This is a genomic window from Lentilactobacillus raoultii (assembly GCF_900411375.1).
Lineage (GTDB): Bacteria > Bacillota > Bacilli > Lactobacillales > Lactobacillaceae > Lentilactobacillus > Lentilactobacillus raoultii.
Genome location: NZ_LS423000.1, coordinates 115,343 through 173,013, shown reverse-complemented (window position 1 = coordinate 173,013; position 57,671 = coordinate 115,343). Strand labels below are relative to the sequence as shown.

The 57,671-nt window shown below is 41.6% G+C and carries 56 protein-coding genes and 1 other RNA gene (2 of these 57 running past the window's edge); 50 read left to right on the top strand and 7 right to left on the bottom strand.

The window, feature by feature from the left end; translation table 11 throughout:
- The 3 genes from galE to ED605_RS12725 all read left to right on the top strand — a co-directional run.
- Window positions 1-932, top strand: partial view of a UDP-glucose 4-epimerase GalE gene (gene galE / locus ED605_RS12735; RefSeq protein WP_121979269.1) — the 3' portion only. 70 nt of this gene lie to the left of the window's left edge; 932 of the gene's 1,002 nt are visible here — the last part of the coding sequence; the start codon falls outside the window, past its left edge; it ends in the stop codon at window positions 930-932.
- Window positions 933-937: 5 nt separating this feature from the next.
- Entirely contained in the window at window positions 938-2,404 is a 1,467-nt protein-coding gene (locus tag ED605_RS12730) for a UDP-glucose--hexose-1-phosphate uridylyltransferase (protein WP_121979268.1), read from the top strand.
- A gap of 174 nt (window positions 2,405-2,578) precedes the next feature.
- Window positions 2,579-3,580 (top strand): D-2-hydroxyacid dehydrogenase, encoded by a 1,002-nt coding sequence (locus ED605_RS12725; RefSeq protein WP_121979267.1) that lies wholly within the window; start codon window positions 2,579-2,581, stop codon window positions 3,578-3,580.
- A 58-nt stretch (window positions 3,581-3,638) separates the two neighbouring features.
- Here ED605_RS12725 and nrdF read toward each other — a convergent pair whose 3' ends face one another.
- From nrdF to nrdH, 3 genes are all read right to left on the bottom strand, one after another.
- A complete protein-coding gene (gene nrdF, locus ED605_RS12720) occupies window positions 3,639-4,595 on the bottom strand; it encodes a class 1b ribonucleoside-diphosphate reductase subunit beta (protein WP_121979266.1) in 957 nt (318 codons plus the stop codon).
- 38 nt (window positions 4,596-4,633) lie between these two features.
- Window positions 4,634-6,799 carry a class 1b ribonucleoside-diphosphate reductase subunit alpha gene (nrdE, locus tag ED605_RS12715; RefSeq protein ID WP_121979265.1) on the bottom strand — a complete coding sequence of 722 codons (2,166 nt, stop codon included), beginning with the start codon at window positions 6,797-6,799 and terminating at the stop codon, window positions 4,634-4,636.
- Between the two features lie 99 nt (window positions 6,800-6,898).
- Window positions 6,899-7,129, bottom strand: a complete 231-nt coding sequence (gene nrdH, locus ED605_RS12710) for a glutaredoxin-like protein NrdH (protein WP_121979264.1) — start codon at window positions 7,127-7,129, stop codon at window positions 6,899-6,901.
- 162 nt (window positions 7,130-7,291) lie between these two features.
- Here nrdH and ED605_RS12705 point away from each other — a divergent pair, with 162 nt between their 5' ends.
- The 16 genes from ED605_RS12705 (at window position 7,292) to tsaD (ending at window position 18,419) form a co-directional block, all read left to right on the top strand.
- The gene (locus ED605_RS12705) at window positions 7,292-7,900 is read left to right on the top strand and encodes a class I SAM-dependent methyltransferase (protein WP_121979263.1); all 609 of its coding nucleotides are present in this window, start codon (window positions 7,292-7,294) and stop codon (window positions 7,898-7,900) included.
- A 21-nt stretch (window positions 7,901-7,921) separates the two neighbouring features.
- Complete coding sequence (gene tadA / locus ED605_RS12700; RefSeq protein WP_121979262.1) at window positions 7,922-8,398, top strand: tRNA adenosine(34) deaminase TadA; 477 nt, start codon at window positions 7,922-7,924, stop codon at window positions 8,396-8,398.
- 45 nt (window positions 8,399-8,443) lie between these two features.
- An RNA gene (ffs, locus tag ED605_RS12695) (signal recognition particle sRNA small type) lies at window positions 8,444-8,530 on the top strand.
- A gap of 258 nt (window positions 8,531-8,788) precedes the next feature.
- Complete coding sequence (gene dnaX, locus ED605_RS12690) at window positions 8,789-10,564, top strand: DNA polymerase III subunit gamma/tau (RefSeq protein WP_121979261.1); 1,776 nt, start codon at window positions 8,789-8,791, stop codon at window positions 10,562-10,564.
- 27 nt (window positions 10,565-10,591) lie between these two features.
- Window positions 10,592-10,903 (top strand): YbaB/EbfC family nucleoid-associated protein, encoded by a 312-nt coding sequence (locus tag ED605_RS12685; protein WP_121979260.1) that lies wholly within the window; start codon window positions 10,592-10,594, stop codon window positions 10,901-10,903.
- Between the two features lie 24 nt (window positions 10,904-10,927).
- The gene (gene recR / locus ED605_RS12680) at window positions 10,928-11,527 is read left to right on the top strand and encodes a recombination mediator RecR (RefSeq protein WP_121979259.1); all 600 of its coding nucleotides are present in this window, start codon (window positions 10,928-10,930) and stop codon (window positions 11,525-11,527) included.
- A gap of 11 nt (window positions 11,528-11,538) precedes the next feature.
- Window positions 11,539-11,808, top strand: coding sequence for a YaaL family protein (locus ED605_RS12675; RefSeq protein WP_121979258.1), 270 nt, complete (start codon window positions 11,539-11,541; stop codon window positions 11,806-11,808).
- A 215-nt stretch (window positions 11,809-12,023) separates the two neighbouring features.
- The gene (gene tmk, locus ED605_RS12670; RefSeq protein WP_121979257.1) at window positions 12,024-12,680 is read left to right on the top strand and encodes a dTMP kinase; all 657 of its coding nucleotides are present in this window, start codon (window positions 12,024-12,026) and stop codon (window positions 12,678-12,680) included.
- Window positions 12,677-13,003 carry a cyclic di-AMP receptor DarA gene (darA, locus tag ED605_RS12665; RefSeq protein ID WP_121979256.1) on the top strand — a complete coding sequence of 109 codons (327 nt, stop codon included), beginning with the start codon at window positions 12,677-12,679 and terminating at the stop codon, window positions 13,001-13,003. The genes tmk and darA overlap by 4 nt, the downstream gene beginning before the upstream one ends.
- 9 nt (window positions 13,004-13,012) lie before the next feature.
- Window positions 13,013-14,038 (top strand): DNA polymerase III subunit delta', encoded by a 1,026-nt coding sequence (holB, locus tag ED605_RS12660; protein ID WP_121979255.1) that lies wholly within the window; start codon window positions 13,013-13,015, stop codon window positions 14,036-14,038.
- A 7-nt stretch (window positions 14,039-14,045) separates the two neighbouring features.
- Window positions 14,046-14,378, top strand: coding sequence for a DNA replication initiation control protein YabA (locus ED605_RS12655; RefSeq protein WP_121979254.1), 333 nt, complete (start codon window positions 14,046-14,048; stop codon window positions 14,376-14,378).
- A 6-nt stretch (window positions 14,379-14,384) separates the two neighbouring features.
- Entirely contained in the window at window positions 14,385-15,263 is an 879-nt protein-coding gene (gene rsmI, locus ED605_RS12650) for a 16S rRNA (cytidine(1402)-2'-O)-methyltransferase (RefSeq protein ID WP_121979253.1), read from the top strand.
- A 43-nt stretch (window positions 15,264-15,306) separates the two neighbouring features.
- A complete protein-coding gene (locus ED605_RS12645; protein ID WP_121979252.1) occupies window positions 15,307-16,083 on the top strand; it encodes an acyl-[acyl-carrier-protein] thioesterase in 777 nt (258 codons plus the stop codon).
- A complete protein-coding gene (gene tsaB, locus ED605_RS12640) occupies window positions 16,080-16,802 on the top strand; it encodes a tRNA (adenosine(37)-N6)-threonylcarbamoyltransferase complex dimerization subunit type 1 TsaB (protein WP_121979251.1) in 723 nt (240 codons plus the stop codon). Before ED605_RS12645 ends, tsaB begins: the two co-directional genes overlap by 4 nt.
- A complete protein-coding gene (gene rimI, locus ED605_RS12635) occupies window positions 16,786-17,361 on the top strand; it encodes a ribosomal protein S18-alanine N-acetyltransferase (RefSeq protein WP_121979250.1) in 576 nt (191 codons plus the stop codon). The genes tsaB and rimI overlap by 17 nt, the downstream gene beginning before the upstream one ends.
- A gap of 14 nt (window positions 17,362-17,375) precedes the next feature.
- Complete coding sequence (gene tsaD / locus ED605_RS12630; RefSeq protein ID WP_225419138.1) at window positions 17,376-18,419, top strand: tRNA (adenosine(37)-N6)-threonylcarbamoyltransferase complex transferase subunit TsaD; 1,044 nt, start codon at window positions 17,376-17,378, stop codon at window positions 18,417-18,419.
- A 117-nt stretch (window positions 18,420-18,536) separates the two neighbouring features.
- On the opposite strand, the gene ED605_RS12625 is transcribed toward tsaD, so the two are convergent.
- The gene (locus ED605_RS12625) at window positions 18,537-20,489 is read right to left on the bottom strand and encodes an ABC-F family ATP-binding cassette domain-containing protein (protein WP_121979248.1); all 1,953 of its coding nucleotides are present in this window, start codon (window positions 20,487-20,489) and stop codon (window positions 18,537-18,539) included.
- Between the two features lie 232 nt (window positions 20,490-20,721).
- Here ED605_RS12625 and ED605_RS12620 point away from each other — a divergent pair, with 232 nt between their 5' ends.
- From ED605_RS12620 to kimA, 4 genes are all read left to right on the top strand, one after another.
- The gene (locus tag ED605_RS12620; protein ID WP_121979247.1) at window positions 20,722-21,354 is read left to right on the top strand and encodes a redox-sensing transcriptional repressor Rex; all 633 of its coding nucleotides are present in this window, start codon (window positions 20,722-20,724) and stop codon (window positions 21,352-21,354) included.
- A gap of 246 nt (window positions 21,355-21,600) precedes the next feature.
- The gene (gene groES / locus ED605_RS12615) at window positions 21,601-21,885 is read left to right on the top strand and encodes a co-chaperone GroES (protein WP_191981378.1); all 285 of its coding nucleotides are present in this window, start codon (window positions 21,601-21,603) and stop codon (window positions 21,883-21,885) included.
- 72 nt (window positions 21,886-21,957) lie between these two features.
- Window positions 21,958-23,577 (top strand): chaperonin GroEL, encoded by a 1,620-nt coding sequence (groL, locus tag ED605_RS12610; protein WP_121979245.1) that lies wholly within the window; start codon window positions 21,958-21,960, stop codon window positions 23,575-23,577.
- A gap of 188 nt (window positions 23,578-23,765) precedes the next feature.
- The gene (gene kimA / locus ED605_RS12605; protein WP_121979244.1) at window positions 23,766-25,607 is read left to right on the top strand and encodes a potassium transporter KimA; all 1,842 of its coding nucleotides are present in this window, start codon (window positions 23,766-23,768) and stop codon (window positions 25,605-25,607) included.
- Between the two features lie 83 nt (window positions 25,608-25,690).
- Here kimA and lrgB read toward each other — a convergent pair whose 3' ends face one another.
- Together lrgB and ED605_RS12595 are read right to left on the bottom strand one after the other, a co-directional pair.
- Entirely contained in the window at window positions 25,691-26,443 is a 753-nt protein-coding gene (lrgB, locus tag ED605_RS12600; RefSeq protein ID WP_121979243.1) for an antiholin-like protein LrgB, read from the bottom strand.
- Between the two features lie 26 nt (window positions 26,444-26,469).
- Complete coding sequence (locus tag ED605_RS12595; RefSeq protein WP_121979242.1) at window positions 26,470-26,919, bottom strand: CidA/LrgA family protein; 450 nt, start codon at window positions 26,917-26,919, stop codon at window positions 26,470-26,472.
- A 260-nt stretch (window positions 26,920-27,179) separates the two neighbouring features.
- Between ED605_RS12595 and ED605_RS12590 the strand changes: the two genes are divergently transcribed.
- Window positions 27,180-28,283, top strand: coding sequence for a glycosyltransferase family 4 protein (locus ED605_RS12590; RefSeq protein WP_121979241.1), 1,104 nt, complete (start codon window positions 27,180-27,182; stop codon window positions 28,281-28,283).
- Window positions 28,284-28,379: 96 nt separating this feature from the next.
- Here the strand turns inward: ED605_RS12590 and ED605_RS12585 are convergent, their stop codons facing one another.
- Window positions 28,380-29,048, bottom strand: coding sequence for a YigZ family protein (locus ED605_RS12585; protein WP_121979240.1), 669 nt, complete (start codon window positions 29,046-29,048; stop codon window positions 28,380-28,382).
- 47 nt (window positions 29,049-29,095) lie between these two features.
- On the opposite strand from ED605_RS12585, the gene ED605_RS12580 reads away from it, so the two are divergent.
- The 26 genes from ED605_RS12580 to mgfK form a co-directional block, all read left to right on the top strand.
- The gene (locus ED605_RS12580; RefSeq protein ID WP_121979239.1) at window positions 29,096-30,424 is read left to right on the top strand and encodes an ATP-dependent helicase ComFA; all 1,329 of its coding nucleotides are present in this window, start codon (window positions 29,096-29,098) and stop codon (window positions 30,422-30,424) included.
- Between the two features lie 269 nt (window positions 30,425-30,693).
- Entirely contained in the window at window positions 30,694-31,110 is a 417-nt protein-coding gene (locus ED605_RS14800) for a ComF family protein (protein WP_225419137.1), read from the top strand.
- Window positions 31,111-31,225: 115 nt separating this feature from the next.
- Window positions 31,226-31,792 (top strand): ribosome hibernation-promoting factor, HPF/YfiA family, encoded by a 567-nt coding sequence (hpf, locus tag ED605_RS12570; RefSeq protein ID WP_121979237.1) that lies wholly within the window; start codon window positions 31,226-31,228, stop codon window positions 31,790-31,792.
- Window positions 31,793-32,115: 323 nt separating this feature from the next.
- Window positions 32,116-34,479 carry a preprotein translocase subunit SecA gene (gene secA / locus ED605_RS12565; RefSeq protein WP_121979236.1) on the top strand — a complete coding sequence of 788 codons (2,364 nt, stop codon included), beginning with the start codon at window positions 32,116-32,118 and terminating at the stop codon, window positions 34,477-34,479.
- Between the two features lie 99 nt (window positions 34,480-34,578).
- Window positions 34,579-35,701 (top strand): peptide chain release factor 2 gene (gene prfB / locus ED605_RS12560; RefSeq protein WP_191981377.1). Its coding sequence is split into 2 segments (ribosomal slippage): window positions 34,579-34,656 and window positions 34,658-35,701, totalling 1,122 coding nucleotides; the frame shifts between segments, so codons are not numbered across the junction.
- 141 nt (window positions 35,702-35,842) lie between these two features.
- Window positions 35,843-37,003: a PDZ domain-containing protein gene (locus ED605_RS12555; RefSeq protein WP_121979234.1), complete on the top strand. Its 1,161-nt coding sequence runs from the start codon at window positions 35,843-35,845 to the stop codon at window positions 37,001-37,003.
- A 22-nt stretch (window positions 37,004-37,025) separates the two neighbouring features.
- Window positions 37,026-37,751, top strand: coding sequence for a response regulator transcription factor (locus tag ED605_RS12550; RefSeq protein WP_121979233.1), 726 nt, complete (start codon window positions 37,026-37,028; stop codon window positions 37,749-37,751).
- A complete protein-coding gene (locus tag ED605_RS12545; protein ID WP_121979232.1) occupies window positions 37,738-39,159 on the top strand; it encodes a sensor histidine kinase in 1,422 nt (473 codons plus the stop codon). The genes ED605_RS12550 and ED605_RS12545 overlap by 14 nt, the downstream gene beginning before the upstream one ends.
- A gap of 179 nt (window positions 39,160-39,338) precedes the next feature.
- The gene (locus ED605_RS12540; RefSeq protein WP_121979231.1) at window positions 39,339-40,226 is read left to right on the top strand and encodes a phosphate ABC transporter substrate-binding protein PstS family protein; all 888 of its coding nucleotides are present in this window, start codon (window positions 39,339-39,341) and stop codon (window positions 40,224-40,226) included.
- Window positions 40,226-41,155, top strand: a complete 930-nt coding sequence (gene pstC / locus ED605_RS12535; protein ID WP_121979230.1) for a phosphate ABC transporter permease subunit PstC — start codon at window positions 40,226-40,228, stop codon at window positions 41,153-41,155. Before ED605_RS12540 ends, pstC begins: the two co-directional genes overlap by 1 nt.
- A 5-nt stretch (window positions 41,156-41,160) precedes the next feature.
- A complete protein-coding gene (gene pstA / locus ED605_RS12530) occupies window positions 41,161-42,042 on the top strand; it encodes a phosphate ABC transporter permease PstA (protein ID WP_370825200.1) in 882 nt (293 codons plus the stop codon).
- A gap of 12 nt (window positions 42,043-42,054) precedes the next feature.
- Entirely contained in the window at window positions 42,055-42,861 is an 807-nt protein-coding gene (pstB, locus tag ED605_RS12525; RefSeq protein WP_121979228.1) for a phosphate ABC transporter ATP-binding protein PstB, read from the top strand.
- A gap of 12 nt (window positions 42,862-42,873) precedes the next feature.
- On the top strand, window positions 42,874-43,632 hold the full coding sequence (gene pstB / locus ED605_RS12520) for a phosphate ABC transporter ATP-binding protein PstB (RefSeq protein WP_121979227.1): 759 nt from the start codon (window positions 42,874-42,876) through the stop codon (window positions 43,630-43,632).
- An 11-nt stretch (window positions 43,633-43,643) separates the two neighbouring features.
- Window positions 43,644-44,300: a phosphate signaling complex protein PhoU gene (phoU, locus tag ED605_RS12515; RefSeq protein WP_121979226.1), complete on the top strand. Its 657-nt coding sequence runs from the start codon at window positions 43,644-43,646 to the stop codon at window positions 44,298-44,300.
- A gap of 92 nt (window positions 44,301-44,392) precedes the next feature.
- Entirely contained in the window at window positions 44,393-44,716 is a 324-nt protein-coding gene (locus ED605_RS12510; protein WP_121979225.1) for a PspC domain-containing protein, read from the top strand.
- Between the two features lie 2 nt (window positions 44,717-44,718).
- Window positions 44,719-45,069 (top strand): phage holin family protein, encoded by a 351-nt coding sequence (locus ED605_RS12505; protein ID WP_121979224.1) that lies wholly within the window; start codon window positions 44,719-44,721, stop codon window positions 45,067-45,069.
- Window positions 45,070-45,159: 90 nt separating this feature from the next.
- On the top strand, window positions 45,160-46,185 hold the full coding sequence (gene hprK, locus ED605_RS12500; protein ID WP_191981376.1) for an HPr(Ser) kinase/phosphatase: 1,026 nt from the start codon (window positions 45,160-45,162) through the stop codon (window positions 46,183-46,185).
- Window positions 46,186-46,197: 12 nt separating this feature from the next.
- Window positions 46,198-47,034 (top strand): prolipoprotein diacylglyceryl transferase, encoded by an 837-nt coding sequence (gene lgt, locus ED605_RS12495; protein WP_121979222.1) that lies wholly within the window; start codon window positions 46,198-46,200, stop codon window positions 47,032-47,034.
- Between the two features lie 29 nt (window positions 47,035-47,063).
- Window positions 47,064-48,083 (top strand): NAD(P)H-dependent glycerol-3-phosphate dehydrogenase, encoded by a 1,020-nt coding sequence (locus ED605_RS12490; protein ID WP_121979221.1) that lies wholly within the window; start codon window positions 47,064-47,066, stop codon window positions 48,081-48,083.
- Window positions 48,084-48,101: 18 nt separating this feature from the next.
- Window positions 48,102-49,004, top strand: a complete 903-nt coding sequence (gene galU, locus ED605_RS12485) for a UTP--glucose-1-phosphate uridylyltransferase GalU (RefSeq protein WP_121979220.1) — start codon at window positions 48,102-48,104, stop codon at window positions 49,002-49,004.
- Between the two features lie 143 nt (window positions 49,005-49,147).
- Window positions 49,148-50,098, top strand: a complete 951-nt coding sequence (gene trxB, locus ED605_RS12480) for a thioredoxin-disulfide reductase (protein ID WP_121979219.1) — start codon at window positions 49,148-49,150, stop codon at window positions 50,096-50,098.
- A gap of 131 nt (window positions 50,099-50,229) precedes the next feature.
- Complete coding sequence (locus ED605_RS12475; RefSeq protein WP_121979218.1) at window positions 50,230-50,877, top strand: YfbR-like 5'-deoxynucleotidase; 648 nt, start codon at window positions 50,230-50,232, stop codon at window positions 50,875-50,877.
- Window positions 50,878-51,074: 197 nt separating this feature from the next.
- Entirely contained in the window at window positions 51,075-53,078 is a 2,004-nt protein-coding gene (gene uvrB, locus ED605_RS12470; protein WP_121979217.1) for an excinuclease ABC subunit UvrB, read from the top strand.
- Between the two features lie 11 nt (window positions 53,079-53,089).
- Window positions 53,090-55,975 carry an excinuclease ABC subunit UvrA gene (uvrA, locus tag ED605_RS12465; RefSeq protein ID WP_121979216.1) on the top strand — a complete coding sequence of 962 codons (2,886 nt, stop codon included), beginning with the start codon at window positions 53,090-53,092 and terminating at the stop codon, window positions 55,973-55,975.
- A 235-nt stretch (window positions 55,976-56,210) separates the two neighbouring features.
- Entirely contained in the window at window positions 56,211-57,098 is an 888-nt protein-coding gene (gene rapZ / locus ED605_RS12460) for an RNase adapter RapZ (RefSeq protein WP_121979215.1), read from the top strand.
- A gap of 1 nt (window position 57,099) precedes the next feature.
- Window positions 57,100-57,671: the 5' portion of a gluconeogenesis morphogenetic factor MgfK gene (mgfK, locus tag ED605_RS12455; protein ID WP_121979214.1), read on the top strand. 430 nt of this gene lie beyond the right edge of the window; only the first 572 of its 1,002 coding nucleotides appear in the window; its start codon is at window positions 57,100-57,102; the stop codon falls past the right edge of the window.

The following is a 57,671-nucleotide window of genomic DNA, read 5'->3' as shown; positions in this document are numbered from 1 at the left end:
GATACGATGTTGCAGTTGTCGATAATTTGGTGACTGGGCATCGGGCTGCAGTTAATAAAAAAGCCCGCTTTTACGAAGGCGATGTTCGTGACAAAGCATTTCTTAATCAGGTCTTTGATAAGGAAACAATTGAAGGGGTGATTCACTTTGCGGCCTTCTCAGTTGTTCCGGAATCAATGGCGAAACCGTTAAAGTACTTTGACAACAATACCTATGGAATGATTAGTCTTTTGGAAGTCATGAACGCTCACCACGTCAAGAAGATTGTCTTCTCGTCAACTGCAGCAACCTATGGTGAACCTAAACACATCCCAATTAAGGAAACGGATCCCCAGGTACCAACTAATCCCTATGGCGAAAGCAAATTAGCAATGGAAAAGATTATGCACTGGAGCGATGTTGCTTATGGCATTAAATTTGTTGCTTTACGATACTTTAACGTTGCTGGTGCCAAACCAGATGGATCAATTGGGGAGGATCATTCGCCAGAAACGCATTTAGTACCGATTATTCTTCAAGTAGCGGCCGGTGAACGTGATCAATTAACCATCTTTGGTGATGATTACGATACTAAAGATGGGACCAACGTTCGTGACTATGTTCACGTCGTTGATTTGGCTGATGCACATATCCTTGCCTTGAAGTATCTTCAGGAAGGTCATGACAGTGATGCCTTTAATTTAGGCTCTTCAACTGGTTTTTCAAACAAAGAAATGCTTGAAGCGGCCCGAGATGTAACTGGAAAGCCAATTCCGGCAAAAATGGGACCACGCCGGGCTGGTGATCCAAGCACTTTAATTGCTGCCAGTGACAAGGCACGTCGCGTACTTGGATGGGACCCACAGTTTGATGATGTTCATGAAATTATTAAAACCGCATGGAACTGGAAGCAAACTCATCCAAAGGGTTACGATGACAGAAAGGAAAATTAGCGAGTATGAGTCAATCAGCAGTTGAAAAATTTGTCGATTTAGTTATTAAATCGGATTCACCCTACCAAAACATTGATCGAATCTACGTGACCAATTTAATTTTTCGACTAATTGGTGATGGGCTTGGTGATCCTACTAAGAATGAATCGCCGGTTGATTTGGCAAATGAACTAGTCGAGTTGGCAATCCAACACGGAAAAATTTCAGATTCGATTACTAACCGGGAAATTCTTGAGGATCAGTTGATGGATTTATTAACACCAATTCCATCAAAAGTAAACGCACTTTTTTGGGATAAATATCAGCAATCTCCAGAAAAAGCCACTGATTATTTCTATCAGTTAAGTCAAAACAATGATTATATCAAGACACGCGCCATTGCCAAAAATATTTCTTACAAAGCGGCGACGGATTATGGGGATTTGGAGATTACCATTAATTTATCCAAACCGGAAAAGGATCCAAAGGCGATTGCGGCTGCGGGCAAGAAAAAGGCAACGGGTTATCCTGTGGGGCCCTTGGCAATTGAAAATGAAGGCTATTTGGGTCGTTTAGGATATCCGGCCCGAAGTAACCACCGGGTCATTCGAATGATGATTGGTGGCCAGCCGTGGGGGTTCCAGTATTCACCATATGCCTACTTTGGCGAACACGCGATTTTTCTCAATCAAAAGCACGTGCCAATGAAAATTAATCAGCAGACTTTTGTCAATTTGACAGATATCATTAAGCAGTTGCCCCATTATTTTGTTGGCAGTAATGCTGATTTACCAATTGTCGGTGGGTCATTGTTAGCTCAAGATCATTATCAAGGTGGCCGCCATCAATTTCCAATGATGAAGGCCGGTATCGATCGATCAATTGATCTTGGAGTTGACGGCTTAAAGGCTGGAATTGTTAAATGGCCAATGGCAACCATTCGTCTTCAAAGTGCCGATGCTAATCAAGTGATTGTCGCAGCAACTAAGATCGCCAATACTTGGAAAAATTATTCAGACGAGTCTGTCGATATCAGAGCCTATACGGATGGTGAACGTCATCATACTGTGACGCCGATTGCATATAAGAGTGGTGATCAATTCACACTGGATGTTGTGTTGCGTGATAACCAAACCTCAGTAGAATATCCGGACGGCATTTTCCATCCGCATAAAGATGTGCAACACATTAAAAAAGAAAACATTGGCTTAATTGAAGTGATGGGACGGGCAGTTTTACCGGCTCGGCTCAAAACGGAAATGAAAGAGGTTGAAAAATACCTACTGAATCAACCTAATCAAATGGCTGCTTATCACAAGGCATGGGCCGATGATTTAAAGCAGCGATACGAGTTTAAATCGGAAAATGTTGAAAAGATTGTCGATAAAGAAATCGGGTTGGTTTTTGCCCGAGTCCTTGAAGACGCAGGCGTTTATAAATGGAACGAGAAGGGACAAGCGGCCTTCGATAAATTTATTCAAGCACTCAAATAACTGATATGCTTTCATTTGCGTTCGTTTAAGAAGGGGGACTGACAAACCCGATCATTGGGTTGCCAGTGCCTTTTTTGGTATAGTATGGTTAAAAGAAATGTTAAATAGCCGGTTCAAAATAACCGGCCATTGGTATAATCTTAAACATCGAATGCCAACTGAGGAGGCCTTTTTTTGAAATTTATTATTTACAACGTTCGTGATGATGAAATCCCTTTTGTTGAAAAGTGGGGCCGAGATCATCACGTCGAGGTTGTGACAACGACAACCACGCTTAACACTGAAACGGTTAATGAAGCACAAGGTTTCGATGGTGTTTCATGTCTACAAACGATTCCTTACACCAAAGAGTTATTTGAAGCCTTTCACCGCATGGGCATTCGTTACTTGGCACTAAGAAACGTTGGCGTTGATAATATTGATCGGGCAGCGGCCAAGGCAAACGACGTCACCATTACTAATGTCCCGGCCTATAGTCCTGAAAGTATTGCTGAATTTGCAGTGATGATGGCACTTTATTTAACCAGAAAAGTCGGTTACATGCGTCAGCAATTACAAGATCAACATGAATTTCACTTTTCGCCGGAATTTATGGGTCGGCTGATTAGTGAACAGACGGTTGGAATCATCGGAACCGGTCGGATTGGCCGAGCCGCAATCCACTTATTTCATGGACTGGGTGCTAAAGTAATTGCATATGATAAGTACCCACAAAAATCGACTAACGGTGAATTTACCTATGTTGATCGTTTAGAAACATTATTAAACCAAAGTGACATTATCAGCCTGCACATGCCGGCAACTTCGGATAATCATCATCTTTTCAATCATGAAGTGTTTGAAGAAATGAAGGCCAACGCGATTCTGATCAATACGGCCCGAGGTTCAATTGTTAACACTAACGATTTAATTTTTGCTTTGGAAAGTGGTGAAATCGCGGCCGCCGGCATTGACACATTGGAAAATGAGTCGGCTGACTTACAAGATTCACGCTCAACTAAGAAGGTGGCCGATGCGGAGTTAATTAAATTATCGGTGATGCCCAATGTCTTGGTTACGCCACATTCTGCTTTTCATACAACTGAGTCGGTGAAAAACATGGTCAACATTTCTTTGAATAACTTAAAGGCCATGGTTATGGGTGAAAAGCCCGCTAACTTGATTGATGAAAATTAGGATTAAAAAAAGGAACCCGTCTGGATTCCTTTTTTGATGCTCATTAAATTAAAAGAGACTAGATATCGTAATCGCTGTCAGACATTGATTCCACATTGCCTAACAAGTAGCCATTACCGACTTGCGAGAAGAAGTCGTGATTAGCAGTTGAAGTAGAAATCCCGTTCATGACAACCGGATTAACATCTTCGGCAGTATCGGGAAAGAGTGGGTCCTGACCTAAATTCATGAGGGCTTTATTAGCATTGTAGCGAATAAAGACCAATACATCATCTGTCCAGCCGGTTTGATCATACAACAGATGGGTATACTTTTCCTCGTTTGCGTAAAGCTTATAGAGTAGGTCGTACAGCCAATTTTTCAAATCTTCCTGCTTGGGCTTTGAGAGTTGATTAAAGCCAATCTGGAATTTATAACCAATATAAGTACCGTGAACGGACTCATCCCGCAAAATTAATTTGATAATTTCGGCAACGTTTGGAATCTTGTTGTGGCCAAGATACCAAAGTGGGGTGTAGAAGCCGGAATAAAAGAGGAACGTTTCCAAAAAGACGCTGGCAATTTTCTTTTTTAACGGATCGGAATTGCTTTCGTAAATATCACGGATTTTAAGGGCTTTATTTTGGAGGAATTCTTCAGAATCACTCCAATCAAAAATTTCGTCGATTTCTTCAGGGGTATTCAGCGTTGAAAAGATTGAAGAATAACTTTTGGCGTGAACAGATTCCATAAATTGGATATTGTTTAAAACAGCAGTTTCATGAGGTGTTTGAACGTCTTTTCTCAAGGAAGCCATCCCTTCTTGAGATTGCAAGGTATCTAGTAAAGTCAAGCCACCAAAGACGTGGCCAACCACCCATTGATGATCTTGATCCAGTGTTCGCCAATCGGCTAAATCGTTTGAAAGCGGAATTCTGGTGTCCAGCCAAAATTGTTCCGTTAATTTTTCCCAAGTGGCTTTATCAATTTGATCATCGATCGCATTCCAATTAATTGCTTTATAGTTTTCAGTCATAACTAACTTCCTTTTTCTTGTTAATCGCACTGGGTTAATTAAATAACGCAGCTTTCACACTGATTTGACCCAACTTCCTGTTGATCATCGGTGAAGGTCCTAATGTAGTAAATGGACTTAATGCCTTTACGATGCGCATAGTTTCTAAGGATGTTTAAATCACGGGTCGTCATTTTATCAGTCCGACCTTTTTTCCAGTCATAAAGGCCTTCCGGAATCGTCGAACGCATAAAGAGTGTCATCGCCATTCCCTGATCAACGTGCTCTTGTGCCGCAGCATAAATGTCGATTACTTTTCGCATGTCCATGTCGTAAGCGGATGTGTAGTAGGGAATGGTATCGTTGGAAAGGTATGGTGCTGGATAGTAGATTTTACCAATCTTTGATTCCTGGCGCTCTTCGATTCGATTAATAATCGGGTGAAGGCTGGCCGTTGTGTCGTTAATGTAGGAAATTGACCCATTTGGCGCAACTGCCAAGCGATTTTGGTGATAAAGGCCGTCCTTCATAACAGCCTTTTTTAACTTAAGCCAGTCCTCGGCTGTCGGAATAAAAATCCCGTCGAATAATTGCTTAACTTGATCTGACTTTGGTGCGTAGGATCGTTTAAGATACTTATCAAAGTAAGAACCATCGGCGTACTTACTTTTTTCAAAATTATCAAACGTTTCATGACGTTCTTTAGCGATTTTATTTGAAGCAACCAGACTCCAGTAATTTAATAACATGAAGTAGACACTGGTGAATTCAATGGATTCCGGTGAGCCATAGTGCATATGATTTTTAGCGAAGTAACTATGAAGCCCCATGGCACCCAAACCGATGGAGTGTGATTCACGATTGCCCTTTTGAATTGACGGCACAACATCGATATTTGAATGATCTGTCACAAAGGTTAATGCCCGAACCATTGACTCAACTGAATGGCCAAAATCTTGAGCGTTCATCAGGTTGACGATGTTTGTTGAGCCTAAGTTACAAGAAATATCTTTTCCTAATTTAATATAGTGCTGTTCGTTATCAACGGTTGAGGGCGTTTGAACTTGAAGAATTTCTGAACATAAGTTACTCATGACGATTCGACCGGCAATTGGATTTTCCCGGTTAGCCGTATCAATGTTAATAACATATGGATAACCGGACTCCTGTTGGAGCTTACTGATTTCAGTTTCCAAATCCCGCGCCTTGAGTTTAGTCTTTTTAATGTGTTGGTTAGCTACTAAATGATCGTACTCTTTAGTAATATCAACGTATGAAAACGGAACGCCATATTCCCGCTCGACATCGTAAGGGCTAAACAAGTACATATCAGCGTTTTTCTTAACTAATTCATAGTATTTATCCGGAACAGTAACCCCCAACGAAAGCGTCTTCAACCGAATTTTCTCGTCAGCGTTTTCTTTCTTAGCACCTAAAAACGAAATAATGTCTGGGTGAAAGACGGAAAGATAGACGACACCGGCCCCTTGACGTTGACCCAGTTGATTGGAATAAGAGAAACTGTCTTCCAGTAATTTCATCACCGGAACGACACCAGATGCAGCGCCTTCGATATGTTTGATGGGATCGCCGGCAGCCCTTAAATTGGATAAATTAATGCCGACGCCGCCGCCAATTCTTGAAAGTTGGAGTGCTGAGTTGATGGTTCGGCCAATTGTATTCATGTCATCAGTGGTTTGAATTAAAAAGCAGGAAACAAATTCCCCACGATTTTCTCGACCAGCATTTAAAAAGCTTGGAGTTGCAGGTTGATAACGTTGATGAACAATTTCATCAGCTAAATCCATTGCCAATTGCTCGTTACCGTCAGCAAAAAACAGGGCATTGGCTGCAACCCGGTCAAGAAAAGTTTCCAAGTATTGATCATTATCATTGGTTTTAAGTGCGTACTGGGCATAAAATTTGTAGGCAGCCATGAATGATTTAAAGTGAAAATCCTGGTCCTTTAAATATTGATAAAGTTTTTCAATGAATGCCATCGAATACTTTTGGATAAAGCCCGACTCGTAATAGTGATGCTTGGTAAGATAATCAAACCGCGCTTGTAAACTGTCAAACGTCATTAAATTCGGTTTAACATTCTGCACCAAAAATGCTTGGAGAGCTTCCTGATCTTTTTGCAGAGGAATTTGGTTGTTGACTGGGATATTGATTTCATTGTTCAAATCAAAGTAAGTAACATCTTTAAGGTTATGAAGAGACATAGTGAACTCACACTTTCTGTAATTTTGAGAATAAAATAAGCGAAGCCAAATTTGGTTCCGCCCGTTTCAAACCGATCAATATGTTAAAATGGACAAAGATTAACCGGCGATTTTTTGAAGTTGGTCGGGACGAAAGCCACTGAAAGCTTTTTGTCCGTCGACATCAACAACTGGTAATGATAGAAAACCTTTGTCCTTAAGGTAATCTACGTATTCCGGTTGTTCATTAATGTTGTGTTCTTCAAACTTAACATTGTGTTCAGTTAAGTAACGCTTTGTCATCTTGCACTGCATGCAATTGTTTCTTGAATAAACTGTAATTTTCGGCATTTGACGTCCCCCACTTAAGTCATTTCTTTTTTATTTTATGATTCTAGTTTACACTAAACTTACAAAAAATCAACGGATTGACACAATATATTGTGATGAAATTGCTTGTCACTACCAAATATGGTTAATCCCAACAAAATGTCAGCCAGAAGGAGTTTTTTTATGAATCACGATCAATTTTACTATTCAACACACCCGGATGTCGAGTCCGAACCGATTACGTGGGAATATACGCTGCTGGGACGTAACTTTGTGTTCACTTCAGACAACGGAGTGTTTTCAAAACACCGGGTTGATTATGGGAGCAGAGTGTTAATTGCCAACTTTGACTATCATGATCTTCCGGCTGGAAAGATTCTGGATATGGGAACCGGCTATGGACCAATCGGACTTGCAATCGCAATGGTTCAACCTAAAAGGACAGTTGACATGGTAGATGTCAATGAAATTGCGCTGGCTTTGGCGGTTAAAAATGCTCAGGTTAACCACTTGGATAACGTTCATATTTTTGCCAGCGATGTTTATTCTAACATTACCGATGATTATGCGGCAATTGTGACTAACCCACCAGTTAGAGCAGGGAAGAAAGTGGTTGACGCTATGATTAGTGGCGCAATTGATCATTTAAAACCAACCGGGACACTGACCGTTGTTCTCCAGAAGAAACAGGGGGCACCGTCGACTAAGAAATTAATGACAAGGCTGTTTGGCAATTGTGAAATTGTTAAACGAGACAAGGGATATTATATTTTAAAAAGTGTTAAAAATTAATTTTAATTTAGAGAGGATTTAATGGAACCCACAAATAGAGACGAAAAATTTATGACAGCGGCATTAGATGAAGCTAAAAAAGCTTATTTGATTGGTGAGGTGCCAATTGGTGCCGTGATAGTCAAAGATAACCAGATCATTGGTCGAGGTCATAATCTACGTGAACATCTTCATGATGGGGTCGCTCACGCAGAAATACTGGCAATTGAAGAAGCTTGCCGCTACTTAAGAAGCTGGCGGCTCATTGATTGTGAGCTTTACGTGACAATTGAACCTTGTCTGATGTGTTCAGGGGCAATTATTAATTCACGCATTAGCAGAGTTGTGTACGGTGCTCGAGACCCCAAAGCCGGCGCAGCCAGAAGCTTATACCAAGTGTTGGAAGATTCTCGTTTAAATCATCGTGTAACGGTTTCTGAGGGCATTTTGCAAACGGCTTGTTCTCAAATAATGAAAAAATTTTTTAAAGCTGCTCGGAAAAGAAAAAAGCAAAAGTGACTGGCTTTTTTCTTGAAAATACGATATGATAGTAAATGCCGCAAGGCCCTGAGGCAAGGGTCGGGTTACGAACTGTGTCAGGTCCGGAAGGAAGCAGCACTAAGTATCATCGACACTGTGCCTCTTGAGTATGAAATTAAGGCCTCTGATTATTATCAGAGGGTCAATAACAAAGGTTTGAGTACGGGTAGACTGGTTGTCAGTTTATCCGTATTTTTTTGGTCGTTGATTTGATTCGGAGCGGGGCAGCTTTTTGGTGATTTGGAAAATTTCAGTGTGGGATTTTAGTTGGCATTTCTTGTCAATTCAGCATATAATTATTTAAGTGTTTTATCGTTGGAAATAGCCATTTCGGCTTTAGGAATAACCAAATTGAAAGGAGGATCGGACTTGAGCTATCAAGCACTTTATCGGGTTTGGCGACCACAACGATTTGATGAAATTATTGGTCAGTCGATTATTACTCAGACATTAAAAAATGCCATTTTGACCAAGCAGATTAGTCACGCCTATCTGTTCACCGGTCCTCGGGGAACTGGAAAAACCTCGGCCGCTAAAATTTTTGCCAAAGCAGTTAATTGCCATCACTTGGAAAATGGTGAACCCTGCAACAAGTGTGAAACCTGTCGGGCAATCAATGATGGTAGTCTTAATGACGTGATTGAAATTGATGCGGCTTCGAATAACGGGGTTGAAGAAATTCGGGATATTCGTGACAAAGTCAAGTATGCGCCTACCAAGGCCGATTACAAAGTCTACATCATTGACGAAGTGCATATGCTTTCAACGGGTGCTTTTAACGCCCTTCTAAAAACGTTGGAGGAGCCGCCGGCAAATGTCATTTTCATTTTGGCAACCACGGAACCCCATAAGATTCCGGCAACTATTATTTCACGAACACAAAAGTTTGATTTCAAGCGAATTAGGCCGGAAGACATTTTGGAGCGAATGGCTTTCATTTTAAAGCAAAAAAAGATTAATTATGACGATCGGGCATTGAAACTGATTGCCAAAGCTGCCGAAGGTGGTATGCGAGATGCGCTAAGTATTTTGGATCAGGCCATGTCTTATGGGGATGATCAGGTGACCTATGAGAACGCCCTTCAAGTAACAGGCAGTGTGAATAATGATTTATTGACAACTTATCTTGAGCAAATCATTCAAAAGGATACTAAAAGCGCACTGATTACGGTTCAAAACATTTTAGAAAATGGCAAGGATGCCAGTCGGTTTGTCGAGGATATCACTAGTTACTGTCAAGACATTCTGTTATATCAGCAGGATCCACAAATTGTTGAACAGATGGAATTGGGCATGGTTGACGACAAGTTTAAAAAACTAAGTGGCCAAATTAGCGACGAAGCCATTTATCAAATGATCAATGAATTAAATGACATCGCCAATTCATTAAGATATACAGCTCACCCGGATGTGTATTTACAAGTTTTGACGGTTAAACTGACACATTTACAGTCAAACCACGTGGCAACTACGGTTAATCCTGGCGTTTCTGCCGATGAAAATGATAAAATTAAGGCGTTAACTGAAAAAGTTGATGATTTACAAAAAGAAATTGAGCGGTTAAGGACAGCAACGCCCACTGAAGAAACTGAAAGCCAGTCGTCTTCAGCACCAAAACCAATTGAAGCCAAAGGTGGTCGGGTGCACGTTGAATTAGCTAAGGTTTATCCAATTCTGGGCAAAGCAACCAGAAAGGATCTAACTGAAATCCAGCAAGTTTGGCCTGACTTGATGAATCAGCTGTCAGTTAAGCAAAAAGCTGTGATGGGGGTTTCAACACCGGTAGCGGCCAGTTCTGACGGGGTGATTGTGTCGTTTAAGTTTTCATTTATTTTTCAACAAGCGCAGGCCAGCCAAGAACTTAGTGATACATTGGAAAATAATTTAGATCGATTGATTGGTAAGGTGCCACAAATTGTTTTTGTGCCTGAAGACCAGTGGCCAAAAATTCGTCAAGACTATTTAGCCAGTCATAAAGATGAATTAAAAAATCGACACGAAACATCCCAGCAGGGACAGGAGACATCATCGGATGAAGACAATGATGGTGAAGGGGAGAAGCCGCCCACAGACGGTGCAAAACCCATCGTAAAAAAAGCCGAGGAATTGTTCGGCAAAGAAATTCTTGATATTAGAAATGATTAGTCAGCTTAAGTTGGAGGAATGGAGATTATGATGAATCGAATGAATATGAACAAAATGATGCAACAGATGCAGAAAATGCAAAAACAAATCAAAGAAGAACAGGATAATTTAAACAAGCAGGAATTTACCGGTAGTTCTCCTGACGATATGGTGGTTGTGACATTTAACGGCCAACGAGAAATGACGGATGCTAAGATTAAACCGGAAGCAATTGATCCAGATGATCCGGAAATGCTATCTGATTTGATTGTTGCGGCTGTCAATGATGCCATGAAGAAAATCACAGAAACCACTCAAAGCAAAATGGGGAAATACACTAAAGGCATTCCGGGAATGTAGCATTTTACTGAGGAAGGAAAAATTATGCAGTATCCCGAACCAATTGCAAAATTAATTGACAGTTATATGAAACTACCTGGGATTGGTAATAAAACAGCGACCCGACTGGCTTTCTATACGGTTGATATGAATAAAGAAGATGTGAAAGAATTTTCACAAGCGTTAATCGCTACTAAGAATGATTTGCACTATTGTTCAATTTGTGGCAATTTAACTGATGAAGATCCTTGCGAAATTTGTCGTGATAAAACCCGTGACCAAACCAAAATTTTGGTTGTTGAACAGCCAAAAGACATTATGGTGATGGAGAAAGTTCAGGAGTATCATGGCCTTTACCACGTGCTTCACGGTGTGTTGTCACCGATTGAGGGCAAAGGGCCGGAAGACTTGAATATTAGCTCTTTAATTAAACGGCTTCAAAAAAATGACAAAGTTAAAGAAGTAATTGTTGCAACTAATGCGACCCCAGAGGGCGAGGCAACGGCTATGTATCTCAGCAAATTAATCAAGCCGGCCGGTATTCGGGTGACTCGGTTGGCACATGGCTTGTCAGTTGGAACAGATATTGAATATGCAGATGAAATGACGCTGTATAAGGCTGTCCAAGGCCGAACTGAAATGTAACGGAGGCAATGATGATGTGGTTTGGTGGCTTTAAAAGACAAAATATTAAAGCTGAATATGATCAACGGCTGCTGGATTTGATTAACCAACTTAAAGAAGAGTGGGACCATGCCGTTCAAACTCAGAATGCCGTTGCTGATAGTGACATTGAAATGACTCAGGAAACCGCGTTGGCAAAGCAAAAATTCTTCTTTATTTATAAAGAGGCCCGACTTAGGCATATTAAAAATGATCATATTCAAGCGTCAGTAATTAGTTATGACCATGATGATTTTCAGTAGCTAAAATTAGGGATAAAATTTGAGTGATTCTTGATGAATGTTCGGTGTTTCTGAGACACGATTGTTTGAGATTTAAACCGGCATTTTAACGTGAATCACTTTTTTATTTATCCAATTGTTTACTCAAACTATTGACTAATCGCTGCATGCCTTAATAGACAGGCTTGACAACATACAGTACAATTGATCTAAATATAGAAGTGAGGGGAAGTATTTTGATTGGCAAATTTATTACGTTTGAAGGCCCTGATGGTGCTGGGAAAACGTCTGTTATGCACAAAGTTGTCGAACAGTTTCAATCTCAACTCGGTGATCGGATGTTGGTTACCAGGGAACCAGGCGGTAATAAGATTTCTGAGCAAATTCGGCGGGTCATTTTGGATCGAAAGAATACAGAAATGGATTACCGGACTGAAGCCTTATTATATGCGGCTGCCCGTCGGCAACATTTAGTTGAAACGATTTTACCGGCTTTAAAAACCAATAAATTGGTTCTCTGCGATCGTTACGTTGACAGTTCGGTGGCGTATCAGGGCGCTGGTCGCCAAATTGGCATGCAGGCTGTGGCTCAAATGAACGAATTTGCGACTGAGAAATTGTTACCCTTCAAAACCATTTATTTTGATATCCCTGTTGAAGTTGGGTTGAATCGAATCGCCAAGCATCGTGACTCAAGTAAGATTGATCGCTTGGATGTGGAGACCGTGGCTTTTCATCGGCGGGTCCATCAAGGTTATTTGCAAATTATTAATAGCAATCAAAGACGCTTTTTGGTGATTGATGCCACCCAGCCAATTGAAAAAGTCGTTGAAGACACAACCCATGCGATTCACCAAATTGCCAGTGAATTTTTTGAGGAGGACTCACTATGAAATTAGTCATTGCCATTGTGCAAGATAAGGATGCCAACAAACTACGCTCGGTTTTTGTTGCTCATGATATTGTTGCAACCAGATTTTCAACAACCGGCAGCTTCTTGAGAGCCGGAAATACGACTTATCTAGTGGCTGTTGATGACGAAAAGGTTCCTTTAACACTGCAATTGATTAAGGAAACTTGCTCGGCGCGTCAGCAGTTTATGACGCCACCCGTCAGTTTGAACGGTGATACGGCAGAGCACACGTTTCCAATTGAAGTGCAAGTCGGGGGCGCAACGGTAATGGTCTTACCAATCGAACAGTTTCATCAATTTTAGAGGTTAAGTATGGCGGAAAATGTTTTAAATGAAGCAAAAATTAAACAACCTAAGCTATTTCATCAATTTATGCACGTGATAGATCGAAATGAATTGTCCCACGCTTATCTTTTCACGGGCGAGGATGGTGCCGGTCAAGAAGCAGTTGCCATTGGAATCGCCATGCGGCTGTTTTGTACCAATCTTCAGGATGGATACCCCTGTGGCAAATGTCCGGAGTGCACACGGATTATGAATCATGATCATCCGGATGTTGTGATGACTAAACCGGACGGACTCAGTATTAAAGTTGATCAAATTCGCCATGTCAAGAGTGAGTTCACGAAGAGTGCTATGGAGGGAGCCAAAAAGGTTTTCATTATTTCCGACGCCGAAAAAATGACGACCAGTGCTGCTAATAGTTTATTAAAGTTTATTGAAGAGCCGACTGGAAATGTGGTCAGCTTTTTATTGAGTCAAAATCGACATTTGATTTTACCAACGATTGTGTCGCGAACTCAGGTCGTTGAGTTTCCCAGCGTTGGGAAAGACATCATGGCAAAAGAATTGCGTGAATCTGGGATCCTGCCCAGTCAAGTTAATTTACTCATGTCATTAACCAACAGTTTATCGGAAGTTCAAAGTTGGCAAGCCGACAATTGGTTCACCTCTTTGCAGCAGGCTATTTCAAAATGGTTTGACTATTTAGTGAAAGGCAACCCGATGGCAATGCCGGCGATTCAAATGACACTGATGCCATTAATAACGGGTAAGGAACGACAACGGGTAGCCTTATCAATAATGATCAGCATTTTTGATGAAGTGCTTGAAATTAAATATCACACGTTAAAGAAAACCGCCGTTAAATTTCCGGAGATAGCGGCTGATACCCAGCAAGCCGCTCAAAAGTGGTCAAGTACTCAGCTGATGGCGATGCTTGGAGATTTATTGGAGACACACCGTAGTATGGCAGTTAACGTCAATTTTCAAAATATCATTGAATCCGTGACGCTAAAGATGTTAGCGATTGTTAAGCCAGCAAACTTTAAAGGATGAGGTAGTAGTGGATAGTCAAAACTTATATGATGAGTTAAAAGAAATGAATCAGCATCTAGGCGCAACTGCGGCAGAATTCTCTCAATTGCACGAATCATTAATTGAATTAATGGAAAAGAATGCTGAATTAGAAATTGAAAACCAGCATTTACGAGATCGAATCAATCAGATCACGGAGAAAGTCGGTCATAATTCTCCTGAATTATCTGAATCTCGTAAGAATCTTGAAAAGCTTTATAATGAAGGCTTTCATGTTTGCAGTTCCTATTACGGTAAACGTCGTGAAAACGGTGAGGATTGTATTTTTTGCACAGAAATTATTTATGGTCGAAGGGATTAATAGTCAGTGATAACTCAAAAAAGTTTTGATCCAAAAAATAAATTTGGAACCCTTTACTTGGTCCCAACACCCATTGGTAATTTGGCGGATATGACGTTTCGGGCCGTTTCGGTAATGAAGCAGGCTGATCTCATTGCTGCAGAGGATACGCGAAATACTCAGAAGCTGCTTAATCATTTTGAAATTGAAACCAAGCAAATTAGTTTTCATGAACATAATACAGTTCAAAGAATTCCTGAATTAATTAATCGATTAAAAGATGGGTTAACGATTGCCCAAGTGAGTGATGCTGGGATGCCGTCTATCAGTGACCCGGGTCACGAGTTGGTAACTGCCTGCATTAAAGCACAGATCCCGGTTGTGCCGTTACCGGGCGCCAATGCTGGCCTAACTGCCTTAATTGCGTCGGGAATTTCTCCCCAGCCCTTCTACTTTTATGGTTTCCTGCCACGAAAGCCAAAAGATCAGCGACATGAATTAACCGAATTGGTTGATCGTCCGGAAACGTTGATTTTTTATGAAGCGCCCCACAGACTTCTTAAGACTTTAAAAATGCTGCAAGCTGTTTTGGGTGATTCCAGAATGGCTTCACTCTGCCGAGAGTTGACCAAGAAACATGAAGAATTTATCAGGGGGTCACTTGAACAACTAATCGCTTGGGCTGATGGAACCACTATTCGTGGGGAGTTTGTGATCATTGTGAGTGGTAATCAGCATCCCGTTCAGACGGACCAGGATGAGTTGATTGCCAATCTGTCATTATCACAGCAGGTGGACCGCTTTATTGAAGGTGGGCTGCCTGTGAATGAAGCCATAAAAAAAGTTGCCAAGTCCCATCACTTACGCAAACAAATCGTTTATAATGAATACCATCAGATTAAATAAGTCATCATTTGAATTAAGATGATGCTGGAAAGAAGACGTGTCAATGCCTGCAGATCAGTATAGTGAAAATCATACAATTCCCTTTTTTGAGGGAGATGTCACTTATCGAATGACGATGCCAATGCTTATTAACATTTTAATGCTTTGTTCAGATCATCAAAACGCAAAGCTGGGAGTTGCACAGCAAACATTAATTGATCGTTACGGAGTTGGCTGGGTAGTGACTCAATATTCAATTAAAATCAAACAACTGCCACGGGTAGATGAAACTGTTAAAATTACAACTAGAGGAACTTCATATAACCGTTTTTTTGCTTATCGAGAATTTTGGATACACGATGAACAGGGAAATGAATTAGTTAAGGTGGATAGTATCTGGGTCTTGATGGATGAAAAAGCTCGCAAAATTACCGAAATCCCACAAGATATTATTCGGCCCTATCGTTCAGAGCAGGTTCGCCGGGTTCCCCGGCTGCCGCGTCCGAAGCGAATTGACGATGCGAGTCAGACCACTACTAAAAAATATCAGGTAAGGGCAAGTGACATTGATTTTAACGGCCACGTCAATAATGCCCATTATCTTGAATGGATGACAGACGTTTTGCCGCTTAATTTCTTGGTTGCCCATACGCCTCGCCAAATTGATATTCGGTTTGAAAACGAGGTTAAATATGGTAACTGGGTAACGAGTACGGTACTTGTTGAGTCACAAGACCATGACGAGGTTAAAACGGTTCATGAAATTATGTCGAATGACGTTTTATCGTCCAGTGCCACCTTTTTATGGCAGAAAAATGATGTAGAAGGTAATTTTAGATGAAAATTTTAGCAATCGACACATCCAACCAGCCATTATCCGTTGCAGTAATGGATAATGATCAGCTATTGGCCGAAACCACGTTAACGACTCATCGGAAACACGCCGAATTTTTGATGCCGGTGATTGAAGATTTGGTTCAAAAGTCGGCATTAACGCCTAATGATTTGGATCGAATCGTGGTGGCTTCTGGACCGGGGTCTTATACGGGCATTCGAATGGCTACAACTGCAGCAAAAACGCTTGCCAGTACATTGCAGATCGAACTGGTAACTGTTTCGAGCCTATTAACATTGGCTTTGAACGTTTCAACGTCTAAGAGCTTAATTAATCCGATTTTTGATGCTCGAAATCAAAATATGTTTACGGGACTTTATCGTTGGGAAAACGGCGTTATGACAGCCGTTATTGCTGATCAACACACAAATCTTAATGATTGGCTGACCAAATTGGCAGACGTTAAGGAGCCGATTACAATTTTGGGAGAGACAGCGCCGTTTCTAGATGCTTTTTCAAAGCAGTTTGGCAATCAATTGCAAGTAGCTGACAATTTAATGGGTGTCCCCAATGCGGCTAAACTTGGTCTCTATGGTGCCAAATTAAGGCCGGTATCTGATATTGATGCGGTTGTGCCGAGATACTTACGCCTAACCAAAGCTGAAGCTGATTGGAAAAAAGATCATCCAGGTGAGGACGCGCGTAACTATGTGGAAAAAATTTAAAGACTGGTTCCAACAAAACTTTTATAACAAACAGGTTCAGCTTCGTGAGCGTTATCTGGACATTAAAAATCATGATGTCGAAATTAACGGCACGAAGTATTTCCTGGCCAAAGCGATGATTCCGGATATTCCGGAGATTTTGGGGATTGAACGAGCTGTTTACGGCGGTCAAACACCATGGGATGAACGTGCCTTTCGAACTGAATTGATGCGTAAAAATGATCGGTTGTATTTAGTCCTTAGACGAAATGATTGGTTGGTGGCTTTCATTGGATGTTCGTTGAACGATCATACTAGGGACTGTCATATCACAAACGTGGCCGTTGCGCCCAATTTTCAAAATCACGGTCTCGGCTATTTTTTGGTCAATACCATTATTAAAAAGGCTCGTCAGTTAAAATACGATAAAGTAACACTGGAGGTTCGAGTTAGCAATACCCGCGCACAAAAACTGTATCGGGACATTGGCTTTATAGATAACGGTTACAAAAAAGATTACTATTTCAATGACCGAGAAGATGCATTAAACATGGTGTTGGATATCACTAAAGTAGGTTAACTGAATTAAGAAGGGTGAAATTTTTGGAAAAAAATCTGATTCTCTCGTTTGAGACAAGCTGTGATGAGACTTCCGTTGCCGTGATTGAAAATGGGGAAAAAATTCTTTCGAATATTGTTGCAACGCAAATAAAAAGCCATCAACGATTTGGCGGCGTGGTGCCTGAAGTCGCCAGTCGTCACCACATTGAACAAATTACCGGTTGTATTAATGATGCCTTAAAACAAGCTAATGTGACCTATGATGAGTTAACGGCAGTGGCGGTAACGTATGGACCAGGATTAGTTGGCGCACTGCTAATTGGGGTGACAGCAGCTAAGGCGGTTGCTTGGGCCCATCAATTGCCATTAATTCCGGTGAACCATTTAGCAGGCCATATTTACGCTGCAAGATTAGTTAAACCAATTTTATTCCCCGCAATGGCTTTAGTTGTTTCAGGTGGCCACACCGAGTTGGTTTATATGCCTGAAGAGAATCGGTTTGAAATCATTGGCGAAACCCGTGACGATGCGGCAGGTGAAGCTTATGACAAAATTGGCCGGGTGCTGGGCATTAATTATCCAGCTGGTAAGCAAGTTGATGAAATGGCCCATCAAGGACATGATACGTTTAATTTTCCACGGGCAATGGATCAGGATGACAACTTTGACTTCAGCTTTAGTGGATTGAAAAGTGCCTTTATTAATACGGTTCATCACGCTGATCAGATTCATGAGCAACTGAACAAACAGGATTTGGCAGCGAGCTTTCAACAAGCGGTCGTGGACGTACTGGCTGATAAAACGGTTCGGGCACTTCACGACTATCCGGTCAAACAACTGATTCTAGGCGGTGGTGTGGCAGCCAATCAAGGCTTGCGGAGTCGACTTGAGCACGAAATACAGGCTTTTCCCCAAACAACATTGATGTTAGTGCCGTTATCTTTATGCGGTGATAATGCCGCGATGATTGGCGCGGCTGGTGAAATGCTATATCGTCATCGAGTATTTGCGGATGCTTCGTTGAATGCCGACCCCGGCTTGGAATTTGATTGGCTTGGCGAGTCTGTATCAAATTAGTTACAAAGTGAATGTTTAATAAGAAATAAAATAAGCGGTCCTCGTGAATCATTATCTAAAAGGATAAAGCCAATTTAGATGATGATTCTGAGGACCGTTTTTAGGATCACATGGTCACTACGAAGATTGAAGATCTTCCAGTGCCAAACTTTTTTTCTCCCAATCATTTTCAGTCTGTTTAATTTGCTGATTGAGTGCCTCGAGCTTCTTTTGAAGTTCAGCTGATTTGTCAAGATCATTGAAAACTTCAGGCTGCGTCATTTTGGTCTCAACTTCAGTTTTTGAATGAGTCAGCTGATCTAGTCGAGTTTCTAGATCAGTTACCTCGCGGCTTAACTTTCGGGTTTTCCTTTGAGCTTGCTTATTAATTTGGTAATTTTTTTTATCTGCTGATGAGGCAACGGGATGTTCGGCTGCCTCACTGGTTCCGAGCTTTTCTTGCTCGTGGTGTTTAATCGCCAATTGCTCAGCTTTTTTATCCACATAGTAATCATAATCGCCCAGATAAAGAGTTGTGCCGGTTCGTGAAAGTTCAACCACGGATGAAGCAACTTTATTAATAAAGTAACGATCGTGAGAAACAAATAGAATGGTGCCGTCAAATTGGTTTAAAGCTTTTTCAAGAACCTCTCGACTGTCGATATCCAAATGATTGGTCGGCTCGTCCAGAATCAAAAAGTTATTATGTTGCATTGCCAATTTGGTTAAAAGCAGGCGGGCCTTTTCACCACCTGATAAATCATGCACCATTTTGGCAACATCATCCCCTGAGAAAAGAAAGCTGCCTAAAATGCTTCTAATATCGCCCTCAGGAGTTGTTGGATGATCATCCCATACTTCATTTAGAACGGTTTTGGAAGGGTGCAGTGAGGCCTGCTCCTGATCGTAGTAGCCAGTATCAACACCCGTTCCAAACTGAGCTGAACCTTTTAGAAAGGGGATGATTCCCAGAATGCTTTTTAATAACGTCGATTTACCGACGCCATTAGGGCCGACAATTGCGATTGCCTGGTGGCGTTTAATGTCCAAATTAATCGGCTCTGCAAGCACTTTGGTATACCCAACTGCTGCGTCACTGACTTTTAAGACGTTATTACCGCTTTTGGCGCTTGGTGAAAAAGCAAAGCGGATTGTTTTACCGTCACTGGTTGGTTTTTCAATGCGGGGCATTTTTTCGAGTTGTTTTCGGCGGGCTTGGGCCTGCTTGGTTGTGGAAGCCCGGACAATATTTTTATCAACAAAGGTTTGTAATTTGGTGATTTCTGCCTGTTGTTTTTCATAGGCTTTCCAACGCAGGGAAATGTCCTGGGCCTTCTTTTCCGTATATTGTGTATAATTTCCAGTATAGTGTTTCAATGTCCCGTTTGCTAAGTCATAGACTTCGTTGACAATTCGGTCTAAAAAATAACGGTCATGTGAAATAATTAGAAGGGCGCCACTATAATTTTGAATGTAACCTTCCAACCAAGTGATGGTTTCGACATCCAAGTGGTTGGTCGGTTCATCAAGGATTAACAGTTCCGGTTTTTCAAGCAGTAATTTTGCGAGTGCCAGTTGCGTTTTTTGACCGCCCGAAAGTTCGTTAATCGGCTTATTATATTGATCCTGATCAAAACCGAAGCCGTGAAGAACCCCCCGAATTTCAGCATCGTAGCCATACCCGTTGTGTTGTTCAAAATCTGCTCTGATGTGGTCATAGGTTGCCGAAACCCGTTGAAAAGCTTCTGATTTCGGATTGAGTGTTCCCATCTGTGCTTCTAATTCATGAATTTGGTGTTCCTGTTTTTTTAATTCTGAGAAAACACTTGCCATTTCTTCATAGATGCCCTTATCGGAGTCCAGACCAGTGTCTTGGGCGAGGTAGCCGATTGTGAGATTCTTTTTAGTGGTTACTTGACCACTGTCAATCGATTGATCGCCGATGATCATTTTGACTAATGTGGATTTGCCGGCACCGTTTCGACCAACTAGTGCAATTCGGCTTTTTTCCTGAATTGATAAATTAACTTTAGAAAATATTGTCATGCCGTTGAATCTTTTAGTTAGATCTTGGGCTTGTAAAATAATCATTGGAGTGCCACCTTTCTGTTAGATTGCTTATTTTTTTAATTTTATCATATCCTCTGATATTAAGCGGTTTAGTTAAGTTTGTCACCCCTTTGACAGCTTTTATGAAGTAATTTCAGCGCTAATATTTGAAATGTATTTCACAAGATGTTATCTTATGTTAGAATACTAAGTAAAGAGGGATTCACAAAGTATGCTATTATCAAAAATATATGAAATTTAGGAGGAAATTTTCTTGACAGCTGAAAATATTCCACGTGCAACCGCAAAACGGTTACCAATTTATTACAGATACTTAAATATACTACATGATACAGGAAAACACCGAATTTCTTCAACCGAATTGGCCGAGGCAGTTCAAGTTGATTCTGCAACTATTCGTCGAGACTTTTCGTATTTTGGCGCGCTGGGGAAACGGGGTTATGGTTATGAAGTTGACAGTCTGCTGACATTTTTTAAACAGATTTTAAACCAAGAGCATTTAACAAACGTTGCCTTGATTGGAGTGGGGAATCTGGGTCATGCCCTGCTGAACTTCAATTTTCACAAAGACGGGAATGTAAGAATTTCGGCGGCTTTTGATATTGACGACCACATTGTCAATAAGATTGAAGACGGGGTCCCGGTTTATCCAATTCCGGAATTAGCCCATCAACTTCAGGAACAGCAAATTCAAGTGGTGATTTTAACGGTACCATCAAAGGCTGCCCAAGCCGTTACCGATGATGCGGTTGCCGGTGGGGTAAAGGGAATTTTGAACTTTACACCGATTCGGCTTTCCGTCCCGGATGATGTGCTGGTGCAAAATGTTGATTTAACTAATGAATTACAGACGTTGATTTACTTTATAGAAAATTTTGGTAAGTAATGACGCTGGTAAATAATGATCATTTGGCTGAGGCTGAAGCGGACAGAAATGTTTGTTTCGGTTTTTTTGTTTCACTAACAGTCAATTAATTAGTGAAACCAATTGGAAAAAGTTTCAATAATCATGACTTTCAATCAAAAGTCCTTGCATTTCGTGCCAAAAAATAATATATTATAAACAGTGATTAGCACTTTTGTCATGCGAGTGCTAATGATGCTAAAAATTGTTGCAAATGGAGGGACTAACGTGTTAAAACCATTAGGAGATCGCGTCATTATCGAAAGAGAAGAAGAAGAGGAAAAAAACGTTGGCGGCATTGTGTTGGCTGACAACGCTAAGAAGAAGCCTCAGACAGGCACTGTTGTTGCCGTTGGCTCCGGCCGGGTTTTAGATAACGGCCAAACGGTTGCTCCGGTTGTTAAGAAGGGCGACAAGGTTATGTTCGATAAGTACGCCGGTACGGAAATTGAAGATAACGATAAATCCTATTTAGTTTTACATGAAAAAGATATTGTCGCAATTGTGGAATAATCAAATTGCGAATTAGTAATTCAACAATTTAACAAATAATCAAAAAAATAATTTTTTGAGGTGAAATTTGGAATGGCTAAACAAGTTAAGTTTTCTGAAGATGCTCGCAGTGCAATGCTCAAAGGTGTCGACAAATTAGCAGACACGGTTAAGGCCACAATTGGTCCTAAGGGTCGAAATGTTGTTTTGGAACAAACTGCTGGAACGCCTACAATTACCAATGATGGTGTGACGATTGCCAAGGCAATTGAGTTACCGGATCATTTTGAAAACATGGGCGCCAAGTTGGTTTCAGAAGTTGCTTCAAAGACCAATGATGTCGCTGGTGATGGTACAACAACTGCTACGGTTTTAACACAGGCGATTGTGAATGAAGGAATGAAGAACGTAACCGCTGGTGCCAACCCAGTTGGTATCCGTCGTGGAATTGAAACAGCCACTAAGACGGCGGTTGATGCCCTCCATAAGATGTCACACGATGTCAAAACCAAAGATGACATTGCTCAAATTGCATCAATTTCATCCGCTAATACTGAAGTTGGTCAATTAATTGCCGACGCAATGGAAAAGGTTGGTCACGATGGGGTTATCACTATTGAAGAATCCCGTGGTGTTGAAACCAGCTTGGACGTTGTTGAAGGAATGCAATTTGACCGTGGCTATATGTCACAGTACATGGTAACCGATAACGACAAGATGGAAGCCGATCTGGACAATCCTTATATCTTGGTAACGGATAAGAAGATTACCAACATCCAAGATATTTTACCACTTCTTCAAAAGATTGTTGAACAAGGTCGTTCACTCTTAATCATTGCTGATGATATCGGTGGTGAAGCATTACCAACACTTGTTTTGAACAAGATGCGTGGGACCTTCAACGTGGTTGCTGTTAAAGCACCTGGCTTTGGTGATCGCCGCAAGGATCAACTTCAAGATATTGCGATCTTGACTGGCGCCACCGTTATTACGGACGATCTAGGTTTGAATTTGAAAGATGCCACCCTTGAACAATTGGGTCAAGCAAACAAGGTTAACGTGACAAAGGATTCAACAACGATTGTTGACGGTGCCGGTGCTAAGGATCAAATTTCTCAACGGGTTTCAGAAATTAAGACTCAAATTGAAAAGACTACTTCAGACTTTGACCGTGATAAGCTGAAGGAACGTTTGGCTAAGTTATCAGGTGGAGTTGCCGTTGTTCGTGTCGGTGCTGCTACTGAAACTGAACTAAAGGAAAAGAAGTATCGGATCGAAGATGCTTTGAATGCTACCCGAGCTGCCGTTGAAGAAGGCTTTGTCCCAGGCGGTGGTACTGCTTTGATCAATGTAATTCCTGAAATTGCCAAGCTTGAAGCTGATGGTGATGAAGCAACTGGGATTAACATTGTTCGTCGCGCACTTGAAGAACCTGTTCGTCAAATTGCGGAAAATGCCGGTGTTGAAGGCTCAGTCATTGTTGAAAAATTAAAAGATGAGAAGCCTGGAATTGGGTACAATGCTGCAAATGGTAAATTTGAAAGCATGATTGACGATGGGATTGTTGATCCTACTAAGGTTACCCGTTCAGCACTTCAAAACGCCGCTTCTGTTTCAGCTTTGCTGTTAACCACTGAAGCAGTTGTTGCCGAAGAGCCTAAGAAGGATGCGCCAGCTGCACCAGTTGCACCACAACCGGGAATGGGCATGTAAGTTAAATTAAAAAATAGTCATTCAGACAAACAAAATTGGCGTCCGAGCTTGTCGGGCGCTTTTTGTTGTTGTATGGTATTAGTGACTATTTTTGTGTACATAATCAGTACTTGTAATTAAAGGCAAGATGGACTATTATTTTATGGTTCACCATGAATGGTAAATATGATAAAAGGAGTAACGATTATATGTGGCGATATTTAAAACGGCTTTTAATTGGTAAGCCGTTAAAAACCACTGACGAAGGCGGCCAAGCCTTGACCAAATTTAAGGCTTTGGCGTTATTATCATCTGATGCGCTATCGTCAGTTGCTTATGGGACTGAACAAATTACCACCATTCTGATCACGTTATCAGCTGCTGCGTTGATGTATCAAATTTGGGTGGCAGCGCTTGTGTTGGTTCTATTGGCCGCAATTACGCTGTCGTATCAACAAATTATTCATGCGTATCCTTCTGGTGGGGGTGCATACGTAGTTGCCAGCACAAATTGGGGTGAACGGGCCGGCTTAGTGGCTGGTGGCTCCTTGCTGGTTGATTATATGCTGACCGTTGCGGTATCAACAACTTCTGCAACTGAAGCCATTACTTCAGCGATTCCGAGTTTGTATGCTCACCAAGTGTTGATTTCTTCCCTGATTGTTGTCGGAATTATGTTACTGAATTTGCGGGGGATTCGCGAATCAGCTTCTTTTCTGACCTTACCGGTTTATTTGTTTATTGTCATGATTTTAGCCATGATTATTTTCGGGGCTTATAACATCATGAGTGGTCATTTGGAATATCATGCGGCTGCTCATATTGGTGCGCCGGTTGAAGGAATGACTTTGGTGCTTTTCTTCCGGGCATTTTCATCCGGGTCATCTTCACTAACCGGTGTTGAAGCGATTAGTAATGCGGTACCCAACTTCAAGAAGCCTAAGAGTCACAACGCTTCGGCCACTTTGGCAATTATGGCCACCATTTTGGCAATCTTCTTTGGCGGGATTACGTACATGAGTTATTATCTTGGAATTGTACCAAATAACCACGAAACGGTCCTTTCCCAGATTGGGGTTGCTGTCTTTGGCCACGGGATTATTTATTACTTGCTTCAGTTATCAACGGCGATGATTTTGGCCGTTGCTGCTAATACTGGGTTTTCAGCGTTTCCAATTCTGGCTTACAACCTGGCAAAAGATAAATTCTTACCACACGCTTATTTGGATAAAGGCGACCGCCTTGGCTATTCAAATGGGATCATTTCACTGGCGGTTGGTGCGATTGTCTTGATTTTAATTTTTGGTGGTCGTACCAATTCTTTGATTCCTCTTTATGCGGTTGGTGTCTTCATCCCATTCACATTGTCTCAATCCGGCATGATTATTCATTGGCAGCGACATCGGGGAAAGAATTGGCCGGTTAAATCCGTTATTAACTTTGTTGGGGCCTTTATTTCCCTAGCATTGGTGACTTGCCTCTTCTTGCTCAGGTTTCCGAATGTTTGGCCGTATTTAATCGTGATGCCGATCTTATTGCGCTTGTTTTATCGGATTAATCACCATTATAAGCGAGTTGCTGAGCAGTTACGGGTTGTTGAGGAAGATACGCAAATTACAGCCACTCATCATTATGACGGCTCCACAGTCATTGTATTGGTTGGTGGGGTGACCAGAGTGACGGCTAATGCCATTAGCTATGCGCAGTCAATCGGTGACTACGTGATTGCCATGCACGTTTCCTTTGACTCTAATCCAGAAAAAGAGCATAAAACATCTGAAGAGTTCAAAAAGGAATTTCCCAATGTGCGCTTTGTAGATATTCACTCCTCTTACCGGTCCATTGCCCAACCGACTTTAAGGTTTTGCGATGTGATTGCTAAACGAGCTGCGGATCGTAATTACTCCACAACCGTCTTAGTCCCGCAATTTGTTCCCAAGCATCGGTGGGAAAATTTGCTGCATAACCAGACCAGCTTGCGGTTACGAACAATTTTAAATTCCAGACAAAATATTATTATTTCCAATTACAATTATCATTTAAAAGAGTAGGTTCATTAATTAAAAAAAGTCGGCTGGCTAACCCTGATATTCAAGGTTAACCAGCCGACTTTTTTAATTTGATTGGTTACTGATTATTTAATCAGTCCCATGAAGTTTGCAAATGTTGGCACTACCAAGTCAACAACGATTGAAATGATAACAACGGCAATTGCGGCCATCGCACCAGATGCTGAACTTAACTGAAGTGCCTTTGCGGAACCAACCGTGTGGCCGGCAGTTCCTAAACCAAGCCCTTGGCCAATTGGTTCAGTCAAGTGGAAGATCTTGATCAACCAAGTTGCCAATGCGTAAATCAGAACAGCGTTTAGGATACATGCCATTGCGGTGATTGCAGGTGTGCCACCAATGGCGCCGGAAATCGGCATTGCAATCGCTGTAGTAGCTGCTTGTGGCAACATTGAAGCGATACCATTGTTGTCCAGCCCGAGTAACTTAGAGACACCGTAAATGACGAATAGGGAAATGAACAGGCCAATAATTAGCGACAATAGAATTTCCAACCAGAAACGTTTAACGATATCATTTCGTTTGTAAAGCGGAACGGCAAATGCAATGGTTGCCGGATTTAAGAACCAGAAAATGATGTCACCGCCTGGTTTATAGGCGTTGGTGTAGAACCAGGTAACATTAACACCAAAGGCTTTAGCCATCAACCACAGGACAAAAATACCTAATACCATACCAACAAATAGTGGTTGAAACAGGAAGAAACCTTTGCCGATCTTAAACAACCATTGACCAAACAGGAATAGCAAAATTGAAAGCGTGATCCCGAAGATTGGCGTACCAAGATACGTGATAATCGTTGTTTGTGTTGCGCTCATAAATAACTCACCCTTTCTAAATTAAATTATTTTTTCACTTCATCACTGACACTAACGTCGCCGTGCAAAAGTGACTTTCGGATCCAAATAAATAATGATGTGGTGTAAGCAACCACAACCAGTAGGACAACGGTTGAAATAATAATAGCAATAATGATTTTGACACCTTGGGCCTTCATAATATCCAATGACGCAGTTAATTGGATTCCTGAAGGCACAAATAGGAATGCAATCAAACTGATCATGAAGGAGGCAAACTTATCAACCCACTCAACTTTCACGATATGGAAAGTCAACAATAAATAAAGCAGAACAAGTCCAACAACCGGAACCGGAACTGGGAAGTTTGCCGGGAACAATGGTGAGATTAAACTTGAAACAAATAAGACAGCTGCAAAGATCCCCATTTGAATTAAAATAGGGGCATCTTTCTTTTCATCTGGTGCACTTTGTGTAACTTTTGCTTTGTCAGCCATGATGAAAACTCCTTTCATTTGTGAAGTATAGGTTTACATAAATGCTGTCACCTTACAAACTTAAGTATAATTGTTTTTGTGAAATATGACAATCAAAAACTCTGAATCTGTCAAAAATGTGAAAAAATGTACAATTTGTAAGTATAAAAAGAAAGCGTTTCCGATTTGTCCCTATCAATTGTCCGCGGCTTGTTTTTATGAAACGTCGTCTGTATAATTGATTTGATAAGAAATGTAAAGAAGTTAGCGAGGTTTCAAATTTGAAATTCGAAATCATTGTATCTTTATTTGCGACTATGATTATTTCCGCGGTATTAACACCGTTTGTAAGAAAGCTGGCCTTCGCGGTGGGGGCTGAAGACCGGCCAAATAAACGGCGGGTTAATAAGATTCCAATGCCAACAATTGGTGGGTTGGCCATTTTTATTGCGTACACCTTTTGTACAATGGTGCTGCTACGTAATCAATTTCCGACTAAAACGATTTGGGGAATATATGGCGGTGAAGTGATTATTATTTTAACCGGAATTGTTGATGACATTTTTGTACTGCGGCCGCGGCAAAAAGTACTTGGAATTTCGGTAGCAGCCCTCTGGGTTTATTTTTTTGCCGGCGTTAAGATGACCACCATTACGCTGCCGTTTTTCACGCTTCATTTGGGCTGGCTGAGTTTACCGGTTACCTGGCTGTGGATTTTGGCCATTACAAATGCAGTTAATCTGATTGATGGGTTGGATGGTTTGGCAACTGGGGTGTCAATTATTGCCTTGACGACTATGGGAATTACCGGGATGTTCTTTTTAAATGTCGGTAATATTTTCGTTTCAATCATGATTTTTGCTTTGGTAGCTTCATGCGTTGGCTTTTTACCTTATAATTTTTTTCCTGCTCGAATTTATTTAGGGGATACTGGTGCCCTATTTATCGGGTTTATGATGGCGGTCTTTTCATTGTTTGGTTTGAAGAATGCCACTTTCATTACGTTATTGATTCCTGTGATGATCCTGGGTGTGCCGATTACCGATACGGTGTACGCAATTTTTAGACGATTACTCAATCGTGAGCCGATTTCTCACGCTGATAAACGACACCTACATCATCGATTAATGCAAATTGGTTTGACCCATCGCCAAACTGTCCTGGTGATTTACGGAATTGCCTTAATTTTTTCCTTCATTTCGCTATTGTATCCAATTTCAACTCTTTGGGGCTCGATTTTGCTAACAATTGCCGTTTTAATTGGATTGGAACTGTTTGTCGAAACGATTGGGTTGGTTGGTGAAGATCGGCAGCCACTCTTGAACGGCATCAAAAAATTGGTTAAGGATACGACAAGTAAGGAAAATCATGGTAACGATGATTAGCCATTGGGTTACATACTTTATTGGAAATAATTAAAAACGACTTTTCGGTGTTCTGGCAGGAAATTTATTCCCTGGCCGGTCACCGAAAAGTCGTTTTTAGTTTTTGTGTTCTAACTGTTCGCGTTCATCACGAGAAAAGGGTTCTTCAAAAATTTCGTCATCTCCGACGATAAATGCAACGTGACCGCCAAGCAGATCTAATATTTTTTGTCGAAACAAATCAAGCTCAGCGTTTTTAATGGCAACCGTGACTTTTACTTGGGCGCCGTACGTCGTATCTTGAATTGTAATCTGATTGGTTTTAAGAAAATAAGTTAACGGATCGAATTGATGATAGTCAACAGTCATTGTTAAGCGTCTTTTTAAGACTCGATTAACAATGCCGACCTGATCGATGGCAGTGGAAGTGGCGTTGCTATAGGCTCTGATCAACCCGCCGGCACCTAACTTAATGCCGCCGAAGTATCGAGTGACGACTGATAAAACGTTATGAAGTTGATTCATTTTTAACGCTTCAAGAATTGGGATTCCCGCTGTTCCGGATGGTTCACCATTATCACTTTCCCGTTGAATTTGATCCTGGTCACCAAGTAGATAGGCGTAGCAGTTGTGGGTTGCCTTGGCGTTTTTCTGACGGACATCATCGATGATTTTTTTAGCTTGCGTTTTATTTTCGATTCGCGCCAGTGTACAAATAAAGCGGGACTTTTTGATGACGAGCTCAGAAGTTCCGTTTTCTTTAATGGTGAGTGATAGATTTGTCAAAAAGATCCCTCCTGATTTATCGTATTTAAAATTTGTGAGGTGATTACATGATTAATCATATATCAGAGTTGTATGGTCGCCAAATAAAGTTATCAGAATTGCCGGCCAAAATCAAAGCGCATCCCCAACTTATCCTTCGCCCGGCTGTCACGCTGGAACATGGACGTGTGCGATGCTTTCGGTGTGGCGCCAAGTTAAAACCAAAAGAGGTTCAATTGCCAAATGGCACTTATTACTGCTGGGTCTGCATCCAGATGGGCCGAATGGATACGGGACAGCAATTGGCAACGATGGTTGAGCCCAATCGGTTTAAACGGTTGGCTAAGCCAATGTCTTGGCAGGGAGAATTGACGTCGCTTCAGCAAGCATGTGCAGACAAGGTTATTGAGGTTTTTAAAAAACGTCAACGACATCTTTTGTGGGCGGTTACTGGTGCTGGGAAGACTGAAATGCTGTTTCCGGCGATTAATTGGGCGGTCATCAACCAGCTTCGAATTTGCATTGCTTCACCAAGGGTTGACGTTTGCATTGAATTATTTCCCAGAATTCAAGCTGCCTTTAGCCGAGTTTCGAGTATATTGCTGCACGGTAAAAGTGAGCAACCTTACCAATATTGTCAATTGACTGTTTGTACGACTCACCAATTGCTGCGCTTTTATCAGGCTTTTGACGTTATGGTAATTGATGAAGTTGATGTTTTTCCGTTTTCCGGAAATGAAATGCTGCATTATGCTGTTAAGAACGCACTAAAACCCGACGGTGCGGTTTTATATTTGACAGCCACCCCGGATGCGGCGCTTTTAAAGAAAATCAAGCGTCATGAACTTTCAGTTAGCTACTTACCAATTCGTTATCATGGGCACTTGCTGCCAACTGCGAAAGTGATTAAAATTCGGCATTTAAAACGAACAATTAATCAGCAAAAACTCCCGAAAACGGTTTTAAAGATGATTACCGATCTGGTCAAACAACGTCAACGCTTTTTGTTGTTTGTTCCAAGAATCAAGGATTTAGCGCTTGTAAGTGCGGCCATTGAACAGGCCAATATTGACTGTCAGTTTTTGACTGTTTACTCAGCCGATCCGGCAAGGTTGGAAAAAGTGGCCGCCATGCGTCGTCAAGCAGTGGATTTTTTAATTACCACAACAATTTTGGAACGGGGAGTTACCTTTCCTGGAATTGATGTGATCGTATTAAAAGCCGATGATGACATCTTTTCGTCATCAGCACTTGTTCAAATTGCTGGCCGAGTTGGCCGAAACAGCGATCGACCAACTGGCCGGGTGCTATTATATTGTGATACCAAAACGCGTGAAGTCAAAGCTTGCGAACGCCAAATCAAGGAAATGAATCGAAGGGCGGGCGCTATCAAATGAACTGTTTGCTGTGCCAAGGGATCGTTTCCTCAGACCTAACATTATCAAAAATTTTTTCGCTTCAAAGGTTAAACCCAGTTCCCGTCTGCGATACATGTTTAAAGCAATTTGTGGCGCTTTCAACTGTCAAAACCTGTTGCGAGTGTGGCCGAAAACTGACGGCGAATTCTATTGATCCGTGTCAAGACTGTGTTAAATGGCACCAGCAATTCCCCCATTTGTTCGTTAACCAGGCACTCTTTGAGTATAATGCGGCCATGAAGGCGTATATGAGACAATATAAATTTCTGGGAGATTATCGCTTAAGGGCGGTTTTTAATCAACTAATGGTTTCAAAGTTAAAATCGTTCAGATCATCTATTGTAGTTATTCCGGTTCATCCAAGTACCATTCAGCGACGCGGCTTTAATCAAGTGCGGGGGCTGTGTGAAGGCGTGCAACTTCTTGATTGCTTGAAAACCCGCTATGAAACCAAAAAGCAGCGTCAATCAGAAAAGGGCCGGTTTCAACGACTTAAAACCGAACAACCGTTTGAACTGATTCCTGAAAAAGCTTCTCTGATAACCAATCAATCGGTGGTAATAGTCGATGATGTCTACACTACCGGAACGACGATCAGACACGCTGCGAGTTTGTTATACCGCGCTGGTGCCAGTTCTGTCAGTGGATTAACCCTGGCCCGCTAAAATTATTTGGGAGCTGATGATTGTTAAAAGACGAACTTTCATTTATACTAAAGTTGTAGCTGGTAATGTAATCACTTTCATTACCGGACCATTAATGGTGAAGGGAGAGAACGTTATGCTAAATTTTAACATTCGTGGAGAAAACATCGAGGTCACTCAAGCGATTCGTGATTATGTCGAAAAACGGGTCAGCAAGCTGGAGAAATACTTTGAAAAGGACATGAAGAATACAGCTCATGTCAATTTGAGGGTTTATCCGGATAAACAAGCTAAAGTTGAGGTAACCATTCCTTTGCCATTTCTAACTTTGCGGGCTGAAGAACTTTCCAATGATTTATATGCCAGTGTTGACTTGGTGACTGATAAGCTCGAACGACAAATTCGAAAGTATAAGACTAAGGTTAACCGGAAATCACGTGAAAAGGGCTTCAAGAATTTGGAATTTGTTCCAAATGAGGATCAAACAGCTTCAGATTCAGATGATGATAATCAATCTCAATTTGATGTGGTCCGCACAAAACGGTTAGCACTTAAACCAATGGATAACGAAGAGGCAATTCTTCAAATGGACATGTTGGGACATGACTTCTTTATTTATGAAGATGCCGAAACTTCAAATATTGACATTGTTTACCGTCGAAATGATGGCCGTTATGGTTTGATTGAAACCGGTGAAGACTAAAATTTAAATTCCCTTTAAGCCAACTAAATTATGTCAATTAGTTGCTTAAGGGGAATTTTTTCGCTTAAATTATTAAAAATTGATGACTTTAGCGAGCTTATCCTTTTCTATTAAACCGGAATGTACTATGATAAATGAATGCTGCAATGAGTTCTTTTGGTTAAACAATTGGTTAGGCAACGTTAATCGTGCTTTTAGACATCAATTGTTATCAAAGTATTTTCATTGTTGGCCTTGAATGTTACAATGAATAGGTATGTAGTCAATTAAACGACAAAAAGATAAACTAAACTGATTAACTTGATTTAGAAGGGAATTTTCCAATGGCTAATGTTTTAAAAAAATGGGTTGAAAGCGATAAGCATGAACTCAAACGATTAAGCAAAATTGCTGATAAGGTTGGGGCATATGCGGATGATTATCGTCAACTCAGTGATGAAGAATTACAAGCCAAGACGCCTGAATTTAAAAAACGCTATCAAAACGGTGAAACGCTTGATGATCTACTTCCGGAAGCCTTTGCGGTTGCTCGTGAAGGTGCTCGCCGAGTCCTTGGCCTCTATCCATTCCATGTTCAAATTATGGGTGGCATTGTTCTTCATGAAGGTAATATTGCTGAAATGAAAACCGGTGAAGGAAAAACGCTGACTGCGACGATGCCGGTTTATTTGAATGCGTTGGCTGGTAAAGGTGTCCATGTGGTAACGGTTAACGAATACCTTTCTCAACGTGATGCAACTGAAATGGGTGAACTATATAATTGGCTGGGACTGACAGTTGGTGCCAATTTAGCTGAAATGACACCGGACCAAAAGCGAGAAGCCTATGCCTGCGATATCACTTATTCTACCAATAGTGAAATTGGTTTTGACTATTTGCGTGATAACATGGTGGCCTATAAAGAAGAAATGGTTCAGCGGCCACTTAACTTTGCGATTGTCGATGAGGTGGATTCAATCTTGATCGATGAGGCGCGAACACCGTTGATTATTTCTGGCCAATCAACCGGTACATCCGAATTATATCAACGAACTGACCGGTTTGCCAAGACCCTTCATGAAGGGGAAGACTTTAAAATTGACTTGGAAACTAAAACAGTTTCGTTAACGGATAAAGGGATTGAAAAGGCTGAGAAGTACTTTAATTTAAAGAATTTATACGATACCGACAACACAGCCTTAACCCACCATTTGGATCAAGCACTGCGGGCTAACTTCATTATGCTGCGGGATAAAGACTACGTGGTTCAAGATGGTGAGGTCTTGATTGTTGATTCCTTTACTGGTCGTATTATGCAGGGACGTCGATTCTCCGACGGCCTTCACCAGGCGATCGAAGCCAAGGAAGGCGTTGAGATCCAAGAAGAAAGTAAGACAATGGCAACCATCACTTACCAGAATATGTTCCGGATGTATAAAAAACTTGCCGGAATGACTGGAACGGCTAAAACCGAAGCTGAAGAATTCCGTGAGATCTATAACATGGAAGTCATTTCAGTCCCAACCAACAAACCGGTTGTTCGAGTTGACCATCCTGATGTGTTGTACCCAACGTTGGATGCTAAATTTGATGCCGTTATTAAAGAAATTAAAAAATTGCATAAAAAAGGGCAACCCATGTTAATTGGTACTGTGGCGGTTGAAACTTCCGAATACTTGTCTAAACGCTTGGATGAAGAGCAGATTCCACACGTTGTTTTAAACGCAAAGAACCATGCCAAAGAAGCGGATATTGTCATGAATGCCGGCCAAAAGGGTGCCGTTACGATTGCCACCAACATGGCTGGACGAGGAACAGATATCAAACTTGGCCCCGGCGTCGTTGAACTGGGCGGTTTAGCTGTTATCGGAACTGAACGACATGAATCTCGTCGAATCGATAATCAGCTTCGTGGCCGTTCCGGGCGTCAAGGTGATCCAGGCTTGTCACAATTTTATTTGTCACTTGAAGATGATTTAATGCGTCGATTTGGGTCAGATAAAATTAAAAACTTCCTGGAACATCTAAACGTCGAGGGTGAAGATGCGGTTATTCGTTCTAAGATGATTACCAAACAGGTTGAATCGGCCCAAAAGCGGGTTGAAGGAAATAACTACGATTCACGAAAAAACGTGCTTCAATATGATGACGTGATGCGTCAACAGCGTGAAGTCATTTATGGTGAACGTCAACAGGTGATTGAAGAAAATAAAGATCTTAAGTGGGTTATTATGCCGATGATCGAACGAACGGTTAACCGGATTGTTGATCTGCATACCCAAGGTGAAAAAGAAGATTGGGATCTCCAAACAATTCTTGATTTTGCAATTAGCGCCATGGTTAGTCCGGATAAGATTTCGCTTGAAGACTTTCAAAATAAGACACCTGATGAAATTAAAAAGATGTTAATGGGACTTGCCGATTCAGTTTACAAAGAGAAGCAAAAACAACTTTACGATGAATCACAAATGCTTGAATTTGAAAAAGTGGTGATTCTGCGGGTGGTTGATTCTCATTGGACTGATCACATCGATATGATGGATCAACTTCGACAGTCGATCGGTCTTCGTGGCTACGGTCAATTAAATCCATTGGTTGAGTACCAACGTGAAGGCTACAAGATGTTTGAAGAGATGATCGCAGATATTGATTATGATGCAACCCGGCTCTTTATGAAGGCCGAGATTCGGCAAAATATGCAAAGATAGCTGATGATTGGGAGGCTGGAACAAAGACAACTTGTTCTAACCTCTTTTTTGCCGTTGTTAAGTAAATCGTAGATAAAATAAATGAAATGGGGAATTAAAATGGCATTCGAATTAAGTGAAGCCAAAAAACAAATCGCAGAGATGCAAAAAGCCATCGATGGCTTTAGGAGGTCACTTTGACTTTGATGCCTTGAGTGAAAGCATCAGTATTAACGAAGCTAAAATGGCTGAGCCCGGTTTCTGGGATGATCAGCAACGGGCCCAGAAATTAATTGATGAAACGAATCAACTGAAAACCAAGCGGGATAACTTTAATGCTTTAGCCAATCAGCTGGAGGATTTAAAAGTCACGTTGGAACTAATCACGGAAGACCCGGATTCCGGGATGCAGGACGAGTTTGTGGATCATGCGGCGAAGTTGAAGAAACAACTTGATCGTTATCAATTAGGGTTATTATTAAATGGCAAATATGATCGCAACAATGCGATCTTAGAAATCCATCCGGGAGCTGGTGGCACTGAAGCCCAAGACTGGGGGTCGATGTTATTAAGAATGTATACCAGATGGGCTGAGGCACACGATTTTAAAGTTCAAGTTTTGGATTACCAGGTGGGCGAAGTGGCCGGTATTAGCAGTGTTGCCATTTTAATTAGTGGTGAAAATGCGTACGGGTATTTACGCTCTGAAAAGGGGGTTCACCGATTGGTCCGAATTTCACCATTTGACTCTGCTGGTCGACGGCACACGTCGTTTGCATCAGTTGATGTTATGCCGGAGTTAAACGATGATGTCTCAATTAAAATTAACCCGGATGATTTAAAAGTGGATGTTTATCGATCGAGTGGTGCCGGTGGCCAGCATGTTAACAAAACGTCTTCAGCTGTTCGAATTACGCATTTGCCAACCGGAATTGTCGTTGCCAGTCAAGCACAACGATCTCAGCTTCAGAACCGGCAGACGGCGATGAACATGTTGAAATCCAAACTTTATGAATTGGAAGAACAAAAAAAGGCGGAAGAAAAGGCTAAAATTGAGGGTGAACAACTGGATATCGGTTGGGGATCACAAATTCGATCGTATGTTTTCCATCCCTATTCGATGGTTAAGGATCATCGAACAAATTATGAAACGGCTAACGTTGATGGCGTCATGGACGGTGATTTGGATCCCTTTATTAATGCTTATTTACAATGGCAGTTAAGCAAAGCCAATCCTGAATAATGGAATCAATTTTATAGACGGACCAGGACAAATCAGTTTTGAAAGAGTTGTCTTGGCCCGTTTATTTTTCAATAGCACTTTAAAAGGTTGTTTAATCAATGCTATACTGATAGCATAATCATGCTTAATGAGGGAAAATTTATGAAATTTTTATTAGCAGTTTGCTTTTATATTGGCCAACCAATTCTTTGGGTGGGTGTCATTCGAGCTTATTTGATACATACAAATCGGATAAGGCGTGAGCGCCACATTTTCAGTTCTGCAATTTATGAAGATTTTTATGAGGGACGCCATTTCTTGAGGAGTGGCTTGATCTTAGGAATCGGCACCTCAATTATTTTTAGTTGCTTGCTGAACCTTTCCGTTCAATGGCTGATTCTTTACGAAGGATTGAGTTTATTGACATTAGTGTTCATTCCTTGGCAGTTCTTCGGCGTTACGTTGGTGGGAATCACGGGAATTTTATCATTGATAAGTCCACGAATTGATCAACTTCAAGGAGTTGAAAGTTGGTTGGCTAAGCTTGGCCTTTCAGCTCAAGCTGTCAACCCGGTTAATTATTTAGCCATTTTAACATTAACTATTTTATTAACTGGGTTGTTTGTTCGTGAAAATGCCGGCCGCTTTGATTCACCGGCAATTTCTAGAAATAAGCGTCACAATAAAGTGGCTGTTTATCCGTTTAATGAACTAACCATCATGCCATTTTTAATTTTGCTGCCGGGAGATTGGTTTAAGCTTAATTTGCCGGGAATCCCACTCTTTCAAGTTAATGGGCATTCGTTTGTAATCCTAGTGATGCCACTGTTGATTGGCTTAAAATTGACGGTGAAAAAAAGTAATCCTCGGGAATTTTTTAGAAATCTGGGTAAATTAATGGTCGTGGTCGCTGGAATTGGTGTTTTAATGGTCATTGGGGCGATCTTTGACCGTGAGATTATTTTACCAGCCATGATTGGGTTACTATTAATTTATTATTTGGTTATTTTGGTGGTCAGGCATCGTGACCGAAAGCAATCCTTTGAGTATAGCGAAGTGATGGATGGCATTCGGGTGATTGGGATTCAGCCCGGTACGCCGGCAGCCAAAATGAATTTATCAGTTGGTGATGTCATCTTAACGGTTAATGATCTTCAAGTGACCAATGAAGATCAATTTTATCGAGCTTTATCGACGAGCCCCACGTATTGTCGATTTAAAGTCAGAGATCGTCATGATCAGCTTAAGATGACAGAATCGGCAATTTTTAAAAATTCGCCCCATGAAATTGGTGTTAAAACGTATTCACAAGCCATTGAATAAGTGAACATAGGAGGAGCTTCCCTTGAAAAAAGTGTTAGTCGTTGATGATGAACCAGCAATTGTAACGCTACTTGAATATAATTTGAAGCAGGCTAATTTTGAGGTTCAAAGTGCTACTAATGGGACCGATGCACTTTCGATGATTGAAAGTCATCATTATGACATTGTCTTACTTGATTTGATGTTACCGGGAATGAGTGGTGAAGAAGTGTTAAAAAGGGTCCGCATGGATCGAAATGACACACCGGTTATCGTACTGACCGCTAAGGATACCGAATTCGATAAAGTTTTCGGCTTGGAAATGGGTGCGGACGATTATGTCCCCAAACCATTTAGTCCGCGAGAAGTTATTGCCCGAATAAATGCGGTTTTGAGGAGATACGAAAAAAGCGAAACATCGACAGATACTACCCCAACAGGCAAAAACGCTGAAGTAAAAGTAGCTGGCCCATTTACAATTGACCATAAACAATATAAAGTCAGTGCAAATGGTAAAAATTTAAAATTAACGCCGAAGGAATTTGAATTAATGCAATATCTTGTAGGCCACGAAAATCAAGTGTTAAGTCGGGACCAACTGCTTCAGGGCGTTTGGGGATTTGATTATTCGGGGCAAAGCCGAATGGTTGATATTCAAATTGCTCATCTTAGAGAAAAGATTGAACCAGATCCTAAGCAGCCAAAGTATTTGAAGACCGTTCGCGGATTTGGTTATGAATTTTCAACGGGAGATGATGACGCTGAGTAAAGCGTACCAACAAATCTTAGTCATTCTTGGGCTAAGTATCTTCACAACGGTCACATTATTCTACGGGTTTTTGAAGAATAATCGGGAATGGTTATTTTTTTCGTTGGTAGTTGCTTTAGGGCTTGTTTTAGCTATTATTCAGGCAACTATCGACTTTCGAAAAAATGAAAAAGTTCGCCGACAGTTAGAATATATGGCTAAAAATATTGTTTCCCATCAGCCGGTGGCGCCACTGTTCGTGAGACCAGGCAACCCATATAAACAGATTGCCGACCAACTGACAGAATTGCAGTCAAGGCAACAAGATGAAAATAAAACGATCAAGAACAGCAACACAGAATTGGTAACGATTTTGTCAAGCTTGCCCGTTGGCATCATGGTGATTGATTCCAGTCAAGATGTGATTTTTGCTAATCATCAAATGGCATCGATGATTGGTCGTCGCATCCTGAACCAACCCCATTCTTACTCCCAAGACATTCGCAATTATCAATTGATTTCGATGATTGAACGAACCTTTGATGATCATGAGTCGCAGCATGCCGAAATTAGAAGTGTGGGTGATCAACCGGCAACTTGGGACACGAGTGTCATTTACAATCAACTGGAAAATGATTTTCACGTATCGGTGATCATGTATGACATTTCAGATATCATTAATGTGAAGCAGATGCAAATTGATTTCTTGAGAAATGCCAGTCATGAATTAAAAACGCCGGTAACAGCGATCTCAGGGTTTGCGAAGACGCTATTGGGAGGTGCGATGGATGATCGCAAGACCTTAGTTGAGTTTTTAAAAATTATCGATCAACAAAGTGCCCAATTGACTTCGTTGATTCAAGATGTTTTAACAATTTCACATATCCAAAATGGGGCGCCGAAGAAACCTCAGTTAATTGAATTGAAGAAATTTGTTGATAACTTACTGAGAGGCTACACGTCGATGGCGAAGCTTCGTGAGGTCACATTAGTTAATCAAGTTCCGGCTGAAGCAAGTGTCACAATTGATTCAAAATTATTAACCAGAATTTTACAAAATTTAGTCAGCAATGCAGTAAAGTATAATCGTTCAGGTGGTCAAGTAACGGTTAAATATTCTGCTAATGACAGTTTTTGGCAGCTTTATGTGAGTGATACAGGAATTGGCATTGCACAAAAAGATGTTTCCCGATTATTCGAACGGTTTTATCGAGCTGATGATTCACGAACTAAGCAAAAGGTCAGTGGCACTGGTCTGGGATTAGCAATTGTCAAAGAGTTGGTGGATTCAATCGGCGGTGTCATCCACGTTAAAAGTCAGCGGGGTGTTGGGTCAACCTTTACAGTGGAGTTTCCAATTAATGACGCATCATCGACCACTCCAGCGAAAACCGCGTCAACCAGTCAGACGTCAAAAGATAATAATTGAACGAATTAAATTGGTTTGGACGATGGTCTTTAACCAATTTTTTGAGTATCGGGTAAAAGTAGATGGTCCGAGAATTTTATGAACCCCCTGTTGGATTTACATAACTTTTACATTTCAAATATCAAATTTTTACATTGATTTAATACAATTGGTAGTGGAGATTTGAGGAGGAAGTGCAGATGCGGAAACAAACAATAATTAAATGGCTGTTGGTCGTGGCGGTGATCATCGCGGGAATTGGCTCTTATACAACTCGTAGCAAGCAGGCAACTAATCAGCAGTCGATTACAGCGGTTGGCTCAACCGCGCTGCAGCCATTGGTTGAAGCTGCCAGTGAAGAATATACCACTCAACATAGAGGCGTTTTCATTAATGTCCAAGGTGGCGGATCCGGAACGGGGTTAAGTCAGATTGAATCCGGTGCGGTTCAGATGGGAAATTCTGATCTGTTCGCTCAAGAAAAATCCGGGATTAATCCAAAAAAATTGGTGGATCATAAGATTGCCGTGGTGGGCGTCACACCAATTGTGAATCCGGACGTTGGCATCCATCGGTTAACGACCCGTCAACTAATTGCGATTTTTACTGGAAAAGTGACAAACTGGCGACAAGTTGGTGGTAAGAACTTACCGATTACTTTAATCAACCGAACTCAGGGTAGTGGGACTCGAATGACTTTTGAAGCATATGGCTTAAAGGGCCGTTCAAGTGCAGTTGCTCAGGAGCAGGATTCTTCCGGCACGGTTCGCCAAATCGTTGGCTCAACCCCAGGGGCTGTTAGCTATGTTTCTTTCGGCTATGTTAACAAGTCGGTTCGCCCCATTTCAATTGATGGCATCGCGCCAACTAATCAGAATGTTAAACGTAATCGTTGGAAAATCTGGTCGTACGAACATATTTATACGAACGGTAAGCCAACCGGACTGACTAAAAAGTTCCTCGATTACCTTCAAAATGATCATATTCAGCATTCGCTCTTCAATAAGCTTGGTTATATTTCAGTTAAAGAAATGCAGTACCAGCGAACTTGGCAGGGGAAAATTTCGAAAGGATCAGGGATCGCCTAATGCAAGATCAAAAATTAGCCAAACAGTTATTTAAAAAATCAAAAACCGCTCGCTATGAACGAGTTGGCCGATTAATGTGCTTTTCAGCCTTACTACTGATTATGGCCGTTGTGATTGGCATCATTGTCTTTATTGCCACAAAGGGAATGTCGACTTTTCTAAAAGATCATATTAAAATGACCGATTTCTTTGCGGGAACCCTTTGGAATCCGGGAGCCAAAACACCAAGCGGCCATGCTGCGGTCGGGGCATTACCAATGATTGTCGGTTCGTTTCTGGTGACTATTTTGGCTGCTGTGATTTCAACGCCGTTTGCTATTGGAACCGCGGTTTATATGACGGAAATTTCGCCTAAGCGCGGTGCCAAAGTTCTTCAACCGGTAACAGAATTATTAGTTGGTATTCCGTCCGTGGTTTATGGTTTTATTGGCTTATCCGTTGTGGTGCCCTTTGTTCGTCATCTATTTGGCGGCAGTGGGTTTGGGATTCTTTCCGGCACATTTGTCCTGTTCGTCATGATTCTACCAACGATTGTGTCGATGACGGTGGACTCTTTAAAATCGGTTCCTCAATATTATCGACAAGCTTCGATGGCACTCGGGGCTACCAAATGGCAGACAATTTGGAAAGTCGTGCTTCGAGCCGCCACCCCCGGAATTTTAACCGCCATTGTGTTTGGCATGGCCAGAGCCTTTGGTGAAGCCTTGGCCGTTCAAATGGTGATTGGAAACGCCTCACTGATGCCAGTTAATTTGGTTTCACCAGCTTCAACACTCACTTCTGTTTTAACCGCTGGCATGGGGAACACAGTGATGGGATCGTTGCAAAACGATGCCCTGTGGTCACTAGCGCTGGTCCTTTTAATCATGTCGCTATTCTTTAATTTATTGGTTCACTTTATTGGCCGGAAGGGAGCGTTTAGTAAATGAATCGAATGCAAAAACAAAGTCGATTGGCAATTTTACTACTAAAAGCCATCGCCGGATTCGTCGTTTTGATTCTAGCGTTCCTGATTGGGTATATCTTCGTCACGGGGTTACCAAATGTGAGTTGGCGCTTTTTAACTTCTCCAGCCAAGGCGTTTAGTGCCGGTGGCGGCATTGGCATTCAACTGTTTAATTCTTTTTACCTGTTAATTTTAGCGATGGTGATTTCATTACCAATTGCGTTGGGGGCTTCGATATACTTAAGTGAGTATGCTAAAGATAATTGGTTTACGGCAATGATTCGGACGTCGATTGAAATTCTTAGCTCCCTGCCGTCAGTTGTTGTTGGGTTGTTCGGCTTTTTATTGTTCGTTGTCCATTATAATTTTGGTTTCTCAATTATTTCAGGCGCGTTAACACTTACAATTTTTAATTTACCTTTGCTCACCCGAAATATTGAAGAATCACTGGCAGCCGTTCCCGATGACCAGCGTCAGGGCGGCTTGGGACTTGGCCTATCAAAGTATGAAACGATTATTCACATCGTTGTTCCTGCTGCGTTACCTGGGATTATTAGTGGAATTATTTTATGTGCCGGCCGGGTCTTTGGAGAAGCGGCTGCGTTGATCTATACAGCTGGCCAAAGCGCACCGGCCCTTAACTTTGCCGATTGGAATCCCTTTAATATTGATAGCCCCCTCAGTCCGCTACGACCCGCTGAAACACTGGCAGTTCATATTTGGAAAATCAACTCTGAAGGGATTATGCCAGATTTAACCAAGGTTTCGTCTGGATCGGCGGCTGTCTTAGTTTTGGCCATTCTAGTTTTTAACTTGTCTGCCCGTTATATCGGTCGGAAGGTATTTGAAAAGATGACTTCGGTGAATTAGGGAGAATCCAATATGCAATTTGAAACAAATCAGCACGAACGATTTATTTATCAATTTAATCCGGAAGAAAATGACATTGAGATGCAGACCAAGGATTTGGAAATCTATTACGGCAAGCAACTAGCCATGCATCATGCGGATATTCAATTCAAAAAAAATACAATTACAGCTCTGATCGGTCCGTCCGGTTCGGGGAAATCAACCTTTCTACGAGCCCTAAACCGGATGAATGATGATGTGGCAACCGTAAATGGTCAAATCTTGTACAAAGGGGTTAATATTAATCAACCCGGGATCGACGTTTACGAAGTTCGGCGGCGGATCGGGATGGTCTTTCAACGACCAAATCCGTTTGCTAAATCCATCTATGACAATGTGACATTTGCTTTGCAGAGACGAGGGATTCATGATAAGCGGACACTGGATAAAGTTGTAGAGACAACTTTGAAACAAGCGGCTGTTTGGGACCAAGTCAAGGACAGCCTTCATAAAAGTGCTCAGGCATTATCCGGTGGTCAAGCACAGCGGGTATGCATCGCCCGGGCACTGGCGGTTAAACCCGATGTTTTGTTGTTAGATGAGCCAGCCAGTGCGCTTGATCCGGTTTCCACTGCGCAGCTGGAGCAAACACTTCGAGAATTAAAACCTAATTACACCATTATTATTGTGACACATAACATGCAGCAGGCGGCCCGGTTAAGTGACTATACGGTTTTCTTTAATTTAGGTGAGGCGATCGAATATAACAAAACCCGAAAAATCTTTACAAGGCCTAAAATTCAGTTAACTGATGACTATGTTTCCGGCAACTTTGGTTAGGAGGATCTTTTGATGGTTGAACCAATTATTTCAGTAAGCAATCTTGACCTGTACTATGGTGATTTTCAGGCACTTCATAATATTCAGATGACTTTTCAGCAAAATCAAATTTCCGCTTTAATTGGGCCGTCCGGCTGTGGAAAGTCAACATTTTTGAGGTGTTTAAACCGAATGAATGATATGATAGATGGTGTCACAATCACCGGAACCGTTAAGTTTCATGATCAAAATATTTATTCACCACAAGCTAACTTGGTTGATTTAAGAAAGGAAATCGGGATGGTTTTTCAACAACCCAACCCATTTCCATTTTCTGTTTATGACAACATTACTTATGGATTAAGAATTGCCGGCGTCAAAAATAAGCAAAAGCTTGACGCGATTGTTGAACGGAGTCTAAAACAGGCGGCTGTTTGGGATGAAGTTAAAGATCATTTGTACGATAATGCGTTATCGTTTTCAGGTGGTCAACAACAACGAATTTGTATTGCCAGGGTGCTGGCAGTTTCGCCATCGATTATTTTGATGGATGAACCAACCAGCGCATTGGATCCGATTTCAAGTGCTAATATTGAAAATACGTTGCTGGAATTAAAAAAGAATTATACAATCATTATTGTCACGCATAACCTTCAGCAGGCGTCCAGGATTTCTGATAAAACGGCTTTCTTTATGGAAGGTCGGGTTATCGAATATGATGATACTACGAAAATGTTTGTTAATCCTGACGAAAAACAAACTGAAGACTATGTTAGTGGCCGATTCGGATAGGGGATGACTTAATGGGAAAAGTTTTTGATGAAGAGATTGTCACGTTAAAGGCAGATTTTATGAAACTCGGGGCACTGGTGGGTGAAGCTGTGGCTAATGCAGGTCAGGCATTTATCGATCATGATGTTCATAAAGCGGAAACGGTTATCACCAATGACCACCAAATTAATCATTTACAGATTTACATTGAAAAGCGGTCATTTGAAATGATTGCGCTTTACCAACCCGTAACGGGTAATTTACGGGAAGTCGTTGGGATTTTAAAAGCAGTCACTGATTTGGAACGAGCCGGCGATCACGCGCGTAATATTGCCAGATCGACAGTCAGCATTAAAGGCCAACCCCGCATTGCTGCCGTCGAAGCTATTATTGCGTCAATGGCAAAGGATGTCAGTGAACAATATGATGAGTCAATTAGTTCATATGGCCAAGCTGACCAGGAAAGGGCCAAACAAACGGCTAAACGATTCGACCAGATTGTGGAAAAACACTATAATGAAATTGCGGCGCCAAGTTATCAGGCAATGGCAAAAGATCCAGAGATTGTTAACGCAGCGATTTTGTACCTGAATGTTGCCAAAGACTTATCTCGGATCAGTGATTACAGTACAAACATTTGTGAATGGACCATTTATCTGGCAACTGGAAAAATCATTGAATTAAATTAAAAAAATCTATTTTTTAGCGCGGCATACTTGATTGCCGTGTTTTTTTTGATACGCTTAGGTCATAAGAGGCAATTTGAGATGGAGGTTATTCTATGAGTGATAAAAAGAAACTATTCAGATCATCTAAGGACCGCTGGATTGCCGGTGTGTTAGGAGGAATTTCAAGCTACTTTGATTGGAATTCAACTCTGGTTCGAGTTTTATACATTGTTTTAATGTTGACACCGGGAATCGGGATGGCAGCGATTTTGGCCTACGTTGTGATGATCGCCATTATCCCGGCAGAAGACGCACCAGCTTCCTTTTTTAATCAATTAAAATCAATTTATCAGAATCAAAGCACCTCTAAAAAATCGCGAAAGGTCATTCATGGTGTAGAGGAAGAGGACGTTAACCGTAACAAGAAAAGAGGGTAATCTTGAGATTTTTATCGACAGTATTGATCGACGCGTTGTTATTTATGGCGATTAGTGGCTTTTTCCCAAACAGTCTTTATGTGGCCAGTGCCGAAGTGGCCGTCATTGCTGCCCTGGTTTTAGGTGTCTTGAATTGGCTGGTTAAGCCAATTCTGGTGATTCTTTCCCTGCCAATCAATTTATTAACTTTGGGATTGTTTGGAATCGTCATTAATGGTGCGATGCTGGAATTAACATCCGGGATTGTGGGGACCGGCTTTGAATTAGCATCTTTTTGGACGGCAATGTTAATTGCTATTTTAATGTCGATTGTCAGTGCCATTATTGCATCATACTTTGATCGATCCGATTAATAAATTATTTTTGACATTTTGCCAATCCACTTAAAGACGCGGGATGTCTAAAAGTGATAAAATTGTAGTGATTATTAAGGAGGGATGTTCTTGACTGAAAGTGTAAGTGTTGCGGATTTAGTAACCAATACCCGCTTAGATGTTTATTATGGGAAAGAGTATCTGGAAACAAAATCCATTTCAACCAGTGATATATCCAGACCCGGGCTTGAATTAACCGGTTTTTTTAATTATTATCCAGCCAAACGGATCCAACTACTTGGAATTACCGAGATTTCGTATTCCAAGGGAATGTCTCACGAAAATTTATTAGAAGTCATGAAAAAAATGTGTCAACCGCAAACGCCGGCCTTTGTGGTCTCAACGCAGCTTGACCCACCAGAGGAATTGTTGGAAGCTGCTAAGGCTGAACACATTCCAGTGCTTGGGTCAAAATTAACGACGTCACGAATTTTAAGTAATATGACCAATTATCTGGAAGATAAATTAGCTGAGCGTAAATCGCTTCACGGTGTTTTGGTTGATGTTTACGGGTTGGGAATTCTCATTACCGGTGACAGTGGAATTGGCAAAAGTGAAACTGCTTTGGAACTCGTTAAACGGGGCCATCGATTGATCGCTGACGATCGGGTTGAAGTTTACCAGCAGGACGAACAGACGTTGGTCGGAACCGCACCGGCAATTTTACGGCATTTGCTTGAAATTCGCGGAATTGGCATTATTGATGTCATGACCCTTTTTGGAACCGGTGCTGTGAGAAGTCAAACTAAAGTGGATTTGATTATTCATTTAGCAAATTATACAAAAGATGCTAAATTTGATCGATTAGGTAACGGGACTCAAAATGTGCATATTTTTGATGTTGACGTTCCTAAATTAACGATTCCGGTTAAAACTGGGCGAAACTTGGCGATTATCATTGAAGCAGCAGCGATGAACTTCCGGGCAGAATCAATGGGATATGATGCTACTGAAACGTTTGATCGAAATTTGAACAACTTGATTAAACTCAACAGCCAAACCGATGCTAAGGAAAAGGTCGAAGAAAAGCATGTTGAGGAAAAGAATAAAAATCTGATTGGCAAACCATCAAGGCAAACCGATTCGGAAAAATAGGAGTGGCAAGTTTTGTTTGGTTTTAAAAGTTTAGCATTGAATCCGATCGCATTTCATTTAGGCCCGATTGAGGTTCACTGGTATGGTGTGATCATTGCCTGCGGTGTCATGTTAGCCGTTTATTTAGCCGTTAGAGAAGGCAAAAAGCGGGGAATCGCGCCTGACAATATTTATGATATGATTTTATGGGCATTGCCGGCCGCACTGATCTGCGCCCGTTTATACTATGTTATTTTTCAATGGTCTTACTATAAGAATCATCTTGATCAAATCGTCCAAATCTGGGATGGTGGAATTGCCATTTACGGGTCGCTAATTGGGGCAATGATTGTGGTGATCTGGTTTTGCCGTCGCCGATTTATTCCGGTTTGGCTGATGCTTGATGTTGCCGCGCCAACGGTGATTTTGGGTCAATCAATCGGTCGTTGGGGCAATTTTATGAATCAAGAAGCGTTTGGCAAAGTTACCTCGTTGGCGTACCTTCAGGGACTTCACCTCCCTCACTTTATTATTTCGCAGATGTATATCAGCGGGGCTTATCGCCAGCCAACTTTTTTGTATGAATCTGTTTGGAGCTTTCTTGGCTTTTTGGTACTGATGACACTGCGACATAATCCACAGCTGTTTAAACAAGGGGAGGTCTTTCTGGGATATGTGATGTGGTATTCCTTTGGTCGCTTTTTTATCGAAGGAATGCGAACGGACAGTTTGATGCTGCTTAACTTACGGGTTTCTCAAATCTTATCGATTTTTTTGTTTGTGGGCGCAATAATGGTATTAATTTATCGACGGCGTGATCAAACAAATCCGTGGTATTTAGAGGGCAACACACTGAATGTTCAATTTTAAGGTTGATTTAACAAAAATGGAGGAAAATGATGACTACTAAAGAAATTGCGGTTCTTGGCGCTGGATCATGGGGAAGTATTTTGGCAAGTGTGCTTGATGAAAATGGGTCACATGTCAGGTTGTGGTCGTATAACGAAAAACAGGTAAAGGAATTTAATGATCTGCACACAAACACCAAGTATATTAAAAACTTTACCTTTGCGGAATCAATTAAGGCTTACCATGATTTAGGAGAAGCAATCGACGGTGTTGACTATATTTTATTTGTCGTTCCAACACAAGTCACCAGATCGGTTGCCCACCAGGTTGCTGAAATTTTAAAGGCCCGCCATCAAAAAGTAAATATTATTCATGCTTCAAAGGGAATTGAAGAAAAAACCTATTTACGATTATCTCAGGTATTAGCTCAAGAAATTGCTCCCGAGAATCGACAATCGATTTCCGTTTTATCCGGTCCAAGTCAGGCAGAAGACGTGGCCGTTAAGGATATCACGTTGGTGACGTTAGCCAGCAATGATCAAAAAGCTGCTAAGACGATTCAAGGACTGTTTATGAATCACTATTTTCGGGTCTATACCAGTGACGATGTGATTGGCGTTGAGATTGGAGCAGCTTTAAAAAATATCATTGCACTTGGTGCCGGCGCACTCTACGGTTTGGGATACAAGGATAATGCCAAGGCGGCGCTAATGACTCGGGGATTGGCAGAAATTTCGCGGCTTGGGACTTCCTTTGGTGCCAATCCCTTAACGTTTATTGGTCTTTCAGGTGTTGGTGATATTATCGTAACCGCTACCAGTTCTAATTCACGAAATTGGCGGGCCGGAAATGAATTAGGTCGTGGGGAATCGTTGGATCAAGTTATCAAAAATATGGGTATGGTAATTGAGGGAATTGCAACCACTAGAGCCGCTTATGAACTTTCTAAGCAGCGGGGAGTTGATATGCCGATTACCAGTGCAATTTATCATGTCCTATATGATGGTGCTGACATCAAAGAGACAATTAATCAATTGATGACCCGTGAAGGTCGTTCTGAAATCGAATAGAAAGTACGAGGTACACAAATGCAGAAAAAAGTAACCAAAGCTGTTATTCCGGCCGCCGGATTAGGAACCCGCTTTTTACCGGAAACCAAGGCACTCCCTAAAGAGATGCTTCCGATTGTCGATACGCCGACCATTCAATTTATTGTTGAAGAGGCCAAGAAGTCCGGCATTCGAGATATTGTGATCGTGATTGGCAAAGGTAAGCGGTCTATTGAAGACCATTTTGATGCCAATCCGGAACTGGAACAAAATCTTGAAGAACGCCATAAAACAGATATGTTGGAAACAATTCGTAAAACCAACGATATGAATATCTACTTTATTCGTCAGTCACATCCAAGAGGACTTGGCGATGCCATTTACACGGCGCGAAGCTTCATTAGTAATGAACCCTTTGTGGTTATGTTGGGTGATGATGTGATGAAAGATAAAGTCCCCTTAACCAAACAATTGATGGATAGTTATCAAAAGACCGGTGCCTCAACATTGGCTGTTAAACGGGTTGCCCATCAGGATATTTCCAAGTATGGGGTAATCGATCCTTCTGAGGAAGTTCAGCCGGGATTATTTAACGTTAAAAAATTTGTTGAAAAGCCGGCACCAGAAAAAGCCCCAAGTGATTTGGCCATTATTGGTCGATACTTATTAACACCGGAAATTTTTGGAATTCTGGAAAATGCTAAACCGGATGCCAGTGGTGAAATTCAGTTAACTTCTGCGATTGACACTTTGAATAAAACTCAACGGGTCTTTGCCCACGAATTTAAAGGTCAACGGTACGATACTGGTAATAAACTCAGTTGGCTTAAAACCAACATTATTTTTGGCCTACAACATCCAGAAATTGCCACTGGTCTGCGGTCTTATTTAAAGACACTTGGCAAGCAGCTGAGTGATGAGGATCAAAAATCAAAAAAATGAGTTTCACAATCTTGACAACTAGGTTAAAATAGATTTATTAGTTGTTTAGAAAGATTAAAAACTAAAAATCATTCTACTGGACAAGCTTACTTTTTCATAGTAGATTAGTAACAGTAATTGATTGTTAGACAAGGAGGATCCGAATGGCTAAAAGTTATGATGTTGTTGTGATTGGCGCTGGCCCTGGTGGCATGACGGCTGCACTTTATGCATCCCGTGCCAATCTATCTGTCGCTATGGTTGATCGTGGTATTTATGGTGGTCAAATGAACAATACGGCCGCCATTGAAAATTACCCTGGATTTAAATCAATCATGGGTCCGGATCTCGCCCAACAAATGTACGATAGTTCCGTTAACTTTGGTGCGGAGTACGTTTACGGCTCGGTTGAATCCGTTGAAGACAAGGGCGAGGTCAAGCTCGTCAAGACTGATAGTGATGAGCTTGAAGCAAAAGTGGTCATCATCGCAACCGGTTCCGAATATAAGAAATTAGGGATTCCCGGCGAACATGAATATGGTGGCAAGGGTGTTTCATACTGCGCGGTTTGTGATGGCGCGTTCTTCCGTCACAAGAATGTTGTCGTAGTTGGTGGCGGGGATTCCGCTATTGAAGAAGCTTCCTACCTCGCGGGAATTGTTGATCATGTAACAGTTATTCATCGTCGTGATCAGCTGCGGGCTCAAAAAGTCCTTCAAGACCGGGCATTTGAAAATGATAAAATTGACTTTGTCTGGAATAGTAACGTTACTGAAGTTTTGGGTGATGGTAAGAAGGTTACGGCTGTTAAGGTAGTTAATAACCAAACCAATGAAACTTCGGAATTGGAAACTTCAGGGGTCTTCATTTACGTTGGTCTTTTACCGATGACAGAACCGTTTGCCAACCTCAAAATTACAAATGAAGATGGTTGGATTAAGACGAATGACCAAATGGAAACCGCTGTTCCGGGAATTTATGCCATTGGTGACGTTCGTCAAAAAGAGTTGCGTCAAATTACTACTGCCGTTGGTGACGGCGGCATTGCTGGCCAACAGGCTTTCAAGTATGTTGAAGCCCTGAGTTCGAAAGGCCAAACGGAAGCTGCCCGTTAATCAAAGGATTTAACTTAAAAATGACGATTAACGATGTCACAATATCATTTATAAACAGAAGGGAGGTCGGAAGAATCTTTTCCGACCTTCTTTCGTGTAGAAAAGATTAGTTGAGATGGAGGCCGAAAATAATGGGGATGCACCAATATTTGGAAAGTTTGGCAGAACTAGAGTTGATTAACCGGGCACCCGGTTACTTTAAATTCGAACAGCATTCGGTTGCTGCACACTCATTTAAAGTGACTGAAATCGCTCAATTTCTGGGTGACGTTGAAGAGAATGCCGGTGAAAAGATTGACTGGCGATTGCTTTATGAAAAGGCATTAAATCATGATTATACTGAGCGGTTTATCGGTGACATTAAAACGCCGGTTAAATATGCAACGCCGGTTTTAAGGTCAATGTTGGCGGATGTTGATGATAAGTTAACCGAGAATTTTATCCAAAATGAAATTCCATCTGAATTTCAGAAAGCTTATCGTCGGCGGCTTTCCGAAGGTAAGGACGATACTTTGGAAGGCCGTATTTTAGCTGTTGCCGACAAAGTTGACCTGCTTTACGAGTCATTTGGTGAAATCCAAAAGGGCAATCCGGAAGACGTTTATCCTGAGATGTATAAAGAAAGTCTCTCAACGATGCTTCAATATCGGGATATGCACTGCGTTCAATATGTGATTTCAAAGGTAATTCCGGAAATGTTGGCCGAAAATTTTACAACCCAGGCAAAGCTGCGGCAATTGACAAGAAGAGTTTTAAAAAATGAAAATTCTGATGAATAATAGTTTTCGAAGATATGTTCGTATGGTAGAATGTGTATTGAGAGAAGTCGTTGAAATAATTGGCTCAACTAAGGATAATCAATGGCCTTTAATTAGCTAGGTGGACGTTACTTAAAGGGGCGGACGGCAGTTTAACATCGTTCGGACCTTTTTTAATCTTCTTGAAGATGATGGAGTTTAGTCAGGGGGGAATTCGATTGATTGAAAGAGAAAATGATCATAAATTTGATTTGGTTTCCAATTATCAGCCAACCGGTGATCAGCCGGCCGCAATTAAGAAGTTAGTAAATGGCGTTGAATCGGGCAAAAAAGCCCAGATTTTGTTAGGTGCAACCGGAACGGGTAAGACGTTCACCATTTCAAACGTAATTGCGCAGGTCAACAAACCAACACTGGTCCTGTCACATAATAAAACGTTAGCTGGTCAATTGTATGGTGAATTTAAAGAATTTTTCCCTAACAATGCGGTAGAGTATTTTGTTAGTTACTATGATTATTATCAGCCTGAAGCCTATGTTCCCTCGAGTGATACCTATATTGAAAAAGATTCTTCGATTAACGATGAAATTGACCAATTACGACACTCGGCAACCAGTTCTTTATTGGAACGAAATGACGTCATTGTTGTTGCCTCAGTTTCATCGATCTTTGGCTTAGGTGATCCAACTGAATATCGTAACCACGTTGTGTCATTAAGAGTGGGCCAAAATATTGAACGGGATCATTTATTGCGACAACTGGTTGACATTCAATATGATCGAAATGATATTGATTTTCAACGGGGCAGGTTTAGAGTTCATGGTGACGTGGTTGAAATTTTTCCAGCATCTTGGGATGAACATGCCTTTCGAGTTGAATTTTTCGGGGATGAAATTGATCGAATCAGAGAAGTTGACACGCTTACTGGAGAGGTCATTGGCGATCGTGAACATATCGCAATTTTTCCGGCTACCCACTTTTTAACCAACGATGATGTCATGAAGTTGGCTTTGCCGGAAATTAAGCAGGAAATGGAAACCCAAGTTGCTAAGTTTGAAAAAGAAGGCAAGTTGTTGGAAGCGCAACGGCTAAAGCAACGGACCACTTATGATATTGAAATGATGCGTGAGATGGGTTATACCAGTGGCATTGAAAACTATTCCCGCTTTATGGACAGACGAAAGCCCGGCCAACCACCATTTACACTTTTGGACTTCTTCCCGGATGACTACCTTTTGGTCGTTGATGAATCACACCAGACGATGCCTCAGATTAGAGGAATGTATAATGGCGATAAGGCCCGAAAGGAGCAACTGGTCAAGTATGGCTTCCGGCTACCAAGTGCGTTGGACAACCGACCACTCAGGCTGCCGGAGTTCGAAAAACGGGTTCACCAAGTCATTTATATGTCCGCCACTCCGGGGCCTTACGAATTGGCTCAAACCAAAGACGTTGTTCAGCAAATCATTCGACCAACCGGGCTATTGGACCCGACGGTTGAAGTTCGCCCAATTATGGGGCAGATGGATGATTTGGTTGGCGAAATCAACAAGCGGGTTGATAAACATGAACGCGTATTTGTCACAACTTTAACTAAAAAAATGGCCGAAGATTTAACCGATTATTTAAAGGATCTGGGCATTAAAGTTAAATATCTTCATTCAGACATTAAAACGCTTGAACGAACGCAGATTATCCGTGATTTAAGACTTGGTAAATTCGATGTCTTGGTGGGTATTAATTTGCTTCGTGAAGGGATTGATGTGCCGGAAGTATCGCTGGTGGCCATTTTGGATGCCGATAAGGAAGGTTTCCTTAGAAATGAACGATCGTTAATTCAAACGATTGGTCGAGCATCGCGAAATGAGCATGGAGCTGTGATTATGTACGCTGATACGGTGACTGATTCAATGAAGGCCGCAATTGATGAAACCGCACGGCGCCGAGCGATTCAGATTAAATATAATCAGGAACACGGAATTACGCCCAAGACTATTATTAAACCGATTCGTGACGTTATTTCGGCAACTAAAACCAGTGATGATACTGGTAAGAAGGATGACTTTGTTGAAAGTGATTTTGAGCAGATGAGTGACAAGGATCAGAAGAATATGTTGGCTCGGTTAACGACAGAAATGCGTGAAGCGGCTAAGAAGCTTGATTTCGAGCAAGCCGCAACGTTACGTGATACCATTATGGAACTAAAAGCTCAGATTAGTTAAAGGAGAAAAAATTGGTAAACGATAAAATTATCATTCGCGGGGCCCGCGCGCATAATTTACAAAATGTCAATGTTACCATCCCCAAAAATAAATTAGTGGTGATGACCGGCTTGTCCGGATCGGGGAAAAGTTCGTTGGCTTTTGACACATTGTATGCCGAGGGGCAACGTCGTTATGTAGAAAGTTTGTCTGCTTATGCTCGTCAGTTTTTAGGCCAGATGGATAAACCCGATGTAGATTCAATTGATGGCTTAAGCCCGGCCATCTCAATTGACCAAAAGACGACCTCTAAAAATCCCCGATCAACTGTCGGAACAGTTACAGAAATTAATGATTATTTTAGATTGTTGTGGGCTCGGGTTGGGGTACCGATTTGTCCAAATGATGGAACAGTCATCACCAGTCAGTCGGTTGATCAAATGATCACTCAGATTATGAAGCTACCAGAACGAACTAAAATGCAAATCTTTTCGCCAATTGTTCGTGGTAGAAAGGGTCAACATAAAAAGGTTTTTGAAAAAATTAAGCGGGAAGGTTTCGTTAGAGTTCAGGTAGACGGTGAAACATTGGATATTGATGATCCGATTGAACTGGACAAAAATAAGAAGCATGATATTAACATCGTGATTGATCGAATTGTGGTCAAGGACGGTATTAATACCAGACTATCAGATTCTTTGGAGGCAGCGCTTAGGCTCAGTGGTGGTTATGCGATTGCTGATTTTCTTGGTCAACGTGATCAAATGATTTTTTCTGAACATTATGCTTGTCCAAATTGCGGTTTTACGGTTGGTGAGTTAGAGCCACGATTATTTTCGTTTAATTCACCCTTGGGCGCTTGCCCTGACTGTGACGGTTTGGGAATGAAACTTGAGGTTGATCCCGATCTCGTTGTGCCTGACAAGACTAAGACGTTGAATCAAGGGGCATTGGCGCCATGGAGTCCCAGCGGATCTAAATGGTATCCAAATATGTTGGCTCAAGCTTGTCGAGCCGAGGGGATTGATATGGATACCCCATTTAATAAGTTGTCGAAAAAACAGCGGGAGTTTGTCCTTTACGGATCAAAAACCAAATCCTTTCACTTTACACTGGAAAGTGACTTCGGCGGAATCCGGGATGTTGACGGTCCCTTTGAAGGCGTCATTAATAACGTTAATCGGCGATATCATAACACCAGCAGTGACTTTACCAGGAATAATTTGGGCAGCTACATGACTGAATTAACCTGTCAAACCTGTCATGGTTATCGATTGAATCGAAAGGCACTTGCCGTTAAAGTTGGTCATAAAAACATTGCTGAAATTTCTGCGCTGGACGTCTCTGCCGAGCTCGACTTTTTCAAGGGCCTTAAGTTTGGCGAACAAGATTCAATGATTGCCAAACCAATTATTAAAGAAATTATTGATCGACTGACGTTTTTAAGAAACGTTGGTTTAGATTATTTGACACTTTCCAGGTCTGCCCGAACACTTTCGGGTGGTGAAGCGCAGCGAATTCGGTTAGCAACCCAAATTGGCTCGAATTTGTCGGGTGTACTGTATATTTTGGATGAGCCCTCGATCGGCCTTCATCAAAGGGACAATGATCGCTTAATTGCTTCTTTAAAGAAGATGCGCGATCTTGGCAATACATTGATTGTGGTCGAACACGATGAGGACACCATGCGGGCAGCTGACTACATTGTTGATATTGGGCCGGGTGCTGGTCGTGATGGCGGTAAAGTCATGGCAACCGGCACACCTGAACAGATTGCGGCAGCTCCCCAGTCAATTACCGGTCAATATTTGGCTGGTAAACGGTTCATTCCAGTTCCTGAAAAGCGGCGAACCGGTAACGGCAAAAAGATTCGCATCACCGGAGCCTCTCAAAACAATTTGAAAAACTTAACGGTTGATTTTCCATTAGGCGAATTTATCGTTGTTACTGGGGTTTCCGGTTCTGGAAAATCAACACTGGTTAATGATATTTTAAAGAAGGCGTTGGCCCAAAAGTTGAATCACAATTCTGAGCGACCGGGTCAGTATAAAACCATTTCAGGCTACAAAAATATCGAAAAAATTGTGAACATTGACCAGACACCGATTGGTCGGACACCTCGGAGTAATCCGGCAACTTACACCGGTGTGTTTGATGATATTCGAGATTTATTTGCTAACACAAATGATGCCAAACTGAGAGGCTTCAAAAAGGGGCGCTTTAGTTTTAACGTGAAAGGTGGCCGATGTGAAACCTGTCACGGCGATGGCATTATTAAAATTGAAATGAATTTTCTACCAGATGTTTATGTGCCATGTGAAGTTTGTCATGGCAAACGATATAATTCAGAAACTCTGGAAGTTGAATATAAAGGAAAAAATATCGCGGATGTGCTGGATATGACGGTGGAAGAAGCGTTGGATTTCTTTAGCGCGATCCCCAAAATCACCCGCAAACTCCAAACGATTAAAGATGTTGGTTTGGGCTACGTATCATTAGGCCAACCAGCCACGACACTTTCTGGTGGTGAGGCGCAGCGGATGAAATTAGCTTCGGAACTTTATAAAAAGTCCAGCGGAAAAAACTTTTATATCTTGGATGAACCAACAACTGGCCTGCACAGCGAAGATATCCGTAAACTGCTCACAGTACTTCAACAATTGGTTGACCAAGGCAATACGGTCTTGATAATTGAACACAACCTTGATGTGGTTAAAAATGCCGACTATCTGATCGATTTGGGACCAGAAGGCGGCGATGGCGGTGGTCGGATTGTTGCAACCGGCACGCCGGAACAAATTGCTGAAGTTAAAACCAGCTATACGGGTCAATATTTAAAGCCGGTTTTAGTACGTGATAGAAAATTAACAGAGCAGGCCAAGCAAAAGAAACAAACGTCGATTGCCAGGGCCAATTAGTCAACTTCATTCAAATTAATGCTTTAGACGCTTTGCCTTAGCAAAATTGCCGGCAAGGCGTTTTTTAGAATTGATGACACTATGTTGGCCTTACGAGCTGTATTGACTGCATTAAATAGTTAAATTATGATTAAATCTTCAGCTTGTGGCAGGTTTGACAAATTTGGCACTTAAAATGATACGCCCGGTATGTTATACTCAAATGAGTTTGTGATACGAAAGGACATCATTCGACATGGCTATGAATAATCAATTCGTTATTATTACCGGGATGAGTGGCGCTGGTAAGACGGTGGCAATGCAAAGCTTTGAAGATTTAGGATACTTTTGCGTTGATAACATGCCACCAACATTGTTGCCGCGCTTTAAGGAGCTCATCAGAATGGAGCGCGATATCAATAAAATCGCGCTGGTGATCGATTTGCGGTCACAGGTATTTTATGATGAGATCATTGGCATGTTTGCCGATTTAAAGAAAGATGATGATGTCGATATTATTTTTCTTGACTCCTCGGATACGAAGCTGGTTTCCCGATACAAGGAAACTCGCCGCGCCCATCCGCTCGCTCGCAATGGACGGGTAATCGATGGGATTAAAAAGGAACGGGAGTTACTCGCAAATGTCAAGAAAGCGGCGGATCTGGTAGTTGATACAACTAATCTATCTCCCCGTCAGTTGCGTGAAGAAGTTTTCCATAATTTTGAATCGACCGATACGACTCACACCTTTCACGTGGAGGTCATGTCGTTTGGGTTCAAATATGGACTGCCATTGGACGCCGACATTGTAATGGACGTTCGATTTTTACCCAATCCGTACTATAATCCCAAAATGCGATTTAAGACCGGGTTGGACCAGTTGGTTGCTGATTATGTCATGCATTCCAAAGGTGCTCAGCTTTTCTATGATAAACTACTTGATATATTGAAATTTACTTTGCCGGGATATGAAAAAGAAGGCAAGGCCAGCTTGACGGTTGCCATTGGTTGTACCGGTGGTCAGCATCGTTCGGTTGCCATTGCCCAGCGTCTTGGTAAGGATTTACAACAACAGTTCCCAAATTATCCGATTAATATTTCTCATCGCGATATTGATCGTCATAAAGGGAAGGGGGAAAACTGAGATGATTGACGCATTACACACACACCGGCCCAGAATCGTTGTGATTGGCGGTGGCACTGGGTTACCGGTTATTTTAAAAAATTTAAAAAATCGACACGTTGATATCGCAGCAATTGTGACGGTTGCCGATGACGGCGGTTCATCCGGTATTTTAAGAAATTATATTAACGTAGTGCCACCTGGTGATATTCGCAACGTGATGGTTGCTTTGTCTGATTTACCGCAACTTGAACTGGACTTGTTTCAATATCGTTTTAAAAGCAGTGATCAGTTTTTTGCAGGCCACGCGATTGGTAATTTGATTATCGCGGCACTGTCTGAAAAACGCGGTGGTATTTTTGATGCCGTGCAAATTTTAAGTAAAATGATGAAAGTTGATGGCCACATCTATCCCGCTGCCAATGAGCCGCTGGAATTAAATGCGGAATTTAGCGACGGCACTCAGATGAGCGGTGAATCAGAGATTACAGCTGCAGGTAAACTTATCAAACGAGTTTGGGTTGAGACTAACGACGATTCCCACAAGCCTGAAGCAGTTCAACAGGTTGTCGACGCGATTATGAACGCTGATCA

Excerpts from the sequence above, each read along its gene's own strand:
- ED605_RS12730 (WP_121979268.1), top strand. The coding sequence starts at position 938 with ATGAGTCAATCAGCAGTTGAAAAATTTGTCGATTTAGTTATTAAATCG.
- nrdF (WP_121979266.1), bottom strand. The coding sequence starts at position 4,595 with ATGACTGAAAACTATAAAGCAATTAATTGGAATGCGATCGATGATCAA.
- nrdE (WP_121979265.1), bottom strand. The coding sequence starts at position 6,799 with ATGTCTCTTCATAACCTTAAAGATGTTACTTACTTTGATTTGAACAAT.
- nrdH (WP_121979264.1), bottom strand. The coding sequence starts at position 7,129 with ATGCCGAAAATTACAGTTTATTCAAGAAACAATTGCATGCAGTGCAAG.
- ED605_RS12705 (WP_121979263.1), top strand. The coding sequence starts at position 7,292 with ATGAATCACGATCAATTTTACTATTCAACACACCCGGATGTCGAGTCC.
- tadA (WP_121979262.1), top strand. The coding sequence starts at position 7,922 with ATGGAACCCACAAATAGAGACGAAAAATTTATGACAGCGGCATTAGAT.
- ED605_RS12685 (WP_121979260.1), top strand. The coding sequence starts at position 10,592 with ATGATGAATCGAATGAATATGAACAAAATGATGCAACAGATGCAGAAA.
- recR (WP_121979259.1), top strand. The coding sequence starts at position 10,928 with ATGCAGTATCCCGAACCAATTGCAAAATTAATTGACAGTTATATGAAA.
- ED605_RS12675 (WP_121979258.1), top strand. The coding sequence starts at position 11,539 with ATGATGTGGTTTGGTGGCTTTAAAAGACAAAATATTAAAGCTGAATAT.
- darA (WP_121979256.1), top strand. The coding sequence starts at position 12,677 with ATGAAATTAGTCATTGCCATTGTGCAAGATAAGGATGCCAACAAACTA.
- holB (WP_121979255.1), top strand. The coding sequence starts at position 13,013 with ATGGCGGAAAATGTTTTAAATGAAGCAAAAATTAAACAACCTAAGCTA.
- ED605_RS12645 (WP_121979252.1), top strand. The coding sequence starts at position 15,307 with ATGCCTGCAGATCAGTATAGTGAAAATCATACAATTCCCTTTTTTGAG.
- tsaB (WP_121979251.1), top strand. The coding sequence starts at position 16,080 with ATGAAAATTTTAGCAATCGACACATCCAACCAGCCATTATCCGTTGCA.
- rimI (WP_121979250.1), top strand. The coding sequence starts at position 16,786 with ATGTGGAAAAAATTTAAAGACTGGTTCCAACAAAACTTTTATAACAAA.
- ED605_RS12625 (WP_121979248.1), bottom strand. The coding sequence starts at position 20,489 with ATGATTATTTTACAAGCCCAAGATCTAACTAAAAGATTCAACGGCATG.
- groL (WP_121979245.1), top strand. The coding sequence starts at position 21,958 with ATGGCTAAACAAGTTAAGTTTTCTGAAGATGCTCGCAGTGCAATGCTC.
- kimA (WP_121979244.1), top strand. The coding sequence starts at position 23,766 with ATGTGGCGATATTTAAAACGGCTTTTAATTGGTAAGCCGTTAAAAACC.
- lrgB (WP_121979243.1), bottom strand. The coding sequence starts at position 26,443 with ATGAGCGCAACACAAACAACGATTATCACGTATCTTGGTACGCCAATC.
- ED605_RS12595 (WP_121979242.1), bottom strand. The coding sequence starts at position 26,919 with ATGGCTGACAAAGCAAAAGTTACACAAAGTGCACCAGATGAAAAGAAA.
- ED605_RS12580 (WP_121979239.1), top strand. The coding sequence starts at position 29,096 with ATGATTAATCATATATCAGAGTTGTATGGTCGCCAAATAAAGTTATCA.
- ED605_RS14800 (WP_225419137.1), top strand. The coding sequence starts at position 30,694 with ATGAGACAATATAAATTTCTGGGAGATTATCGCTTAAGGGCGGTTTTT.
- hpf (WP_121979237.1), top strand. The coding sequence starts at position 31,226 with ATGCTAAATTTTAACATTCGTGGAGAAAACATCGAGGTCACTCAAGCG.
- secA (WP_121979236.1), top strand. The coding sequence starts at position 32,116 with ATGGCTAATGTTTTAAAAAAATGGGTTGAAAGCGATAAGCATGAACTC.
- ED605_RS12555 (WP_121979234.1), top strand. The coding sequence starts at position 35,843 with ATGAAATTTTTATTAGCAGTTTGCTTTTATATTGGCCAACCAATTCTT.
- ED605_RS12545 (WP_121979232.1), top strand. The coding sequence starts at position 37,738 with ATGACGCTGAGTAAAGCGTACCAACAAATCTTAGTCATTCTTGGGCTA.
- ED605_RS12540 (WP_121979231.1), top strand. The coding sequence starts at position 39,339 with ATGCGGAAACAAACAATAATTAAATGGCTGTTGGTCGTGGCGGTGATC.
- pstC (WP_121979230.1), top strand. The coding sequence starts at position 40,226 with ATGCAAGATCAAAAATTAGCCAAACAGTTATTTAAAAAATCAAAAACC.
- pstA (WP_370825200.1), top strand. The coding sequence starts at position 41,161 with ATGCAAAAACAAAGTCGATTGGCAATTTTACTACTAAAAGCCATCGCC.
- pstB (WP_121979228.1), top strand. The coding sequence starts at position 42,055 with ATGCAATTTGAAACAAATCAGCACGAACGATTTATTTATCAATTTAAT.
- pstB (WP_121979227.1), top strand. The coding sequence starts at position 42,874 with ATGGTTGAACCAATTATTTCAGTAAGCAATCTTGACCTGTACTATGGT.
- phoU (WP_121979226.1), top strand. The coding sequence starts at position 43,644 with ATGGGAAAAGTTTTTGATGAAGAGATTGTCACGTTAAAGGCAGATTTT.
- ED605_RS12510 (WP_121979225.1), top strand. The coding sequence starts at position 44,393 with ATGAGTGATAAAAAGAAACTATTCAGATCATCTAAGGACCGCTGGATT.
- ED605_RS12490 (WP_121979221.1), top strand. The coding sequence starts at position 47,064 with ATGACTACTAAAGAAATTGCGGTTCTTGGCGCTGGATCATGGGGAAGT.
- galU (WP_121979220.1), top strand. The coding sequence starts at position 48,102 with ATGCAGAAAAAAGTAACCAAAGCTGTTATTCCGGCCGCCGGATTAGGA.
- trxB (WP_121979219.1), top strand. The coding sequence starts at position 49,148 with ATGGCTAAAAGTTATGATGTTGTTGTGATTGGCGCTGGCCCTGGTGGC.
- ED605_RS12475 (WP_121979218.1), top strand. The coding sequence starts at position 50,230 with ATGGGGATGCACCAATATTTGGAAAGTTTGGCAGAACTAGAGTTGATT.
- rapZ (WP_121979215.1), top strand. The coding sequence starts at position 56,211 with ATGGCTATGAATAATCAATTCGTTATTATTACCGGGATGAGTGGCGCT.